Raw genomic sequence first — 56,581 nt, 5'->3', positions numbered from 1 at the left:
CGCCTTCTCCGGCTGAGCTCGCGGCCGACACCCGCGACGAGCGCAGGCCAGCCGGGAGCACGTCGCCCGGCTGGCCGCCCGGCTGTGGATCGTGGACCGGCCGTGCCGGGATCCCGCGCCTCCGTCCGGGCGATCGCAGCGTCCCGGGCGTGAAACGATCGGAAAGGCGGCTCCTCAGCGGGCCGACGCACGGGAGCTCACGGCAGCGAGCCGGGCTTCCAGCACCGATCTGACGGCGGGCCATTCCGTGGCGACCACCGCGAACATGGCCGAGTCACGGACCCGACCCTCCTCGCCCGGCGCCCACGACATGGACCAGGCGCGCAGCACGCCCTCGAAGGGAATGCCGAGTCGCTCCAGGGCCCGGCGGCAGCGGTGGTTGCGGGCGTCGGTCTTCAGATCGACGCGGGCGACGCCGAGCACGTCGAACGCGTACGAGAGCAGCAACAGCTTCGCCTCGGCGTTGATCCCGCCGCCCTGCGCCGAGGCGGCCAGCCAGGTGAACCCGATCTCGATCGCCCGCAGGCCCGGCCGGTCCGGCCACCCGCGCGGATCCCACAGGCCGGTGCATCCCACCGTCGTGCCGTCGGCCACCCGAACCTGCGCGAACGGTGTCAGCCCGCCGCGGGCGAGTTGGGCCGCCACGTAGTCCGGGACCTCACTGGCGCGAGGCACCAGCGTGAAGTCGTAGGAGGACCGATCCTCCTCGGCCGCCTGCGCGAGATCCGGGACGTGCCGCATCGCCAACGGCTCCAACCGCACCAGTTCACCGGCAAGGACAGGAACGTCAAGCCGCACGCTCATCAACTCTCCTCATCGTTCCTGGCATTGGCACCTTTCCCGCGGCTCGCCCGCCGGGGAGGTTGCCGGACCGTCACAGGGCCAGGTCCCTCGGATCCTCTGGATGAATGACCAAGTAACGATCATGCCTGTTCAGGCGGACACCGTCAATGAGAGCTCTACGCTGGCCGCATGGATCCACAGGCTGTGGACTGGGCGGCGGTCCCAGGGCCGAGCTGGTACCGGCCTGAGGACGTCGTGGGGGCCTTCGACGAGCTGATCGACAGCGCCCGCGGTGCCCGCAGTGACCGGGACGAGGGGTACGGCATTCGGTCGGCCGTAGGAAACGATCACGCGGGGACGCTCTATCCGGCGGCCGTGGCCGCGACCGACGTGTTGTTGGCGGTCATCGCCGACCATCCCGGCTTGCCGAGGCGGCAGCCCATCGAGGTCATCGCGGCGATCGTCGAGCGGGTGGAAGGAGCGACCGACGCCCTGCGAGCGGTCGCCGGACGCGATCCCCACGCCCGCGGCCTCGTCCGAGAGCTGATCAAAGCCCACAGTCAGGGGTGGACGGTCGGTGGTTGAGGCCTGGACGCGGCGGGCGGGCGGGGTGGTCAGGTCTGCCCGGCGTCCTGGGCCCTGCGGGACAGGCGGTCGCGGGCCCAGCCGAGCACCGACGGTCCGCCGGCGAAGCACCACAGGGCGATCACCGGGTCGCAGATGGCGCAGCCGAAGGAGGAGAGCGGGGCGAAGGGCAGGAGGGGGCTGTCGACGAGGTGGTGCAGCACGTCCCAGGTGGTGTGGAGGAGCCAGCCGATGCCGATCCATGTCCAGCTGTCGAGCCCGCGGTAGGCGACGTAGGTCATCACGATCGGCAGGATGAACTCCGCGTACCCGAGACCGCCTCCGCTGAGGTAGGCGGCGCCCGCGCCGGCGACCAGGACGGCGTTGACGAGGCGGCGCTGCGGCTCGGGGATCAGGGAGACGAGCGTGACGGCGATCAGGCCGATGACGATCGGCATGACGATGGACATGGGAGGTCGGGTTCCGTTCTGAGGTAGGGGCGGGCGTTTCCGCTCTGTCGCGTTTCGCGGCGCGAGCCGTTCGCGCAGCGCAACGTTAGAGCGGTTCACCCCCGGCGCCCCATGGGCTGGATCGACAACTTCCAACGGGTTCTCGCCATCGGGCGCGCCGCCGGCGGGGACTCAGCCGCGGCGGGTCAGCACATCTGCGGGATGCACGTGAACGGGTTCTCCATGGTGGGCTGCTGCATCCACGGAGGTGGGGCGGCGGTCGTCTCGGGCTGCCGGTCCGGGACGGTTCCGGAGGTGGGGTCGGCGGTCGTGTCGCGCCGCGGTTCGTCGTCGAGCGGCGTGATCACGGCATGGCCCGTACGGGCGGGCTTGGCGGTCGGGGCCGGGGTCCTGAGGTGGGTTGTCTGCTTGGGAGCCGGGGGTGGCGTCCGGTGTTGCGTCTTCGTGGCCGCCATGGGGGACGCCGCCGTGGCGGCTGCCGTGGTCGGCCGCGACGCGGGCTGAGACGTCGTGTCCCCCACCGCGGGTGACGAGCCGACCGGGTCGTCGACGCCGCCGTTGATCAGCACCCCGACCGTGACGAGGAGCGCCGCGGCCGCCACGCTGCCGGCGATCGTCACGGCGACCGTACGGCGGCGGCGTCCCCGGACAGCCGGCGAACCCACGGGCTCCCGGGCAGGTGCCCCCGAGCTCTCGGGGCTCGCAGGCGTTCCGGAGTGTCCGGGAAGCGGCCCCGATCGTCCAAGGGGGCGCCCGGGGTGGGAGGTCAGCCCCGCCGCCAGCTCCTCCGCGCTGGGCCGCCGGGCCGGGTCCTTGGACAGGGCGGCGGTGACGAGGGCGAGCAGCGTCCCGTCCAGCCCGGTGAGCGTCGGCTCCTTGTTGAGGATGCGGTTGATCACCGCCGGGGTGGAGTCCGCGCCGAACGCGGGCCGCCCCGAGGCGGCGAACACCATGGTCACGCCCCACGCGAAGACGTCGGCCGCCTCCGTCACCGCCTCGCCGCCGAGCTGCTCCGGCGCGAGGTAGGACGGCGTCCCCATCGTCGATCCGGTCGAGGACACGCCCGGCGCGTCCAGGGCGCGCGCGATGCCGAAGTCGATCACCACGGGACCTTCCGGCCCCATCAGGATGTTGGCGGGCTTGAAATCCCGGTGCAGGACCCCCGCGCGGTGGATGGCCGCCAGCGCGGTGGCGGTGCTGATCGCCAGGCGTTCCAGCGCGGCGCCGCGGCGCGGCCCCTCCGCGGCGACCAGCTCGCGCAGCGAGGGCCCGGGCACGTACTCGCTGACGATGTACGGCCGCCGGCCCGCGAGGTCGGCGTGCAGCACGGGCGCGGTGGAGAAGCGGGCCACGCGCCGGGCGATCTCCACCTCGCGCAGGAACCTGTTCCTCGCCTCGGGGTCGCCGAGCAGGCCGTGGTGGAGGAGCTTGACGGCGACCTGCTCGCCGGTCGCCGTCCGTCCCAGGTAGACGACGCCCTGGCCGCCCTCGCCGAGGCGGGCCGTGATGTCGTACGGGCCCAGCCGCCGCGGATCGTCGTCCATCAGCGGTTGGTTCACTCTGGCCCCCCAGAACGCGTCAACACTGCAGGAAAGGTATCAGCGCGGCCGTCGGGGCGTCCCCCTGTCGCGATCAAGTTCTGGCGGGCGCGGCTCGACTCCGCAGGTCGCGGTCACGAGGCGCGGGTCATGGCTGGCCGACCTTGCGGAGCACCACGCCGAGCAGCCGGTCCGTCGTCATATATCCGGCATGGCGGGAGTCGTGGGACCTCTCTGGATTGTCCCCCAGCACCACCAGATGCCCGTCGGGCACCCGCGTACCCGGCGCCGTCCGCAGCGCCGGCACCGTGTCCCGCGGGATCGGGTCGCCCGGCACCGCCGCGACCCGCTTGACGATCCAGCGCGGGCTCATGTCCGGCTCGTCCCCCGCCCGCTCCCCCGGCTGCCCGTCCGCGGGCGGCCGGTGGCCGAGACCGGCGAGGACCACGACCTGCCCGTCGCGCAGCGAGCGGGCCGACACGCGCCGCACCACCAGCCGCTCCCCCGGCCGGTACGTCGGCAGCATGCTCTCCCCGTGAACGGTCACCACCACGTACCGCCGCCGCACCCACACGGCGGCCAGCGCGACGACGGCACACGCGAGCGCCACCACCACGACGACCCCGGTCACCGCGCCGCCCCCGTCGGCTGGACGTCGTCGCGGTAGCCGGCGGCCTGCCGGGTGAACAGCCGGGCGTACGTGCCGTCGTCCGCCAGCAGCGAGGCGTGCGTGCCCTCCTCGGTGACGCGGCCGTCGGTCAGCACCACGATCCGGTCGGCCTCACGGACCGCGCCGAGCCGGTGGGAGATCACCACGCTGGTCCGGCCGGACCGCAGCCGCGCGAGCCGGGTGTGGATCTCGTGCTCGGCCTCGGGGTCCAGGCCGGCGCTGGGCTCGTCGAGGATCATCAGGTCCTGGTCGCACCGCAGGAACGCCCGCGCGAGCGCCAGCCGCTGCCACTGCCCGCCCGACAGCAGCACGCCCGGGCCGGGCCCGTCCGAGGCCGGCCCCCGCCCGGAGCCCGAGCCGGGGGCGGGGGTCCCATCCACGTCCGGGCCCAGGTCCGGATCCACGTCCAAGTCCAGGTCCGGGTCCACGTCCAGGCCCGCCTCAGGGTCCGCGTCCGAATCCGCCTCCTGGTCCGGGTCGAACTCGCGGCTCAGCAGCGTCTCGTAGCCGCGTGGCAGGGCCGCGACGGCGTCGTGGACCCCCGCCTCCCGCGCCGCCCGCTCGATCCGCGCCCGGTCCCGGACGGCGCTCAGGTCGCCCACCGCGATGTTGTCGGCGGCCGTCAGCTCGTACGCCACGAAGTCCTGGAAGACCGCGCCGATGCGGGAGCGCAGCGTCTCCGGCGGCACGTCGCGGATGTCCACGCCGTCCCAGAGGATCGCTCCGCGCGTCGGCTCGTAGAACCGGCACAGCAGCTTGACCAGCGTGCTCTTGCCGGCGCCGTTGCGGCCGACGAGCGCGACCGTGCGGCCGTGCGGGATGAACAGGTCGACGCCGCGCAGCACCCACGGATGGTCGTCGCTGTAGCGGAACCACACGTCGCGCAGCTCGATGCCCCGGCGCAACGCGGGCAGCGACCCGGGGTCGCGCGGTGCGGGCAGGTCGCGGCCGGCGGACACGACGGCGACGTGATGGTGGAACGTCAGCAGCTGCTCGTAGGCCATCACCCCGGCCGACACCATGACGTTCAGCGCCGCCTGGACACCGGCGGCGGCCGCCACGAACATCGCCACGTCCCCCACGCCGAGCTCGCCGCGGCCGGCCGCGAGGATCGTCCAGACCAGGCCCGCGCCGACCAGGCCCGCCGAGAGCGCCGACAGGCTCGCCTGCACGGCGAACTCCCGCCGGCCCATCCGGCGGCGGGCGGCGTTGGCGGTCCGCAGCTCGGCCAGCATGCGCAGGCGGAGGAAGTCGCCGAGGCCGAACAGGCGGATCTCCTTGGCGGCGTCCGCGGTGGACATGAGCTGCGCGTAGAACATCTCACGGCGCTCTGCCGGCCCGATCCGCCACAGCATCGCGACCCGCTGCCGCGACATCCGCAGCTCGATGAGCAGCGCCGGCACGGCCGACAGCAGGACCAGGACGGTGAACGTGGGGCTGATCACCACCAGGGAGCCGACGAACCCGGCGACGGTCACCGCGCTGCGCGCCGTGGAGGTGGCGGTGTCGACCAGCCTGCCCGGGTTGCCGGCGCTCTGCTGGGCCAGGCGCAGCCGGTCCAGGAAGGCGGGGCTCTCGAACGGGGCCAGTCCGGTGAAGCGGGTCACCGCGGCGAACAGCTCGTCCTTGGCGCGCAGCGCCGCCCGGCGGTCCACCTCGGCGCGCAGGTACTCCGTGGCGTGCGCGGCCGCCGCGGCGACCGTCGTCACGACGGCGATCGTCACGGCGAGGCCGAGCAGCGCGGTGGCCCGGCCGTGCGCCAGGCCGTCCAGCACGGCCTTGGTCAGCCAGGCCAGGGCGACCGGGGTGACGGCTCCCACGAGCGTGGTCGCCATGTACCCGAGGACGTGGGCCGGCGCGGCCCGCCACACCATCCCGGCGGCGCGGGCCGCGCATCCCGCCAGCCCGCGGGGCGTCGGCGTCGCGTCCGGCGGGCGGGTGGTCACGCCGGCGACCCGGCCGGCAGCCGCGAGATCCTGGGCGCCGTCGCGAGCAGCTTGCCGCCCGCGGCCACCTGGTAGAAGGTCGGGAACGCCTGCAGCTTGAACGCCTCGGCGACCTGGGGCGGCGTGGACTCCTCCACGATCACCTGCGCCACGGGGGACAGCGTCGAGACCAGGTGCGCCACGTCGCCCTCCCGGCCGTCGACCACCGCCACCACGCGGGAGCGGTCCTGAGCGGCGGCCCAGGAGGCCAGCTCGGGGAGCTGCTCGCGGCAGCCCGCGCAGTCGGGCGACAGGAACGCGACGACGGTGCCCTCGGGCAGGTCGTCCCGGGTCACGCGGGCGCCGTCCACGGTCGTCGCGTCGAAGTCGCCGACGGTCTCGCCGACGGCCGCGCCGGCGCTCACCCCGGACAGGCCGCCTGAGCCGACGACCTCGTACAGGGCGTCGATGAGCTTCGTGTGCTCCTTGATCCGCCGGACCAGGCCGAGGGTCAGCAGCAGGTTCAGCAGGCACAGGAGGCCCACGAGGACCATGATGGCGACCAGATAGGGCACAGGACACCTCCGTGTCGAAAGATCAAAAGGTGTGCCCGGCGGCGGACGGCCGCCGCCGGGCACGGGTCGTCGCGACGGGCTCGTCACCGTGGGGACGGGCGCGGGCGGCCTGGGGGCCGCGGCCCGCGCGTCTCGCGGGGACGGGCGTCCGGAGGTGTCGTCAGGCGCAGGACCTGGTGGACACGCAGCCGCCGCAGTGGTGGGTGCCGTTCGGGTAGTAGCAGCAGTACTTCCAGGTGGACTTGCTGCAGCACTGGTAGTCGCAGTCGGTCGCCCGAGCCGCGGTGTGGGGCGCGAACAGCTCCAGGAGCCGGTCGGCCATCCTGTTCATGACACGCATGGAACCTCCCTGTCGACGCGCCGGGCGGGCTTCCCGCGCCCGGCGCGGCGGGACGGGCGGCTCACCTCACGAGGCCGCCGTCCCGCCGCTCGTCGCAGAGACTGCGTCAGAGGTCTGAGCGATTTCTCAATGATTTCTCAACGGCCGCGCTCCGCTGACCATGGGCGGCGACGCGGTCGCGCACCGTACGGGCCCGGGCGTCGCCGACGGCGTCGTAGCATCGGGCCGCCCGCTCCCAGGCGTCGAGGGCGGCCGCGGTGTCGCCCGCCGCCACGTGGGCCTCGCCCAGGCGGACCAGCGTCTCGGCGGCGGGGTACAGGTCGTCGCACCAGCGGAACAGCTCCACCGCCCGCTCGTAGCAGGCCACGGCCTGCGCGTGCTCGCCCATGGCCTGCAGGATGTAGGCGATGCTGTCCCAGGCGTGCGCCTCGCCCTGGGCGTATCCGTGCTCGGCGAGGATGCGCTGCGCCCGGCGGCAGTCGGCCAGCGCCCGCTCGTGGTCGCCGTGCTGGGCCCGCCACCATCCCGCGTTGTTCAGCGCACGGGCCTCGCCGATGAGGTCGCCGGCCCGCCGGAACAGGTCCCGCGCGGACAGCACGTGGTCCAGGACCTCGCCGGGTCGCACCCCGGTCAGCGAGGCCGACAGGCCCATGTGGACGTGCGCCTCCAGTGCCGGCTCGTCGAGTAATCGGTGCAGTTCGAGCGCCTGCTCGAAGTGCCCGACCGCCTCCTTGTGGCCGCCCAGCCTGGCGTGGGCGCGGGCGATGCTGTTGTGGCAGCGGGCCTGGGCGAGCGGGTCGCCGGCCCGGCCGGCCGCCTCCAGCGCCACGGCCTGGACGCGCAGGATCTGCTCCCACGGGCCGCGGCGCTGCATGAACTCGGCGAACGCCCACGCCAGCTCGTACGCGTGCCGGTCCAGCCCGGCACCGGTCGCCTCCGCCAGCAGCCCGGGCAGCGCCACGCATTCGTCGGCGTACCAGCGCAGGGCGTCGGCCTGGCCGGTGAACCGCTCCGTCACGGCTCCTCGCGCCCGGGGGCCCAGCACCGGCTTCTCGCGGTGCGGGTAGCAGACCTCGCTCGCCGCGCACGCCGAGTGGAGGTAGTAGTCGAGCAGCCGCCGGGTCGCCCCGCGCCGCACCGCCCGGCTCTCGGCGGCCCGCTCCTGCTCCGACGCGTACGCGCGCAGCAGGTCGTGCAGCCGCAGATGGCCGGGCGCGCGGACGTCGACCAGGTTGGCGCGTTCGAGCCGGGCGACCAGCTCCCTGGCCCGGTCCACCGGCACGGCGGCCAGGCTCGCCGCCGCGGCGAGCGGCAGGTGCGGGCCCGGGTGGCGGCCGAGGCGGCGGAACAGCCGGATCGCCGGCTCGGGCAGGTCCCGGTACGACCGCCCGAACACGGTGCGCAGGTCGATCGCCGGGTCGCTGTGGGCGAACGGCTCCAGGTCCGCGCCGGTCCGGGCGAGGTCGGCGGCGACCTCGGGCAGCGACTGGTCGGCGCGCCCCGCCAGCTGGGCGGCGACGATCGCCAGGGCCAGCGGCAGCCGGCCGCACCGGCGGATGATCTGCTCCGTGGCCTCCGGCTCGGCCACCAGCCGGGGCTCGCCCAGCCGCGCGGCCAGCAGGTGGCGGGCGTCGTCGTCCGGCAGGACGTCGAGCCGTACGAGGGAGGCGCCCTCGGCGACCGCGAGGCCGGACAGCTCGGCGCGGCTGGTGATCAGCGTCATGCAGCCCGGCGCGGCGGCCAGCAGCGGGCGCACCTGCTCGGCGCCGTGGGCGTCGTCGAGCACGACGAGGACCCGGCGGGAGGCCAGCATGCTGCGGTAGAGCCCGATCCGGGCCTCGACGCCCGACGGCACCCGGGCCTCCGGGACGCCCAGCGCGCCGAGGAAGCGGGGCAGGATCATGGCGGCGTCGGCGGCGTCCACCCTGCTGAGATCGGCGTAGAGCTGCCCGTCGGGGAAGCGGTCGCGATGGAGGTGCGCCCAGCGCAGCGCGAGGGACGACTTGCCCACCCCCGGCGGTCCCGAGATGGCGCAGATCGCCGCGGTCGCCGCCGGGTCGCCGGTCGCGACCGCGGCGAGTCGTTCCAGCTCGGCCGCCCGTCCGACGAAGAACCGGAGGTCGACCGGCAACTGGGCCGGGACCACGCCGGCGGTCTCGGCCGCGTCGCCGGACAGCAGCAGCGTCCGGTGCACGCGGCGCAACTCCGTGCCCGGCTCGACGCCCAGCTCCTCGGCCAGCGTCCGGCGGACCCGGGCGAAGTGCGCCAGCGCCTCGGCGGTCCGTCCCCACGCGTGCAGGGCCTCGATGAGCGCGGCGGCCAGCAGCTCGTCCAGCGGGTACTCGTCGGCCAGCGGGGACAGCGCCGCGACGGCCGCGGCGGCGTCGCGGCCGGTCATCAGCCGCGCCCAGCGCAGCGCGGCCTCCTTGCGCTCGTCGCGCAGGCGGCTGCGGGCGCGTTCGGCCCACTCGCCGGGCAGCCCGGTCAGCGGGTCGCCGCGCCACAGCGCGAGGGCCTCGCCGAGCAGCGGTGCCGGGTCCGGCTCGGCCATCGCCTGGTCGGCGAGGCCGCGGAACCTCGACACGTCCACCGCGGACTCGTCCACGTCGAGCAGGTAGCCGCCGAGCCGGTGGACGACCGCGCCGTCGTCGCCGAGGATCTCGCGGCGGATGCGGGTGATGACCGTGTAGAGGGTGTGCCGCGCGCCGGCCGGGACCTGGTCGCCCCACACGCGGGCGAGGAGCGACTCGACCGGCACGACCCGGCCGGCCTCCCAGGCGAGCGCGGCCAGGGCGAGCGCGACCTGCGGGGGCCGCACGGGCCGGGGCCGGCCCATGCGCTCCACCTCGACGGGTCCGAGCAATCGAATCAGCACGACGTCCATCCCTTGCTCGTGGATCTTCGAGCGTAACGAACGCGGTGGCGCCGGCGCCGAGGGTTCGGCCGCGCCGATGATCTTTTGCCGGCGACTTAGTCATCCGACTGACTTGCTGTGGACAGAGGCCCTCGCGACCCGCTAAGGTCTTTCTCAGTCAGTCAGCTAACTAACTTTCTGGGAGAGATCATGATCGTCGTCACCGGAGCCACCGGCAACGTCGGCCGCGCGCTCGTCGACACGCTCGCCGCCGCCGGGGAGCAGGTCACGGCCGTGTCCCGCCGGCCCGCCCAGGTCCCCGACGGAGTACGGCACCACAGCGCCGACCTGGGCGACCCCGCGAGCCTGCGACCCGCCCTGGACGGCGCCGCGGCGCTCTTCCTGCTCGTGGCGGGCGACGACCCGCACGCGATCCTCAAGCAGGCCGCGGGCGTCGGGCGGATCGTGCTGCTGTCCTCGCAGGGAGCGGGCAGCCGCCCCGAGGTCTACCGGCACCCGGCCCTGTTCGAGCGGGCCGTGCGCGAGTCGGGGGCGGACTTCACGATCCTGCGGCCGGGCGGCTTCGCCTCCAACGCCTTCGCCTGGGCCGAGTCCATCCGGACCACGCGCACCGCCGCCGCGCCCTTCGGGGACGTCGGCCTGCCGGTCATCGACCCGGCCGACATCGCCGAGGTCGCCGCCGCGGTGCTGCGCGGGGCCGGGCACGCCGGCCGTACGTACGAGCTGACCGGACCGGCGCCCGTCACCCCGCGGGAGCGTGCGGCGGCGATCGGCGCGGCGCTCGGCGAGCCGGTGCGGTTCGTCGAGCAGACCCGCGAGGAGGCGCGGACGCAGATGCTCCAGGTGATGCCCGAGCCCGTCGTCGAGGGCACGCTGGCGATCCTGGGCGCGCCCACGGCGGCCGAGCGGGCCGTCAGCCCCGACGTCGAGCGCGTGCTCGGGCGCGCCCCGCGCACCTTCGCCGAGTGGGCTGCCCGCAACGTGCCCGCCTTCCGATGAGCGCGACCGCCCGCCCCAGTGCCGCGGCCGAGCGTTTCCTCGCCGAGCCGCGCCTGGCCACCCTCACCACCCTGCGCCCCGACGGCTCACCGCACGTGGTCGCGGTGCGCTTCACCTGGGATCGCGCCGCCGGCCTGGCGCGGGTCCTGACCACCGGCTCCACCCGCAAGGCCAGGAACCTCGCCCGGCCGGGCGGGCGCGTGGCGCTCTGCCAGGCGGACGGGTTCCGGTGGGTGACGCTCGAAGGCGCCGCCACCGTCCACGACGCCCCCGAGCGGGTGGAGGAGGGCGCCCGCCGTTACGCCGCCCGCTACGGGGCGCCGCCGCCGAACCCGCCCGGCCGCGTGGTCATCGAGATCACGGTCGACCGCGTCATCCGGCTCAACCTCTGAACCCCGACAAGGAACCGATCATGCCTGTTCAGCACGTCCTCGACTCCACCGTCCACTACCGGGAGTCCGGCGCCGGGACGCCCGTCGTCTTCCTGCACGGCAACCCCACCTCCTCCTACCTGTGGCGGAACGTCATGCCGGCCGTGGGCCCCGGGCGGCTGCTGGCCCCCGACCTCATCGGCATGGGCGAGTCCGGCAAACCCGACATCGCCTACACCTTCGCCGACCACGCCCGCTACCTCGACGCCTGGTTCGACGCGCTCGGCCTGCGCGACGTGGTGCTGGTCGGACACGACTGGGGCGGCGCCCTGGCCTTCGACTGGGCCGCCCGCCATCCGGACCGGGTGCGCGGCATCGCGTTCACCGAGACCATCGTCAAGCCGATGACCTGGGAAGAGTTCCCCGAGGGCGGCCGCGAGCTGTTCCGGGCGATCAAGACCGAGGGCGTCGGCGAGGCCATGCTCCTGGACGACAACGCCTTCATCGAGCAGGGCCTGCCGGGCAGCACCGCGTCGCCGATGTCCGAGGGCGACCTCGACGTCTACCGCAAGCCGTACCCGACGCGCGAGAGCAGGCTGCCGCTCCTGCGGTGGGCGCGCTCGATGCCGCTGGGCGGCGAGCCCGCCGACGTCGTGGCCAGGGTCGAGGCGTACGACCGGTGGCTGGCGGCCAGCGCGGAGGTGCCCAAGCTGCTGATGACGTTCGCGCCCGGGGCGGGGGTGATGGTGGGCGACGACATGGTCGCGTGGTGCGCCGCCACGATGGCGGCCCTGGAGATCGAGCGCTCCGACGCCGTCGCCGGGCACCACACGCCGGAGGACCAGCCCGCCCTGATCGCCGCGGCCGTCTCGGCGTGGGCGGACCGGCACGGCCTGCGCTGACCCGCTCCCGGACCGCCATGCCCGGCGGGCGTACCCCCGATGACCTCCAGGGTCCTGACGACGCTCAGCGGATGATGCGCTCCCGGGCCCGCAGCAGGGCGGCCACGATCGCCTCCTCCCGCTCGGGGCTGAGCCGGACGATGGGGATGGAGCAGCTCAGCGCCTCGTTCGGAGCCGGGCCGAAGTCGAGGGCGACGGCGAAGCAGCGCAGGCCGATGGTCGACTCCTGCTCGTCCACGGCGTGGCCCCGGCGCCGGATCTCCTCCAGCTCCGCGCGCAGCGCCGCCCGGTCGGTGATCGTGTGCTCGGTCCGCGCCTGCAGAACCGGCGGCAGCAGCGCGTCCACCTCCTCCCAGGGACGCCCGGCCAGGATCACCTTGCCGAGCCCGGTCGCCCACGACGGCAGGCGCCGGCCGGGCCTGGAGACCACGGCGAGGGAGTGCCGCGAGATGTTGGTGGCCAGGTAGACGACCTCGGCGCCGTCGAGTCGCGCCAGGTGCACGGTCTCGCCCAGGTCGCGGTGCAGGTCGTCCATCACGGGCTGCGCCCGCTGGACGACGTCGTCCCGCTCGACGTACGCGGCCCCCGCGCGCAGGGCGCGGATGCCGATCCGGTAGCGGCCGTTGCCGTCGGTCTCGACCCAGCCGGTGTTTACCAGTGTGGTCAGCAGCGCGTAACCGCTGGCCCGCGGCATGCCGAGGGCGGTCACCACCTCGCGCAGCGAGCACGCCTGAGCCGCGGAGCTCAGGTATTCGAGCACCGCGATGGTCCGCTCGGCCGACTTGACGCTGCGGACGCCACCACCTCCTCCTTCGCCGGGCTCGGCGGAAGGCTCCAGAACCTGTTTCGTCATCGACCACCTCTTGACGCCTGCGGAAACGCCAACTTAATGTCTCGGCTACAAATATAGACGCCGTCTCCATATATAGACAAGAGGTTGCCGTTGATGACCCCCGCCCTGTCGCGAGTCGCCTCGCTCTCCGGTTTGCTCGCCTTCCCCGTCACGCCGTTCACGGAGACCGGGGACGTGGACCTGGCCCGTTTCCGAACCCACCTCGACGACATGCTCGCCGCCGAACCCAGGGCGATCTTCGTCGCCTGCGGGACCGGCGAGCTGGCGTCGCTGACGGCCGGCGAGCAGCAGGCGGTGGTCAGGACCGCCGTCGAGCACGTCGCCGGAGCCGTGCCCGTGCTCGCGGGAGTGGGCGGCGGCACGCGGACGGCCGTGGAGTTCACCCGCGCCGCCGAGGCCGCCGGAGCCGACGGCGTGCTCGCTCTCCCGCCGTACCTCCAGGTCGGCCCGCCGGCCGGGCTCGTGGCGCACTACCGGGAGGTGGCCGCGGCCACGGACCTGGGCGTGATCCTCTACCAGCGCGGCACCGCGATCTTCTCCCCCGAGGCGGTGGCCGAGCTCGCCGAGGTGGACAACATCGTCGCGCTCAAGGACGGGCACGGCGACATGGAGCTGCTCCAGCTCATCCACACCGCCACCGGCGGGCGGCTCCCCCTGCTCAACGGCCTGCCGACCGCCGAGATCTACGCCCGCTCCTACGCCGGCGTCGGGGCCCGCGCCTACTCCTCGGCGGTGCTCGCCTTCCTCCCCGAGGTCGCCACCGCGTTCTTCCGGGCGTTCGACACGGGCGACGACGCGACCCAGGAGCTGCTGCTGCGCGAGTTCTACGCGCCGCTCGCCCGGCTGCGCCAGACGACCCCCGGGTACGCCGTGTCGCTCGTCAAGGCCGGCCTCGACCTGCGCGGGCGATCCTGCGGCCCCGTGCGGGCGCCGCTGGCCCAGGTCACCCCGGAGCACCGCGAGCAACTGGCCCGCATCATCGACCGCGGCCTGGCCGCCCTCGGCGCGACAGCCGTCGCCTAGCACGCGGCCCGCCCGGCACCCAGGGCAGACCATCGGAAGGATCATGATCAGTCCCAGGTTCCGGACCCGCTGCTGGAAGGCCGAGGACGTGTGCGCCCGGGAGGCGCCGCCCTGGCGCCGTCGGCCGGCGAGCCGGCGCACGCGGCGGCCTGCCACTTCCCCCTGCAGGACGCGGCGGCCCGGTGAGGTCAGCGCCCAGCAGGGCGGACGCTGTCGGCGGGACGGACGCTGTCGGCGGAGCGGACGCTGTCGGCGGAGCGGACGCTGTCGGCGGAGCGGACGCTGTCGGCGTAGTGGCGCAGGTGGGCGGCGGCCGTGGTGAGGTCGGCGGCGGCGGTCACGCAGGCGGCCAGGTGGGCGTTCACCGCCTGGCGCAGCCAGCGCGGCGCGACACCGCCCGCCTCCAGCCGCTCGGTGATCCCACGCAGGCGCTCGGCGCACTCGGCCAGCGCGCGGGCGTCGGTCTCCAGCACGACGGCGTGCGCGATGATCGACGCCGGGTCGGCCGGACGCCGGGCCGATCGCCGAGCGGGGTGACGGCGCATGTGGTCCTCCGATCAGATGGTCGGCACTCGCGGACGGTGGCGGCACCGGCGCGGCCCACCGGCCGCGTTCCGCCAGGTCAGGTGGTCGGCACCGGGACGGCGGCGTCACGCAGGGTCCGGCGGGCGGCGGCCGACAGGCAGAGCAGCGGGCGGGCGCCGTCGAGACCCAGCTCGCGCAGCAGGCGGGCCAGCGGGTGGGCCGATCCGGGCTCCACAGTGAGCCGGAGCCGGGGCGCGGGGTGCAGCAGCGCCCGGCCGCGGGCCCGTACGCAGGAGCGCAGCGTCGTGCCCGCCGCCCGCGCGTAGCCGACCAGGTCGCGCTCGCTCACCGGCAGCCCGGGGCCGAGCCGCCCGCCCAGGACGAGCAGCCGCTCTCCGTCGCCGCGAGCCTCCGCCCCGGCGGTGATGCGGGCGACGCCCCTGGCCAGCCCGAACTCCAGCGGCAGCAGCGACGGCTCGCCGCCCCACAGCCGCGGCGCCAGGGCGGCGACGACGGCGGTGTCCACCACGGAGCCGGCCAGGAAGACGCCCGAACGCCGCCGGTCGGCCCCGCGCACCAGGTCGTACCAGCCGAGCGGCCCGCGGGCCCGCCACGGGCCGGGCACGACGACCCCGACGTGGAGCTCGCGGTGGACGCCCACGCTGGTACGCCGGTTCCAGGCGGCGTGGACGGCGACGAGGGCACGGCCGGCGACCCGCACGGCGGGGCCGAGCCCGGTGCCCTCCAGGAGGGCCGCCGCCACCGCCGGGTCCGCGGCGAAGTACGCGGTGAGCGCGCCGCCGTCGTGACAGCGGATCGGCAGCTCCACCCGGCCGCCCGGACCGGGCACCGCGTGGGTCGGCACGGTCAGGAAGGGGAACCCCTCGGGTTCGGGCGGGTGGTCGAACAGCCGGTAGACCTGCGAGCGCACGACCGGCCCCCGGTACGGCGCGAGGCGCCCGTCGATGTGGTCGCGGGCCTCGGGCAGGTCGGTGGCGATGTTGGCGATGTAGCGGTCGATGCTGTGGCAGAGCGGGAACAGGTGGGTGGCGTCGGAGTAGTCCACCACGTACCAGTCGGGATGCAGGTCGAAGCAGCCGCCGGCGCCCTGGCCGTCGAGAGTGGGGACGATGTCGTGCTGGTTGGTGACGCTGGCGACCCAGGTGTCCGGGTCGGCGGGCCGCTTGAAGTCGACGGGCGCGCCGACCGCGATGGCGTGGGTGACGGTGTGGCGGGCGCAGAACCCGGGGTCCTGCGCCAGGTTCATGACGGCCGCGCCCCCCGCGCTGTGCCCGATCAGAGCCACCTCGGCGCCCTCGGGCAAGCCGTAGTCGGCGACGGCCTTGGCCAGGGCGCGGCTGTACGGGCTCGCGGCCAGGACGGCGCTGCTGAAGGCGCCGAGCAGGTCCTGCGGCGAGTCGTGGTCGGGCCGCCCGGCCCGCATGCCGGGCGCCTGGACGACGTGGCGCACCACCCCGTCGGGGCCCTCGACGCTCTGGATGAGGACGCGGCCCGTGGTGCCGATCACGCTGAGGTTGCCGAGGAAGCCGAGCAGGGATCCCTTCGTGGCCAGCCGCGCGGACTCGGCCTCGGCCGGCTCGACCCGGCGCGCGGCCCCCTCGCCCCGGTCGAGCACGGCCACGGCCCGGTTGCTCATGCCGGTGACCGGGTCGGCCGTGGCGTAGCCCGTTCCCGTGGCGATCAGCCAGGCGGTGGCGTCGTTGAGCGGGTTCTCGTCGAGCAGCGCCCGCAGGGCGAGCACCTCGCCGAAGACCGGGGCGAGCTGGCTGAGGACGCGTACGGCGCCGCGGTCGCCGAGCAGCGCGCGCAGGGCGCGGACGGCCTCCAGGTCGCGGTCCGCCGCGGCCGCCTCGATGAGCCGGCTGAGCATGGGGTCGCCGGTCAGCTCCGGGTGGTCGAGGGCGACGGCCTCGACCCGCAGCCGCAAGGAGGTGGCCAGGACGCGTACGGCCAGGCTCTCCGCGCCCGCGAGCGCGCCCAGCGCGGCGGCCACGGAGGCGGAGCGGCTGCCCGCGGGCGCCCACCCGAGGCCCCTGCCGTTGGTGATCGCGCGCAGCAGCGCCCGCTGGGTCCGCCAGCCCGGGGAGGGCGCGTGCGGCAGGGCCTGGAGCAGGGCGCCGTCGGTGAGGGCGGCCGTCGCGTGGACGGCCGCCCCGCGGATCACGACCCCGATGTCGACCAGCTCACGCGCCGCCCCCCGCAACGACTCCGCGGCCGGACCGGTCGCGTCACCCCCCTGACCGGCCGCGTCAGCCCCCGGGCCATGCGGCGGCTCGCCGGACGCGTTGAGGTCGGCGGTCATCGGCGCGCGCCGCGGGTCGTGCCGGGGCGGGAGGCGGCGGCGCCGGGGACGACGGCGCGGGTCATGCTGACGAAGCGGGGACGCGGGTCCTCGGGCACGTTGCGGCGCACCACGTCCGACAGCGTCCTGGTGGTGGCGATGATCCGCATGCCGGTCGGCGAGAAGGTGGCGGCGTTGAACACCCGCGGCGCCAGCAGCGGGTTGGTCAGCGCCTGGGAGAACGCGTCGATCGCGATGATCTTCGTGAGGAGCGGCGGCAGGATGGCGTCGGGAGATCCGGGCTCCTCGGCGAACAGCCCCACGTACAGGTCGAGGTCGTCCACGCCGCGATACAGCTCCCGCAGCGCGCCGCTGACCCGCCGGTCGCCGGAGACGTGCTCGAAGCGGCGCACCCGGGGGAAGCGGCAGTGCTCGCGGTAGCTGTTGTAGGGCGCCAGGTCCAGGGCCCGGGAGTCGGCGATGCTGGCCGCGTCCACCTCCCGCAGCAGCGGGTCGGTGTTGAACAGGCCGATCCGGCCGGCGCGCTGGCGGGAGGCGTCCTCGAAGAGCCGGCCGAGGCCCGGTCCGGGGATCAGCGCGCCGCCCACGAGCGTGTCGGCCATCGGCAGTTCGCGCCCGCCCACCGACAGCCGCGAGGGGATCAGGCCGTGCCAGCGGTAGACCAGGTTGAACTCGACCGACGCCCAGTTCTCGCGGTGCCAGGGCGCGCGGGCCAGCAGCGTCGTCAGCCGCGGGTCGAGGGTGAAGCGGAAGTGGTACGGGGTGATGTGGTTGATGTACTCCTCGACCACCAGCTTGATGAGCAGCACGATGAGGATGTTGCGGGCGGTCTGGAACAGCCGCTCGTCGTCCCAGCGCGGATGGGCCTCGGCGAGCTGCCGGGCCACCCTGTTGTGCTCGCGCAGGAACAGCACCGTGAGCATGGTGAAGCCGATCTGGATGTTGCCCCGGTCGCTGCCGGTGGCGAACAGGGTGTCGCGCTGGGCGTCGGTGAGCTCGTCGAAGCGGATCACGCTCAGCGGCGCGAACTCCGGCTTGATCTTGCCGTTCTCGCACAGGTGGGGCGGGAACTCGCCGCCGTCGATGAGCTGGCTCTTGAGCAGCCCGCCGTCGAACGCGCGCAGCGCCGCCGTCGCGTCCGGGCGCAGGCCGTAGAGCTGGTTGAGGTCGATGTGGTGGTTGGAGCTGTTCTTGCGCGGGTCGCGCGGGATGTTGACGTCGCCGCGCAGGAAGCCGTCGGTGAACCACTGGGCGAAGTAGGCGAACAGCACCGTGGAGCGCGGGCAGGGGATCATGGCGTCGCCGCGGGTGAACAGCTCGGCGGCCCGCTCGGGAGTGGGCCGGCCGTCGCCGGTCGCGGTGTGCGGGGGCAGGTGCCTGCCGCTGTAGGTGCGGTCGGTGAGCGACGCCCAGGAGGTGTAGCCGGCCATCGTGCTCAGCGGCTCGGGCCGCGGGGGCATCTCGCGGACCGCGTGGTCGATCAACGAGGCGTTGAGGCGCCGCCGGAGCGGCGGGACGGCCTGCGCCAGGTCCCAGAACGGCCGGCCGTTGGTGAGCGCCAGGAACCTGAGCCGGTTGGCGGCCCCGTCGACCGCGATGCCGCGCGCGCTGGTCATGCCCGCTCCCCCTCGCCGCCGAGGCCGAGGACGAACCGGTCGGGGAAGATCCCGTGCGAGCGGACGAGCCGCCCTTCCGGCGGCGGGAGCAGGCGTACGCCGGGGCGCAGCAGCAGGCGGCGGACGACCTCGCAGATGACGACCCTGGCGGGATGGACGCCGAGGCAGGCGTGGTGGCCGTGACCGAAGAACAGGTGGTGGTGGCCGGGCCGGTCGAGGCGGAACGCGTCGGGCTCGGCCACCACGTCCTCGTCGAACATGGCCGAGGCCGGGGCGGCGAGCACGAACGTGCCCGCGGGGACGAGCGTGGCCCGCGGGGTGCCGGCGGCGAGCACGTGGTCGCGCTCGCACAGCCGGGGAAGCAGCTTGAAGAACGGGTTGAACCGCAGCGCCTCCCAGACGTGGGCGTCGAAGCGGGCGGGATCGGGCTCGGCGGCCGCCTCGACGGCCCGCGCCAGCACCTCGGGACGCAGCAGGAGCTGCTCGACCGCCTCGGCCATGGCGCCGGGCGCGCTCTCCACGAAGCCGAGCGGCAGCCCGGCCATGTTGACCACGACGCGCTCGTCGTCCACGCCGATCCCGGCGGGCAGGGCGGTGCCCGCGAGCCGGGCGAACACGTGGTCGGGCGGCTGCTCCCCGGCGCGCCGGGCGGCCCGCAGCTCGGCGAGCCGGTCGCGCAGGTACGCCGTCATGTCGGCGCCCGCCTGCACCGACGCGGCCTGGAGGTCGGGGTCGCCGGCGAAGTTGGCGAAGCCGTCGGTGACGATCGCCCGCGTCCACCGCGACAGGGTCTGCCGGTCGGGGCCGGGGAGGCCGAAGTACGTCGCGCAGACCTCCAGCGCGACGTGGCGGAACAGGGCGTGGACGGCCTCGATGCGGCCGTGCGGCCAGGCGGCGTCGAGCGCCTCGTCGGCGACGCGCCCGGCCAGCTCGCGCACCCGGGCCGTGTCGCGCTGGTCGAGCATGACCTGCATGAGGCCCCGGTCGCGCCAGTTCATCGCCGTGGCGTCACGGCCCAGCATGAACGGGCCGCCCAGCGCGGCGTCCAGGCGCGGGCCGAAGGCGCGCACCGAGAAGACCGACTCGTGGGAGAGCACCTCCATCACGTCGGCGAAGCGGGTCACCACCGTGAAGGCGGGCGTGACGAAGACGGGGCGCCGCTCGCGCAGCTCGGCGAACAGGTCGCGCCAGTCGGTGCGCATCCACTCCCGCACGAGGCCGAACGCGGACACCGGGTCGCGGGCCAGCGCCTCGTCGTACCGGTCGAGATAGCCGCCCGTGGTCGTCGGACCGGCAGCGCCCATGCCAGTGGCCCCTTCCGTCTGAAGCCGGAGCGAAAAGAGATCATCACGTTGTGTAGCCACAATCTAGACAGGGACGCGGCGCCGGCTCAGGGTTACGGTGCGCAGTGTTTTGATTCCTCACGGTGACGATGTCGTCACTTCCCGGCCATTGCCGTGGGCCGGGGACACGGCCTTTGAATGAGGGGCCGCAGCACCTGAACGAGGGGCCGCGGCGTCCCCTTCGCCGATCACGGGAGGCAGTGTGACCTCGTCGGCCATCCCCCAGCCGGGCCCGGGCACGGCGGAGACGGTGACGGTCACCACCGGCCGCCGCACCGTCTACCTGGTCGTCCTCGTCGTGCTCCCCGTGCTGCTGCTGGCGCTCGCCGTGCCCGCCGCGTGGGGGTGGGGCGTCGGCCCGCGCGACGTCGTCATCGCGGTCGTGATGTACCTGATCAGCATCTTCGGGATAGCCGTCGGCTACCACCGGCTGTTCACCCACCGGGCCTTCCGCTGCCGCCGGCCGCTGCGCGTCGCGCTCATGCTGGCGGGCGGCATGGCGGTCGAGGGTCCGGTCACGCTGTGGACGGCCGAGCACCGGCGGCACCACAAGTACGCCGACCGCGAGGGCGACCCGCACTCGCCGTGGCGTTACGGCGACGACGGCTGGGCCCTGCTGCGCGGCATGGCACACGCCCACGTCGGCTGGTTCTACACCGCGCGCCGGCGCTCCAGCCCCCGGCACTGGGTGCCCGACCTGCTGGCCGACCCGGACGTGCGCCGGTTCGACGCCGCCTACCCGGCCGTCGCCGCGCTGTCGTTCGCGCTGCCGGCCGTCGTGGGCGGGCTGTGGTCGTGGTCGTGGGCGGGCGCGTGGACGGCCTTCTTCTGGGGCGGGCTGGTCCGTTACGCCGTGGTCCACCACGTCACGTGGTCGGTGAACTCCGTCGCCCACACCTTCGGCGACCGCCCGTTCCGCACCCGCGACCGTTCGTCGAACGTGTGGTGGGTGGCGCTGCTGACGCTCGGCGAGGGCTGGCACAACTGGCACCACATGGAGCCGACCTGCGCCCGGCACGGGGTGCTGCGGGGGCAGGTCGATCCGAGCGCGCGGCTGATCCGCTGGTTCGAGCGGGCCGGCTGGGCGTACGGCGTGCACTGGCCCGACCCCGCCCGGCTGCGGGCCCGCCTCGCCGGCCGCGACGCCTCATCCGGCTGACGCGGCCGCCGTTGCCGGGGGCCCTGTGCCCGTGACGGCTCCGGCGAAATATCGTCGGAGGCGTGTCATCTCCCATGCGACCGCCGGGCACCAGGCTCCGCATCCCGATGAGCGCGCGGGCGGTCGACGAGCCGCACCGCGTCTCCAGCCAGCTCGAGCTGCTGTTCGACCTCACGTTCGTGGTGGCGGTCGCGGCGGCGACCGCCCAGCTCGCGCACGACGTCGCCGCGGCTCACGTGACGGCCGGGCTCGTCCTGTTCCTCCAGGTCTTCTTCGCGATCTGGTGGGCGTGGATGAACTTCACCTGGTTCGCCTCGTCGTACGACACCGATGACGTCGCCTACCGGCTGCTGACCATGGTGCAGATGGGCGGCGTGCTGGTCCTGGCCGCCGGCGTGCCGGCCGCGGCGGCCGAGGCCGACTACCGCGTCGTCACGATCGGCTACCTCATCATGCGGGTCGCCCTGGTCGCGCAGTGGGTGCGGGCCGCCGTGGAGGATCCGGCGGGCCGGCGCACCGCGCTGCGTTACGCGACCGGCATCGCGGCCGTGCAGGTGGGCTGGGTGATCCGGCTGGTGCTCGCGGAGTCGGACGCCCTGCCTCCGGCCGCCCGGGTGCCGTCCTTCGCCGCTCTGGCAGCTCTGGAGCTCATGGTGCCGTGGTGGGCGGAGCGGACCCGGTCCACCGCGTGGCACCCGCACCACATCGCCGAGCGCTACGGACTGTTCACGATCATCCTGCTGGGCGAGAGCGTGCTCGCCGTGACCCGCGGGGTCACGGCGGCGCTGGAGTCGACCAAGGCCGGCGGCTCCCTGGTGGTCATCGCCGTCTCGGGCCTGGTCCTGCTGTTCGCCCTGTGGTGGCTGTACTTCCTCGCGCCGGCGGGCGAGGGGCTCAGCGACCGCCGCCACCGGTCGTTCCGGTGGGGATACGGTCATTACGGCGTGTTCGCGGCTCTGGCGGCTCTGGGCGCCGGCCTGGAGGTCGCGGTGGAGCAGACCGGGCACCATGTCGCGGCGTCGCCCCTGGTGATCTGCTACGCCGTGGCGGTCCCGGTCGGCGTGTTCCTCGTCCTGCTGTGGCTGGTCCACGCGGCGATCGCGGACCGGCCGGTCGTCCGTCCCGCCGTGCTGCTGGGCGGGGTGGCCGTGGTCGAGCTGCTGCCGCTCGCGGCGGCGCCGATCGGCGTGGCCGCGGTGGTGGCGGCGATCGCGGGCGTCTGCGTCCTGCTGATCGGCGCCGCCGTCGTGACGCGGTCCGCGTAGACCCGACTGTCCGGGCGTATGGTGGCCATACGGTCGGCGACGCGAAGGAGTCCTCATCAGCGAACACGCCGCGTCATCCCCGGCCCGGCCGGCGCGCCGCCGCGTGACCGAGTCGGCCGTCTTCGGCGCTCGCCCCCAGTCGCAGGCGGAGGCCGACCGCTGGACCTGTCCCCACGGCCGGCACGCCACGCAGGGCTGCGTGACGTGCTACCAGGCCGGGGCAGGGGCGGACGCGACCTCGCCGGTGTGGGAGGTGGCGGTGTGGTTCACCTCCGCCCGGCCGATCCCGATCAGGGCGCTGCACGACGTGCACCGCCACGGCCACCACTTCTCGCTCGACCAGCCGTCCACTCCGCTGATCTTCCTCCTGACCGGGCAGGTCCGGGCGGCCCAGGGGGTGGAGGCGGTGGCGGGCCTGGTCGGGTTCCTGGTGCAGAACCGGCACATCGTGGACGAGTTCACCGTGACGGAGGTCCGCGCCGTCCACTCGTTGACGGGCTGATCCGGCGGCGTCCTACTTCGACAGGTAGAGGACCTTCCAGGTGCCCGCGTACAGACAGGTGTTGGAGGGCCTGGTGGCGCTCTTGGGCTGTGCGCAGACCTTCAGCTCGACCTGGTAGACGTCGTGGTGGTCGAAGGAGAACCGCTTCGGGCTGCCGTACGAGCAGTCGCGGAAGCTGTGGTGCATGAACGGCAGGTTGTTCGAGGAGTCCCGGTACGTGACGCGGAAGACGGCCCAGCCGCAGGTCGCGGTGGAACGGGTGGAGTCCTGGACCGTACCGGCGATCTTGACGACGTCGGCGGCCGGGATGTCGGCGTGGTCCTCGCCCGAGGCGGTGAGGGTTCCGGCGGCCTTCGCCGCGTGGCCCGGGGCGTAGTACGGGCCCCAGGAGGCGGCCGTGGCCGCCTGGGCGGCCGGGGTGAAGGCGATGAGGGTGGCGGCGAGACCGGACAGAGCGATCAGGGGACGCGCGATCGACATCGGAGAGTTCCTCTCTCGTGACTGACCTCTCGTGACTGACCGCAATGTCCGTCATACCGCTTTCAACCGGCTTGCGAGACGACGGCAGGCGCCGGGCCCCCGCGCACGCGCCGGACCTCAACGCCGCCGGCGACCGGCGTCCGGAGTCGCGCACAGGGCGTCGTCGATCAGCTTGCTCGCGGCCCGTTCCACGCGCAGGACCTCGGCCGTGGAGTCGGCGACGACGCCCGACAACGAGAGCGCGACGCTGCGCCGGCCGTCGGCGGTGACGCCGGCGGCGCTGATCCAGCCGGAATCGCCGCCCTCGTGGCCCCAGTACACCCCGCCGCAGGACAGCGGGCGGGAGAGGAGCCCCAGCCCGTCACGGGCGCCCGGCATGAACTGCTCGAACTCCTTGCCGACCGGCATGGTGCGCTTCATCAGCGCCAGCTGTGCCGGTGGCAGGAGCCGGCCGCCGAGCAGGGCGCGGAAGAACCGGTTGAGATCGGCGGTGGTGGAGACCAGCCCGGCCTCTCCGTTGGTGCCCCAGCCGACCTGCTCGGTGACGTCCACGAGCGGGCCGCCGGGCTTGAACCTCTGGTAGGTGGCGGCGTGCGGCCGGGGCAGCTTGGCTGAGGCACCCGGCCAGAAGGTGTGACGGAGCCCGAGCGGCCGGGCGATCCGATCCCGCACCTCCTCGTGCCAGGGGCGCCCGGTGGCCCGCTCGATGACCATGCCGAGCAGGACGTAGCCGGTGTTGGAGTAACCCCATCTCGTCCCGGGCCGGAAGTCCGGGCGGTGGCGCATCGCCCGGGCGACGGTCTGCTCGGGTGTGTGGGCGTCGTACCGGTGCCGCTGGAAGTCCTTGGCGGAGGTGTAGTCGGGGTAGTCGTCGTGGATTCCGCTGGTGTGCTGGAGCAGGTGGCGGATGGTGATCGCGCGACCGTCGTTGCCGTTCCCGGACACCACGCCGGGCAGCCATCGCTCCACCGTGTCGTCCGGGGAGAGCCTGCCCTCGCCGGCCAGTTGCAGGACCACGGTGGCGACGAACGCCTTGGTGATGCTGGCGATCCGGAAGTGGCCGTCGCGAGGGACCGGCCGCCGGGCCGTCAGGGCGGCGGCGCCGCTGGTGGCGGTCAGGTTCCGGCCGTCGGGGGTGACCAGGCGGGCCTGCACTCCCGTCACGCCGAGCGCGGCGATCGCGTCGGCGTCGCGCCGCAGCCGGAGGTGGTCGTCGGACCCGCCGGCGGCGCTCGCGCCGGACACGCAACCGGCGGAAAGGGTCGCGGCCACGATGGCGGCCACGGTCAGGTTCCGTCGGACGGATCGGCCGCGCCGCCGCGGTGAGGCAATCGGTGAACTGGTCATGGGCGTCGACGCTAGGTCCGGCGAGGGGTGGCGGGCGATACAGCTCACCGGCGGGAAAAAGGGGTAGTGGGCTGTAGTGCCAGGCTTGGTGGCCATGGCTCAGACTTGTCCGGATGAACCACCATGGGGTCAGCCGGCTCGCGGCGATGTGGCGCGGTCTGGGTTATCTGCTGGGGAGCCTGGTCACGGCCGTGGTCGCCCTGGTCGCGCTGCCCGTACTCGTCGTCCCCGCGATGGCTCGCGCCTGGGCGTCCTGGCATCGCGGCCGCGCCGACCGGTTGCTGCTCACTCCGAGCTCTGGTCCGGTCGGTGTCGGTGCCTGGCGTGTCCTCGGGTGGCTGTGCGCGTTCATCGTGACGAGTCTGGTGTTCGGGCTCGTCGCCGTGGTGCTCGCGGGCAACGCCGTCACCACGGCGGTCACGGTGCCGTTGTGGTGGGCGTTGCCCGCCGGCACCCCCGCGGGCGGCTTCGCCATCGGTGTCCCGCTGACCGGGTGGGGCACGGCGCTGACCCTGGGGACCGCACAGATCCTCGTCCTCGCGGCCCTGACCTACTGGCTGGTCCCCCCGCTGGCGCGCCTGCACGCCCGGATCTGTGTCGCGTCGCTGTCCCCCTCGGCCGCGGAGCGGTTGGCGCGGCGGGTGGAGACGCTGACCGAGACGCGGGCCGGCGCCATCAACGCGCACGGCGCCGAACTCCGCCGGATCGAGCGTGACCTGCACGACGGCACCCAGGCCCGGCTGGTGGCCATCGCGATGCGGCTGGGCGCGGCCCGCGAGTCCCTGGGCGAGGACCCCGAGATGGTGAGCAGGCTCCTGCGGGAGGCGCACGAGGGCACCGAGGAGGCCATGGCGGAGCTGCGTTCGGTGATTCGGACGATCTACCCGCCGATCCTCGCCGACCGCGGCCTCGCCGGGGCGCTGACCGCCCTGGGGACCCGTTCGGCGATCAGCACCACCCTCGATGTCGGCGACCTCGGCACGGTCCCCGCCGCGGTCGAGGCCGTGGCCTACTTCGCGATCGCCGAGGCGCTCACCAACGCCGCCAAGCACAGCCGGGCCACCCGGACCACCGTCCGGGTGGCCCGCGCCGGTGACCGGCTGTCGATCGCCGTCACCGACGACGGGATCGGCGGCGCCGACGAGACGCTGGGCACCGGCATCGCCGGAATACGCCACCGCGTCCTGGCGCTCGACGGCACCGTCCGCGTCCACAGCCCCGCCGGCGGCCCGACCACGATCACAGTGAGCCTGCCGTGCGCGTCGTGATCGCCGAGGACAACGTCCTGCTGTCCAGCGGGCTGGAACTCCTGCTGACCGCCAAGGGCTTCGACGTCGCCGCGATCACCGAGGACGCCCCCGGCTTCCTCGCCGCCGTCGACGAACACCGGCCCGACGTCACCATCGTCGACGTACGGCTGCCGCCGACCTTCCGCGACGAGGGGATCCACGCCGCTCTCCACGCTCGCCGCCGGCATCCCGGGCTGCCGGTGCTCGTCCTCTCCCAGTACGTCGAGCAGCAGTACGCCGGCGAGCTGGTCTCCGACGGCCGCGGCGGCGTCGGCTACCTGCTCAAGGACCGAGTGAGCCGGGTCAGCGAGTTCGTCGACGCCCTGCGGCGGGTCGCCGCCGGCGGCACCGTCATGGACGCCGAGGTGATCGCGCAACTCCTCAGCCGTCCCGCGCACGACCCGATCACCGGCCTCACCCCGCGCGAACGCCAGGTGCTCGCCCTGATGGCCGAGGGGAAGGACAACGCCACGATCGCGGCCGGGCTGGTCATCACCGAGAACGCCGTGCACAAGCACATCGGCGGCATCTTCGCCAAGCTCGGCCTGTCACCGGAGGACAGCGGCCACCGCCGCGTCCTCGCGGTCCTCGCCTACCTCAGCAGCCAGTGAGAGCGCGGGGGTGAAACTTTCACCCCCGCCCCGCTGGTCCCCGGCGTCTACCGGCGTCTTCTCGCCCGTGCCGGCCCCTGGGCCCGGTGACCCTTTACAGCGGGCCGGGGCGAACCCAGCATGAGGCCACCTCGATCACCGCGCGTCGATTGGACCTCCATGCGGACTCACCGACTCCGCGCCGCCACCGTCTCGGCGGCGCTCCTGGGCGCACTCGTCCTCGCCGGTCCGGGCACGTCCGCGGCGAGCGGGGCCGACGCGCCGGTGAAGATCACCGTGAACGCCAACGCCGGCCTCGCCACCATGCCCGAGACCGGGCTGGGCATCAACGACGCGATCTGGGACAAGGAGCTGGGCACCACCGCGGTGTCCGACCTGCTGAAGAGCGCGGGCGTGCGGATGCTCCGGTACCCGGGCGGCTCGTACGGCGACATCTACCACTGGAAGACCCACACCGCGCCGGGCGGCTACGTCGCCCCGGGCACCGACTTCGACACGTTCATGGCCGCCGCCCAGCGGACCGGAGCCCAACCCATGATCATCGCCAACTACGGCACCGGCACCCCGGAGGAGGCGGCCGACTGGGTGCGGTACGCGAACGTCACCAAGAAGTACGGTGCCACGTACTGGACCGTCGGCAACGAGAACTACGGCAACGGCCACTACGGCTCGGAATGGGAGGCCGACAACCATCCGGACAAGAGCCCCACGGCCTACGCCAACGGCGTGGTGGCGTTCGCCGACGCGATGAAGGCCGTGGACCCCACGATCAAGGTCGGCGCGGTGCTCACCATGCCGGGCAACTGGCCGGACGGGATCGTGGCCGGCGGTGACCCCGCCACGTGGAACCGGACCGTGCTGACCGTCGCCGGATCGAAGATCGACTTCGTGGACCTGCACTGGTACCCGGGCGGCAGCACCGCCGCCGAGTCGCTGGCCAGGACGGAGCAGATCACGGACGCGGTGCACCTGGCGCGGGAGCAGATCGCCCGGTACGCCCCGGCGGACGCGGGCCGCATCGGCATCAGCCTGACCGAGACGAACGTGGGCGTCGGCCCGAACACCCAGCCGGGGGCGCTGTTCCTCGCCGACGCCTACAGCGGGCTGCTGGAGAGCGGCGTCTTCACGGTCCAGTGGTGGAACGTGCACAACGGCATCGGCACGGTCTCGACGGTGGCGGGCCAGACCGACTACGGCGACTTCGGCCTGCTGTCGAGCGGCACCTGCCTGGCCGACGGCACGGCCTGCGAGCCGCCGCTGAACACGCCGTTCGCGCCGTACCACGGCCTGACCATGATGAACGCCTTCGCCCGGCCCGGCGACCGGTTCGTCCGGGCCGGCACGGACGACCCGCTGGTCACCGCGCACGCCGCGCGCCGCCCCGATGGCGACCTGGCCGTGCTGCTGGTCAACAAGGACCCGGACGCGGCGCGCACGGTCGCCATCGCGTACACCGGTTACACCCCGGCCGCCGCCGCGCCGACCGTCCACACGTACGTCAACGGCGGCACCGGCCTCACCACCGCGCAGACGGGCACGGCGACGAGCCGGACGCTGCCGCCGTACTCGCTGACCACGCTCGTGCTGCACCCGGCGAGCCAGGTCACCGGGGCGCCGGGCGCGCCCGGCGCGCCCACCGTGTCCGCCGTCACCGACCGCACGGCCACCGTCTCCTGGCCGGCCGCCGCCGCGGGCGGGCATCCCGTCGCCAAGTACGAGCTGCACCGGCAGAACGGCGCGACCGACGAGCAGCTGGGCGAGACGACCGGCACGTCGTTCACCGTCGCGAACCTGACCCCGGGCACCCGCTACACGCTCAACGTGCTGGCCCGCGACACGGCGGGCAAGGTCGGTCCGCCCTCGCCGCCGCTCACGTTCACCACCGGCAGCCCGGCCACGAGCACGTGCACGGTCAGGTTCACCGACGACAACGACTGGGGCAACGGCTACGTCGCGGGCGTGGACATCACCAACAACGGTCCGGAGCCGATCGACGGCTGGACGCTCACGTTCGACTGGCCGACGGCGTGGCAGCGGATGAACGGCGGCTGGAGCGCGACCTGGGAGCAGGACGGCCGCACGGTCAAGGCCACCAGCCTCGACTCCAACGGCCGGCTCGCGGCGCGCGGGGGGAGCGTGAGCGCGGGGTTCGTGGCCGGGTACACGGGTCCGAACATCCTGCCGCCGGTCTTCACCCTGAACGGCACGGTCTGCCACACGACTTGACGTTCAGGCGCCCGTCCGGTTGACGTTCAGGCGCCCGTCCGGCCCGGTCGGCCGGTCACCCGCCGGACTCCCCCGCGGGGGTGAGGCGGATGAGCATCTTGCCGGTGTTCGCACCGCGCAGGAGGCCGAGGAAGGCGTCGACGGCGTTGTCGAGGCCGTCCACGACGGTCTCCTGGCTGCGCAGGGTCCCCTCGCGGAGCCAGGAGGCGGCGAGCCGGGCGTACTCGCCGGCCAGGTGCTGGTGGTCGCCGACGATGAAGCCGCGCAGCGTCAGCCGCTTGCCGACGGCCAGGAAGAGGTTGATGGGGCCGGGAACGGGCTCGGTGGCGTTGTACTGGGAGATGGCGCCGCAGAGCGCCACCCGCCCGAAGGTGTTCAGCGCGTCGAGCGCCGCCTGCAGGTGGTCGCCGCCGACGTTGTCGAAGTAGACGTCGATGCCGTCGGGCGCGACGGCCGCGAGCTGACCGCCCAGGTCTCCGGCGCGGTAGTCGATCGCGGCGTCGTAGCCGAACTCCTCCACCAGGCGCCGGGTCTTCTCCGGGCCGCCGGCGGAGCCGATGACCTTGGACGCGCCGAGGTGGCGGGCCACCCGCCCGGCGACGATGCCGACGGCTCCGGCCGCGCCCGAGACGAACACGACGTCGCCCTCCTTGACCGGCGCGACCTCCTTGAGCCCGGCGTAGGCGGTGAGCCCGACCATGCCGAGCGCGCTGAGATAGGTCCGCGCCGGGGCGATCGCGGTGTCCACGACCCGCGCGTGGGAGGCGTCGAGGAGCGCGTGGTCGCGCCAGCCGCGGGAGTGCAGCACGGTCGCGCCGACCGGCACGTCCGGGGCGTTGGAGGCGATGACGGTGCCGACCGCGCCGCCGTCCATGGGCGCGCCGAGCCGGAACGGCGGGACGTAGGACTTGACGTCGTTCATCCGGCCGCGCATGTAGGGATCGACGGACAGCCAGTCGTTGCGCACGAGGATCTGCCCCTCTTCAGGGTCGGGCAGCGTCGACTCGACCAGCTCGAAGTCGGCCGGCTTCGGCTCGCCGACGGGACGGGCGATCAGGTGGACCTCACGGCTGGTCACCGGCATGACGCGCCTCCAGAGTTCCGTTTTATGGCCTTATGTCCAGTTTGTCGGCTTAGCTGAGCGATCATTGACTCGGGCTCGCATACCGAACTAGATTCTACATACCGACTGGTCGGTCCACCCGGAGGGCAGAGCGCATGAAGGCTGCACGGCAGGCGTGGCGGCGGCTGGAGCCCCTCCACGGCATGATCTACTTCGTCCCCGAGGCGACCCGCCGGTACGCCGCGCTGGGACTCGAGGGCCGCGCCGGGTACTTCGCCTCCCGTGGCGCCGCGCTGGGACGCGCCTCGGCCGAGCAGGTCATCGCGACGTTCTACAACTTCTGCCCCGATCTCGTACGGCGAGCGCTCCCGGCCGCCTGGGACGTCGTCACCCCCGAGGACATGCTGACCGCACGGTCCGACGCCGCCGCCGAGGCGCTTCGCCGGGCGGGCGTCCACGAGCTCCCCCGGCTGGAGGAGATCGCCGGGCTCGCGCGCCGGGCCGCCCTCGCGGCGTGCGAGCACCTGGAGGGCCGTCCGCTGTTCGCCGCCCACGCCGCCCTGCCGTGGCCGGAGGAGCCGATCCGCGAGCTGTGGCACGCCCAGACGCTGCTGCGCGAGTTCCGCGGGGACGGCCACATCGCGGCGCTGCTCACCGAGGGCGTCGGCGGCCTGGAGGCCCTGGTGCTGCACGGGGCGAGCGGCGAGGTGCCCTCCGCCGTCCTGCGGGTCAGCCGCGCGTGGCCGGAGGAGGAGTGGGCCGCCGCCGTGGACCGCCTGCGCGGGCGCGGCCTGCTCGACGCGGACGACACGCTCAGCGCCGACGGCGCGGCCCTGCGCCGGCACATCGAGGAGCGCACCGACGCTCTGGCGCTGCCCGCGTACGGCGCCCTGGGCGAGCAGGGGTGCGAGCGGCTGGCCGAGCTGGCCCGCCCCTTCGGCCGCGCGGTGCTCGACGCCGGCCTGCTCGACCTGGGTGCGTTCCGGAGGTCCGCGGACCAGGTCAGGGAGTCCGCTTCGGCGGCCGCGCCGAGATCATGAAGAGGTAGGGGGCGGCCACGACGCAGGCGAACCCCAGCAGGGACAGCGCCATGACCACGCCCGAGTCGCTCACGGCCGGCATGCTGAGCGCGATGACGCCGAAGACCGCCGCCAGCAGGTGCCCCCAGACGCGAGGCCGGACGCGACCGGCCGGCCGGCGGCTGAGCAGGGGCGGCGTCCGCCCGGTGAGCGACATGTAGACGCCGGCCGCCATGTGGACGACCGTGAAGACGCCGATGACCACCCGCGCCACCGTCGCGAAGTCCATCGCCGTCAGCCCCCCGTCTCCCGCGGGACAGCCTGCCGGACGGGTGAACGGAGATCAAGCGCGGGCCGGCGCCGGTCCGGCCTCTGACCGCCGCTACAGCGGGTGCGTGAGCAGGCGGCGGCCCTCGTCGCGGAAACCGCGCCTGCCGTAGTAGGCGAACAGGTGGCTCACGTCGTGGCCGTTGGGCGCGACGACGAGCTCGACCGCCGTGCATCCCCTCTCGGCGGCCCAGCGGAGGCTGTCCTCGATGAGCCGCTCCGCCTCGCCGCGCCGGCGCGCGCCCGGGACGACGTACAGGTCCTCCAGCTCGGCCAGCGGCCCGGACTCCAGCCCGAACGACGTCGTGGTGATCGCGAAGGCGACGGCCCGGCCGTCCTGCTCGCTCACCGCGACGCGGGCGGCCGGTGAGGCGAGGAGGTGGGTGAGGTTGGCGCGCAGGTCGTCGCGCGAGGTGGTGAAGCCGTCCTCGGCGTAGAAGTCGACGGCCATGGCGAGCAGCGCGGGCAGGTCGCCGGGGAGCGCGGCGCGGATCGGCATGCGGGCCATGATGACCGCCCCGCCACCCTCCGGGCCAGCGGATTTCCGTCTTGCGCGACGGAACGGGGCGGGATGGGGCGGGGCGGTCAGGGGTGGGCTGGGTGGTCAGGCGGCGGGCGGGGTGTCCGTTCCCGCCGTACGGGGATGCAGGTGGCGGGCGACACCCGCGACGCACGCCGTGATCGCCGCCAGGAGGCCCATCGCGCCCTCGACGCCGACGCCGGCGCGCAGGAGCAGGACCGCCGCCCCCGAGACGATGACGACGACGACGATCACGGCGGCCCGCGAGCCGGGCGCGGGCAGCGCCGGGAGGTGACAGTGCAGAATGCCCATCGGAGATCCTTTCAACAGGTGGGTCGGCGTCGCCCCGGAGACGGCAGGTCGCCGGACGCGGTCTGCTCGTCGGCCCAGAACTCGATCAGCTCCTCGGGGGTCAGCCGGTCGGCGGGGCGGCCGGGCGGCGTGCGGCCCGTGGCCAGCGCCCACGTCGTCACCAGGAGGATGAGGAGCTGGTCGTCGTCGTGGGCCCACGGCCCCGGGGGACGACCCGGCCGCCGGTCGCCGGTGACGCGCAGGAAGATGTGCGGAGCGGCGGCGGCGCACGGCATGAGCTTCTCCATCGTCGGCGGTCGGGACACGGTCAACACTGCCGAGGCGACTGGCTCGGGTGCCACCGATGCAAACACCTCCGGACAACTCCGGAGCAGATAGCGCTATATCCGGATAAGCGTGTTGATGCAGTGACGTGTGTCGTCGAAACCGCCCCAAACTCGTACGGGCTCGTCCGGACGCGTACGGACTCGTCCGGGATCGTCCGAAATAGTTCTTCTATCGACGGATGCGGCCGAATGCGCACGCGGCGGGACGGCGGCGCGGGAAGTCTGAGGCGGTGCGGTCGCCGGTTGATCCCGGACGATGGGAAATATCGGATCTCGCCGTGCTTGTGCGCCTATTGGTGCCAGGATGACTTCAGTTATTCGCCGTTTATCAAAGATCACTCATTTTCCGGCTGGGACGATGGCTGAACTACCTCACGACGGGCCCCCGCACCCCTTCGTCATGCGGCTCAACGAACTCCACGCGCTGGCCGGGTCCCCGGCGCTGTCCGAGCTGTGCCGGTTGTCACGCTCCAACAAGGCATGCATGGAGCTGAGGAAGAGCACCGTCTCCGACGTCCTGACCGGCAAACGGAAGCGGGTGCCGAAGTGGACGTTCGTCCACTCGTTCGTCACGACCTGCGCCATGGCCGCCGAGCAGGGCGGCCTGGACGTGGGCGACATGGGCGACATCCAGGCGTGGTACGGGTGCTGGCGGGCCGCGCACGACGCCGCCACCGCGCTCACCCCCGTCCCCGCGCTCAGCGGGGCCACGGCGCTGGCCGTCGCACCGCCCGCCGCCGTCCTGGCGCCGCCACCCCACCCGGCCCCCGACTACCCGCCGCGGCCCGTCGCCGGGCTCGCGCCGGCGGTCGGCGCCGAGCCCGCCGACCCGGGTTCCGGCGTGCTGCCGTGGCGGTCCCGCAGGACCGCCCCCGGCGACCCGGCGGAGCACCCCGCGCCACACGGACCGCACGACGCCCCCGGACGGCTCGTACGCGTCGGACGGCCGGAGCCCGTGCCCGACGTAGGGGCGGAGCCCTGCGAGCCGGTGTCCGAGGAGGAGCGGGAACTGCTGCGGATCTACGGCAGGACCGGGCTGCGCCTGCTGCGCGAGAGCGACCCCGCCGACGGCCGGGACTGCATGCGGCTGGCCGTGGTCACGCTGCTGAGGAACCACCCGGACGTGGCGCGCGACTGGCTGCGCCGGGCCGGGGACGCGGGCAGGCACGAGGCCACCGAACTGTTCAACCACCCCAGGCCCGAGGAGCGCGCCGCCGGGCACGCCTACCTCCACGGCGTCGGCTACCAGGAGGCCGAACCGCCCCGGCCCAGCTACGCGATGTTCTTCTTCCTGCTGGCGGCGGCGCGGGGTCACGCCGGGGCGGCGTTCCGGCTGGCCAAGGCGCACCGCGCCGGACGGGAGGACGGGACGGCCGAGAAGTGGCTGCGGCGTGCCGCCGAGGCAGGGGATCCGCTCGCCGCCTCCGTGCTGGACGGCGCCCGGACGGCCACGGGCGGGATCGACCCGGCCCTGCTCGCGGACCTGCTGGACCGGATGCCCGTACCGGAGGTCCCGCAGGCGTAGGCGCGAGGAGGAGCGTGGTCGGCGAGGCCCGAGGGCGAGCAGGGTCAGCGGGGCGCGAGGGCGAGCGGGGTCAGCGAGGCGCCAGGGCGAGCGGGGTCAGCGGGGCCTGGAGGCCGGGCGGCGACCCAGGGCGCGTTCGACGGCGATGCGGGTGAGCCACCCGAGCCCCGCCGTGAACAGCGGCGGCCAGGAGACCTGCCCCACGGTGTAGCCCACGAGGATCGCGAGCGGTATCCACACCCTGTGGACGGCCCCGTACAGCGGGCCCGGCGGACGGACCCCCGCGAACCTGGCCAGGTCGGGCAGCGCCAGGAACACCAGCATGGCGAGCGTGGTCGGCAGGCCGTACTTCTGGCTCTCGAAGATCGCGAAGGCGGCCAGGAACAGCGCGAGCGCTCCCCAGGCGATCCTGCGCGCCCATGCGGCGGCGCCCGGAGGAGCCGCCGGACTCTCGGTGGTCACGGGGGAAGCGTAGTGATCCATCAGATTCCGGGTGATACCGGAAGGGGGTGGCGAGCGCGGGGAAGAGGTCCGCGCTCGCCACGAGCTCAGGTCAGGACCCCAGCGTGTCGGTCCAGCCGGCCTCGTACGTCGTGACGGACGTCTTGGCCTTGACCGGCTCGCCGTCGCGGGTCGTGTCGACCGACGTCTCGACCACCGCCATGGACCCGGTGTCCACCACGATCCCGAACTTCACCTCGTAGCCCGACGTGTCGTAGCCGTACGTCAGCTTCGCCACGTTCCCGGCCCGCTTGGCGGACTTGACGCCCGGCAGGGCCGACAGCGCCTGGTACGCGGCGGCGCGGACCGGCTTGGGCGCCGGCAGCCGGTAGAGGAGGCTCGTGTACGCGTCCTTCACCCAGAGGTCGAAGTTCTCGGGCAGCACGGGGTCCTCGCCCACGGCGGACGCCTCGACGAGCCAGCTCCTCAGCCCCTCGGGCGTGGTCGGCAGGCTCTGGATCTCCTGGAACGACAGCTTCCGCTCGCCGATCAGCCAGTCGTTGCCCTTCATCGGCTTGACCGGCGTCTCGTGCGGGTTCGCGGTGAGCTTCACCAGCATGCCCTCGGTGCGGTACGTCCATTTCTGTGGCGAGCCGTCCCGCTTCCACGCGGCCAGGTCGGCGGCGCTCTTCGGCCGCGCCCGGTCGCTGTAGGACGACCACATACGGCCGTCGTGATCGGCCCAATGCTCGGAGACCTGCTCCTTGACGACCCAGTACTTCTCCTTGGTCCCCACCTGGCGGGGATGCGTCGCGGTGTAGACGCTCTTGACGTGCCAGTACTTGCCCTGCGGCTCCGCCGAGATCACGGCCGAGGCCGGAGGCGCCGCGGCGGCGAGGACAGGGATCGCCGCGGCCGCCAGGGCGAACGCGGCGACGGTGATCACGAAGGGCTTGCGCATGTAGGTTCCTCAGTTCTCGTCGTCGAGGGGATGGGGGTTGGGCAGGTCGGGTCTCCGGTCGGTCCAGACGCTCGACTCGACCGCGGTGAACCGGATGATCTCGCCCGTGTCCGGGGCGAGCGTCTCCACCGCCAGCGGGGCGCCGGTCCCGGAGTCCACGATCAGCCGTGTCCGCACCTGGCGGTCGGAGCGCAGGAAGTCGGGCCCCGTGTAGGCGACCGCCTGGCCGGTCCGGCCGAGCTGGTCGGTGACCGCGCCTTGCGCGGTGACGCCCGGCAGCGAGGCCATCAGCTCGTAGGCGGCGGCCCGGGTCGCCGGCGAGACCGGGACGTGCGCGATGAGGCTGGTGAGGTTGCCCAGCAGCGCGGCGGTGGCGCCCGGCTTGGGCTCCAGAAGCGCGCGCAGCCGCGCCGGATCCGTCGGGAGGTCGTCCATCCTGGTCAGCGGCTTGCCAGCGAACATGATCCGCCAGTCGATGTCCGCCGACTCGGTGGACTCCGCCGGGCCGGGCGCCGCCTCCAGCCGGTCGGGGTCCGCGCCGACCAGGACCGCCGCGCCGGTCGTCGTCTTCTCGTACGTCCAGGCGGAGGGCGAGCCGTCGGCCCGCCACGCCTCCTGGTCCCGCGGCGTGGCCGGCCGGGCGCCCAGGTAGCGCCGCACGAGCCAGTACGAGTCCTGCTTCGCCACGGGGATCCAGGTCTCCTCGGACCCGGTGACCTGGAGGATGTAGCGGCCACCCGGCTCGCGTACCCGGACGCCGCGTACGAGCTTGTTGCCCCACCAGTCGCCGTCGGCCGGCTGCCGGACGGCCGAGGTGGCGGCGGCCAGCAGGATCTGCTGGGCGCTCTGCCGAACCGGCGGCGCGGCGGGCGGCGGAGCGGCCGAGGAGAGCACCAGCGTGACGGCCGCCGCCGCGCCGGCCAGGCCCATCCCGAGCGCGGGCCACAACGCCGCCCGCATCGGCCGCCGCCCGGCGTGGTGCCCGGTGTGGTGCGCGGCGTGGTGCCCGGCGACGGACCCGGCGCGTTCCTCCTCGATCAGCGCCCACAGCCGCGCCCGGCCGCGTGCCTTCGTCTCCGCCGAGGGCCCCGGCACGGCACACCGCTCCCGTACGGCGGACAGGTCATCCATCTGAGTCTCCGTTCATGGGATTGACGTCGCCGAGGACGGCCCGCACCTTCCTGCGCGCCCGGCTGAGCCGGGAGGCGACCGTGCCGTACGGGATGCGCAGCGACTCGGCCACCTCCTCGTAGGTCAGGCCGGCCAGCGCGACGAGCAGCAGCACGTCGCGGTCGCCCCGGGACAGACCCGCCAGCGCCGCCGCGAGCGGCCCCCGCGCGCCCGCCGCGTCGACCCGGGTGGTCACCCAGTCCTCCAGCCCGGCCTCGACCTCGTCGGCGAGCGGCGCGCGGCGGAAGGCCGCGAGCATGCGCGACAGCCCCCGGCGGTGCAGCGCGACGAGGTTGGTCGCGATGCCGTACACCCACGGCCGTACGGCTCCGCGCTCCGGGTCGAAGGTGTGCCGCTTGCGGAAGGCGGTCAGGAACGTCTCCGCGGCCATGTCGTCGGCGGCCTCGGGGCCGACCCGCACCGCGAGGTAGCGGTAGATCTCCTCGAAGTACCGGTCGTAGAGGATCGCGAACCGTTCCGGCTCCCGCACCGACGCGACGATGGCGTCGGCGTCGTCGGCTGCCTGGGTCAGGGGATCGCCCACCTCGGGTGGAGCGGTCATGCGGAGGTCCCTTTCTATTGCCTACACCGCTTACTCCACCGATCCCGGCAAATCCCTTCGCGCCCCCTCGGAGCGGGTCACGAGGTGCCCCTTTCACGAACCCCGAGGCGGGTCACGGGGCGTTTACAGCCTGTTGACACGGCGGTCGGCACCCACCGCTCTGGCTGGGCATACGTAGATTTCCCGATGTGGTGACATGCCGGATCTGTCTACTCTCGGCCGCGTCGAGCGGCGTCCGAGCAAGGTGGGTTCATGCGCGCGTTATCCATGTTGGTCTCCACCGTCCTGGTGGTCACGACTCTGACCACCCCAGCCGCTGGAGCGGTCCGGGCCAAACCGGCGACCGGCACCTCGGACGTCGCCTACCGGCGCTCCGACTTCTCCACCGGCACCCCCGAGGGAACCGCGGGCAACGGTGACGGGCTGACCTTCGCCGCCGCGATCGGCACCACCGACTACACCGACGCGCTCGGCACCAGGACGTGGGAGTACGCCCGCTGGACCGGTCCCGAGGAGCAGATCGGCTTCCCCGCCACCGAGCTGATCGCCTCCTGGACCGCCGACATCCCGGCCGGGAGCTGGATGCAGGTCGAGGCGCGCGCCCGCAACTCCGCCGGGCTGACCAAGTGGTACGTCCTGGGCCGCTGGGCCTACGGCGAGGACGCCATCCGCCGCACGTCGGTGCCCGGCCAGGGCGACGCCGACGCCACCGTCTCCGTCGACACGCTGGTCGCCACGGCCGACCGGCAGATCGAGGCCTACCAGCTCCGCCTCACCCTCTACCGGACGCCCGGCTCCGGCGTCACGCCCCGGGTGCGCACGCTCGGCGCGATGGCCTCGTACGTGCCGGAGCGCAAGACCGTGCCGGCCAGCCCGGCCGGCGGCGCGTGGGGCGTCGAGCTGCCCGTGCCGCGCCGCTCCCAGAACGTCCACGAGGGCCACTACCCAGAGTGGGACGGCGGCGGGCAGGCCTGGTGCAGCCCCACCTCGACCACGATGGTCCTCGGCTACTGGGACAGGTGGCCGAGCGCCGAGGACACCGCCTGGGTGGACCCGTCCGACCCGAACCCCGAGGTCGACTACGCCGCCCGGTACAGCTACGACCACGCCTACCAGGGCGCGGGCAACTGGCCGTTCAACACCGCCTACGCGGGGCGCTACGGCATGGACGGGTTCGTGACGCGGCTGCGGTCGCTCACCGAGCTGGAACGGTTCATCTCCGCGGGCATCCCGGTGATCACGTCGCAGTCGTTCAAGAAGGGCGAACTGCCGGGCGCCGGGTACGGGACCAACGGGCACATCATGGTGGTCGTCGGCTTCACCGCCACCGGTGACGTGATCGCCAACGACCCCGCCTCCTCCAGCAACGACGCGGTGCGCCGGGTCTACCCGCGGGCCGACTTCGAGAACGTCTGGCAGCGCAGCTCCAGCAGCGGCGGCATCGTGTACGTCATCCACCCGCCGGGGCACGCCTTGCCGGCGAACGTCCCGGGCACGCCCGCCAACTGGTGAACCACGAGCCCTGACCTCTCCGAACCCTGACCTCTCCGGGCCCTGACCTCTCCAGACGTCGAGCCTGTGGGGTCAAGGCCGTGTGAGGTCAGGGCCCCTGAGGTCACATGCCCGTGGGATCACGGGCTCAGGGTCGTGGGGTCGATGACGCGCAGGCGGGGGTCGGCCGGGTCGTAGCCGAGGCGGGCGACCAGGTCACCCGTGCCACCCGGCCCGTCACCCGCGCGCCCGTCCCAGACGACGACGGCCCGGAGCCCGGGGTCGAGCGCCCGGGCCGTCTCCACCATCCGCGCGTTGGCCCGCGCGAAGACCCGCGCGTCCACCTCCGCACGACCCCCGGCGCCCGGCGCACCCTCCCCCTTCTCGCCTGGCGCCGCGGCCGAGCGCGCCCCCGCGCCCGCCTCCGCGCCCGGCGCAGCGCCCACGTCCGGCGCAGCGCCCACGTCCGGAGCGTCCACGTCCGGCGGAGCGTCCACGTCTGCGTCCGGCGGAGGCAACCGGACCTCCGCCCGGGCCGTCACCGCCTCGAAACGCTCCCGCCACTCCGCCCCCGCGGGACCGGGCATGTCCACCGACTCCCGGACGAAGTCGTCCGGCGGCAGGGCGAGACACACGACGACCCGGGCACCGCGCCGCAGCGCCAGCTCGGCGCCGATCAGGTCGGCCCCGCGCGCCCCGCCGCACACGACCGTGGTGCCCGGCCCGATCCCCCACTCTTCGAAGACGGCGTCCATCTCGGCCGCGACCCGGCCGGCCACGCTCTGCGGGAAGCGCGGTGGCCGGCGGTCAGGCAGGTCGACGAGATGGCCGCTGACGATGAGCGCGCGTGTCACCGGTCCATCATGACCCACCGGCCTCCCCAGCCCTCTGTATCGACTTATCCGGGAAACAGGCCGTTTCAAAGTCATTTTTCGGGTTCGGGGAGTTGGCTGGTCGCGGCCGGCTCCTCCGCCACGGCGGCGGACTCCTCCCTCTGCACCAGGAGCTGCCCCCACTGCCCGTTCTCGGTGCGGAAGATCAGCTCGATGCGGTCCACCTCGGCGGTCACGTCGGCATCCGGCCCGGCCGCGTCCCAGTCGATGGCCGCCGCGTCTAGGTTGAGCGCGGCGTCGCCGTACAGCTTCTCCAGCTGGGCGAATCCGATGAGCGCCTCGAACCCCGTCACCGCGCCCGCCAGCGCCGCCAGCACGGCCGCCGCCACCCCGCACGCGGCCCGCCCGATGCCGGCGGCGAACTGCCCTACGACACCGGCCAGCGCCGACAGGAACAGCAGCAGGTTGCGCGCCATGAGCGCCTGCCGGTGCGCGGCCGCGTACTCGTCGGCGCGGGCATGGTAGAACGCCTGCTGGTCGGCGATGCGCAGCTCCCGATAGAGGGCGCGGAAGGACGCGTCCCGGACGCCCGCCTCCACGGGAGCGCCGCGCAGGGACACCTCCTGGCCCGCCGGCGGCCCGTCGCGGGAGGACGACACCGCCCGGCCCGCCGCCTCCGCCGGCCTGTCGCCCTCGCTCATTCCGGCTCCTTGTCGGCGTGGATGGCGTGCACGGCACGGCGCAGCGCGATGTCACGGTCGCGGCCGGCGTACGGCCCGGTCATGGACAGGTAGCGGAAGTGCAGCGCCCGCAGCCGCTCGGCCTTGCCCCGCGCCTCCAGGTAGCTGCGCAACGTCTCGCTCTCCCCCGCGTACCGCGCGCTGGTGGCCAGCGCGACGCCCACGACGGCGAGCAGGATCGCGGGCCACCGCTCGCCCGAAAGGACCGCTTGGAGCCCGCCCAGCCCGGTGATGAGCGCGGAGCCGAGCAGCACGAGCATCTGCTGGCGGCGGTAGCGGTTCTGGTCGCGCAGCGCGATGGCGTCGTAGCGGGCGAACGCCGGGGCGACCTCCCGGTCCAGGACCGCGAAATCGGGGGCCAGCTCGGGATGGGCGGCGCGGCGCTCGGGCGGGATCACGGGCGCCGAGACGGCCGAGGAGCGCAGCCGGGGGAATCTCGCGAACAATGCGTGCCGCACGGCCACCTCCAGATCCCGGAAAAGGCTCACCTGAATGTACGAGAACGGAGATGGGCCTTCAACGGAGTCGCCCATTGTTAGGCTTGGCGGTGAAGCATCGGCGTCCCGACGGGCAGCGGCACGACCGGAGAGGTGATCCCGGCGAGCGAATTCTCCCCATTCCCGGCGAAAGTGCCGATCGTTTACGACGCCTTCATCTCGTACAGTAGGACCAAGGACGCCCCCACTGCCAAGGCGCTGCGCGATGAACTGCATAGATTCATCCGCCCTTGGCACAAAATGCGCGCTTTACGGATTTTTCTTGATCAGGCGAGCCTGTCGGCGAACCCAGGGCTGTGGCCGTCGATCCGCGAGGCGCTCGACTCCTCCCGGTGCTTCATCCTGCTGGCCTCTCCGGAGGCGGCGGCCTCACCCTGGCCGTCGAGGGAGATCGAGCACTGGCTGGCCGGCCATCCGGTGGACGACCTGCTCCTCGTACTGACCGACGGCACGCTGGAGTGGGCCGGCGACGGCTTCGACCTGACTCGCTCGAACGCGTTGCCGCCCGTCCTGCGCGACGCATTCCCCCAGGAGCCACGCTGGGTCAACCTGACCTGGGCGCGTTCGCGCGACGGGCTCGACATGCGCGACCCCCGCTTCGCCGACGCGGTGGCGGAGCTGGCCGCGCCCCTGCACGGGCGGCCGAAGGAGGACCTGACCGGCGAGGACGTCCGGCAGCACCGCCTGACCCGGCGGCTGATCGTCGCGGTCGCCGTGGCGCTGGCCGTGCTGGCGGCGTCCGCCTCGGCCGCGGCCGTGGTGGCCACGCGCAACGCCGACGAGGCGAACCGCCGGTTCCTCGCGGCCGAGTCGGGGCGGCTGGCCGCGCTCGCGCTGACCGAGCGGGCCGGCCGGATGGACGCGGCCCTGGTCCTCGCCGCCGAGGCGTGGCGCACCGCCCACACCGCGCAGGCGCGCGGCAGCCTGCTGTCGGTGACGCACGAGGCGATGCGCGGCGTCGTCGCGTTCCCGCGCATCCGGCCCGGCGATCCGGTGCCGTTCTCCCTGGGCACGGTCGCGGTCGCCCCCGGCGGACGCGTGATCGCGGCCTCCCACTACGCCGAGGCCGGCTCGGCCGGCGCCCCGCTGGACGGGCGGATCTACGTGTGGACCGAGGGCCGGCCGTTCGCCCGGGTGCTGCGCGGGCCACCCGAGGAGATCAGCGAGGTGCGGCAGCTCGCGTTCGGCCCGGACGGGCGGTTCCTGGCCGCCGCGGGACAGGACGGCGACGTGCGGGTGTGGGACCTGACGACGGGCTCCGCGCGGGCGCTCGCCGCGTTCTCCTCCGAGGACGTCAGGCCCATGGCGGTGTCGGCCGACCATCGGCGGGTCGCGGTGCAGGCGGGAGCCGGGCGGGTCGTGCTCGCCGACCTGCTCACCGGCGAGGCCGCCGGTGAACGGGCCGGCACCCTGTTCGGGATCGGCCCCGACGGGCGGCACGCGTTCGGCAAGGACCGCGCCGAGTACCCGGTGCTGTGGGACATGACCTCCGATCGCACCGTACGGCTCCGGCACCGCGGGCCGTACGAGAACGCGGGGCTCAGCCCGGACGGACGGCTGGTGCTGCTGGCCACCGGGGGCGGCGCGGACCGCCTGTCCGTCTTCGACGCCCGTACCGGGGAGCCGCGCTGGAGCGTCCGCCCGTCGAAAGGGTCACGCATCGTGGCCATGACCGCCCGCCCGGTTCCGACTCCGGGCGCACCCGCCGGAAGGGGCGCCTCCCTCGTCGAAGGCGTGGGTTCCGGGAGAGGGGCGCCCTCCGTCGAAGGCGCGGGCCTGAGCCAGCGGGCGAGTCTCGGAGACGGCGCGGGCCCCCGAGACGGCGGGCGCGGCGGCACAGCCGAAGCCGGTCGCGAGGACGTGGAGGACGTCGAGGACGTCGAGGACGTGGAGGACGCGATCGTGGCCGTGTGGACGGCCGACGGCCGGATCGGCGCCTACCGCGCGTCCGACGGGCGGCGCACCGCCCTGTCCGCGCGGATGCCCGTGCCCGACCTCCCGGACCCGCGCCCCGTCCTCCGCTTCAGCCCCAGGGGGACCGTGCTGGCCGCCGGAGTGGCGGCCGGCTCGGGCGCGCGGGCCCTGAGCCTGCTGGACGCCCGTACCGGCGCGACCCTGTCGCGGGCGCGGGCCGACGGCGTCGCCTTCTCCCCCGACGACCGGACGGCCGTGCGATGGGCCAGGGACGAGGCGGCGGCCGTCACGACCGCCACCGGGGACGTCGGCGCCAAGCAGTCCCTCGACACCCTCTACGCCTCCGCTGCCTCCCCTGACGGCCGCCTGCTGGCCCTCGTCTCCTCCCGGACGTCGGCGGCCGAGGTCACCTTGTGGGACCTGACCGAGGAGCGGCCGCGCCCCCACCCGCTCCCCGGCGCCCTCGACGGGCTGGAGGCGCTCGCCTTCGGCGACGACGGCCGCCGCCTGGTCGCGGCGGGCAACGGGGGCGTGGCGGTCGTCTGGGACACCGAGACGGCGCTGCGGCCGGCGCGGGTGGCGACGATCCCGTCCGGGACGGACTCGCCGCCGCGGATCGTCCCGGCTCCCGACGGCACGCGCGCCGCCCACCCGGGGCCCGGCTCCTCCGTGGCGCTGCGCGACCTGCGCACGGGCCGTGACGCCAAGCTGCTGGACCTCCCGCCGGGGCAGACCCTGGACGGCTTCGTCTTCTCCCCCGACGGCCGCCACCTCCTCGTGACGACCGGCGGCGAGCATCTGCTGTGGAGCATGGCCGAGGGCCGGATCGCGGGGCGGCTGCCCGCCACCGGCGAGGCCCGCTTCAGCGGTGACGGGCGGGTGCTGGGCATCGCGGACGAGGACCCGGCGACCGGTCGCACGACCGTGGTGGCGCGCCGCGTACCGGGGCTGGCGGAGACGGGCCGGGTCGTCCTGTCGGACTACGCCCAGCCGGAGGGGCTGACCAGCACCCGGCTGAAGGTCCAGTGGACGCTGAACCAGGTGGGCGACCGGCTGGCCGAGACGCTGACCCCCGGCCAGTACGCGGAGCGCGAGGTGGCCACCGGGCGCCGGGTCCTCGGCTGCGACCAGCGGGCCGTGGTCACCAGCACCGGCTCGGGGCAGCCCGTGTACGCGCCGGGCGAGCGGGAGCTGGCGGTGCCCGGCGACGACGGCGTGCTGCGCCTCCTCGACCTGCGCGCCTGCGGGACGCGGCGGACGCTCAGGACCATGTCGGGCGACCTGGCGTTCAGCCCCGACGGCGCGCTGCTCGCGGGCGGCGAGCCGCTGCGGCTGTGGGACGCGGCGACCCTGGAGCCGCTCGGCGAGCCCCTGATGGACGTCCTCCAGGGCGGGCTCCAGTTCACGACGCGCGGCTCGCTGCTGGCCGCCGACCTCCAGGGGACGCTGCGGGAGTGGCCGCTCGCGCCGGAGGCGCTGGCGCGGCGGGCGTGCGTGCTGGCGGCCCGGGGCCTGAGCCGGGAGGAGTGGGAACGGTACCGCCCGCCGGGCGAGCACACGGGCAGGTGTCCGGCATGACGCGGCTTGACCACACCGGTACGGTTCTTCTGACCGTGCCAAACGACTGTTTACTTGCCGGTACATTCGCAGCGCGGCCAAGCGACCGGCCGCCCGTTATGCCCCATATGGCGATAATGATGTTCGAGCATGCGCCCGCATGCGGTTCAGCGGAACGAGGGTGGAGATGGGCGAGACGACGGCCGGCGGCTCCCGCCAGCAAGCACGCCCCGGCCGGGGTGTGAGCAAGGCGCAGGAGCCTGAGCTCCGGCAGCTGCTGGCCGGGCTGACCGCCGTGCGCGACGGCGACTTCGGCACCAGGCTGCCCACCGACGACGGTGGCCTGCTGGGTGAGATCGCCCTGGTCTTCAACGGCATGGTCGACCAGCTCTCGCTGTTCACCTCCGAGGTGACCCGCGTGGCCCGCGAGGTCGGCACCGAGGGGCGGCTGGGCGGCCAGGCCGAGGTGCCCGGCGTGTCGGGCACGTGGAAGGACCTGACGGAGTCGGTCAACGCCATGGCCGGCAACCTCACCAGCCAGGTGCGCTCCATCGCCGAGGTCACCACGGCCGTCGCCAAGGGCGACCTGTCGCAGAAGATCACCGTGGACGCCCGGGGCGAGATCCTGGAGCTGAAGAACACCGTCAACACGATGGTCGACCAGCTCTCCTCGTTCGCCGACGAGGTCACCCGCGTCGCCCGCGAGGTCGGCACCGAGGGACAGCTCGGCGGCCAGGCCGACGTGAAGGGCGTCGCGGGCACGTGGCGCGACCTCACCGACTCGGTGAACTACATGGCCGGCAACCTCACGGCCCAGGTCCGCAACATCTCGCAGGTCGCCACCGCCGTGGCCCGCGGCGACCTCTCCCAGAAGATCACCGTGTCGGCCCGGGGCGAGATCCTGGAGCTGAAGAACACGCTGAACACGATGGTCGACCAGCTCTCCTCGTTCGCCGACGAGGTCACCCGCGTCGCCCGCGAGGTCGGCACCGACGGCCGGCTGGGCGGCCAGGCCGACGTGAAGGGCGTGTCGGGCACCTGGAAGGCGCTGACCGAGTCGGTCAATGTCATGGCCGACAACCTCACCGCCCAGGTGCGCTCCATCGCCGAGGTCACCACCGCGGTCGCCAAGGGCGACCTGTCGCAGAAGATCCGGGTGGACGCCCGGGGCGAGATCCTGGAGCTGAAGGAGACCATCAACACGATGGTGGACCAGCTCTCGGCCTTCGCCGACGAGGTCACCCGCGTCGCCCGTGAGGTCGGCACCGAGGGACAGCTCGGCGGCCAGGCCACCGTGCGCGGCGTGTCGGGCACGTGGAAGGACCTCACCGACAACGTCAACTTCATGGCCTCCAACCTGACCGGCCAGGTGCGCTCCATCGCCCAGGTGGCCACCGCGGTCGCCAAGGGCGACCTGTCGCAGAAGATCACGGTCGAGGCCAAGGGCGAGGTCGCCGCGCTCGCCCAGACGATCAACACGATGGTCGACACGCTGTCCGCGTTCGCCGACGAGGTCACGCGGGTGGCCCGCGAGGTCGGCACCGAGGGACAGCTCGGCGGCCAGGCCCGGGTGCCCAACGTGGCCGGCACCTGGAAGGACCTCACCGACAACGTCAACTCGATGGCCGACAACCTGACCAACCAGGTCCGCTCCATCGCCCAGGTCACCACGGCCGTCGCCCGCGGCGACCTCACCAGGAAGATCGACGTGGACGCCCGCGGCGAGATCCTGGAGCTCAAGACCACGATCAACACCATGGTCGACCAGCTCTCCTCGTTCGCCGCCGAGGTCACCCGCGTGGCCCGCGAGGTGGGCAGCGAGGGCCGGCTGGGCGGCCAGGCCGAGGTCGAGGGCGTCTCGGGCACGTGGAAGCGGCTCACCGAGAACGTCAACGAGCTGGCCGGCAACCTCACCCGCCAGGTGCGCGCCATCGCCGAGGTCACCAGCGCCGTCACCTCCGGCGACCTGACCCGCTCCATCACGGTCGACGCCGAGGGCGAGCTGGCCGACCTCAAGGACAACATCAACTCGATGGTGGGCTCGCTGCGCGAGACCACGCGGGCCAACCAGGAGCAGGACTGGCTCAAGTCCAACCTGGCCCGCATCTCCAGCCTCATGCAGGGCCACCGCGACCTCAGCGCCGTGGCCGAGCTGGTCATGAACGAGCTGGCCCCGCTCGTGTCCGCGCAGTACGGCGCGTTCTTCCTCGCCGAGGAGGCGCCGGGCGGCGCGGTGCTCAAGCTCATCAACGCCTACGGCTACCCGGCCGACCCCCAGCGGCCCGAGCGGTTCGGGCTGGGCGAGTCGCTGGTCGGCCAGGCCGCCCGCACCCGCCGCACGATCGCGATGGACGGCGTCCCGGCCGACTACGTCAAGGTGTCCTCCGCGCTCGGTGAGACCGCGCCCACCTCGGTGATCGTGCTGCCGATCGTGGTGGAGGAGCAGGTGCTCGGCGTCATCGAGCTGGGCTCCATCTACGCGTTCACGGCGGTCCACCGGGCGTTCCTGGACCAGCTCATGGAGGCCATCGGCGTCAACGTCAACACCATCATCGCCAACGCCCGCACCGACGAGCTGCTGGTCGAGTCGCAGCGGCTCACGGCCGAGCTGCAGGCCCGCTCGGAGGAGCTGCAGAACCAGCAGGAGGAGCTCCAGCGCTCCAACGCCGAGCTGGAGGAGAAGGCGGCGCTGCTGGCCAGCCAGAACCGCGACATCGAGACCAAGAACCTGGAGATCGAGCAGGCCCGGCAGGAGCTGGAGACCCGCGCCCAGCAGCTCGCCCTGGCCTCGAAGTACAAGAGCGAGTTCCTGGCCAACATGAGCCACGAGCTGCGCACCCCGCTCAACAGCCTGCTCATCCTGGCCCAGCTCCTCGCGCAGAACCACACGCGCAACCTCACCCCGAAGCAGGTCGAGTACGCGAGCATCATCCACTCGGCCGGCTCCGACCTGCTGCAGCTCATCAACGACATCCTCGACCTGTCCAAGGTCGAGGCGGGCAAGATGGACATCGCGCCCGAGCGGGTGCCGCTGCGGCAGCTCCTCGACGACATCGAGGCCACGTTCCGCCCGATGACGACGCAGAAGAGCCTCGACTTCGTCGTCACCACGGCCGCCGGGGTCCCGGTGGACGTGCTGACCGACGACTCCCGGCTCCGCCAGATCCTGCGCAACCTGCTGTCCAACGCGGTGAAGTTCACCGAGACGGGCAGCGTGGAGCTGCACATCGAGCCGGCCTCGACCTCCGAGGTGCCCGCTTCGGTGCGGATGCACGGCTCGGCCATCGCCTTCCGCATCAAGGACACCGGCATCGGCATCGCCGAGCAGCACCTGGAGGCCATCTTCGGGGCGTTCCAGCAGGCCGACGGCACCACCAGCCGCAAGTACGGCGGCACCGGGCTCGGCCTGTCGATCAGCCGCGAGATCGCCTACCTGCTCGGCGGCGCGATCACCGCGCAGAGCGCGCCGGGCAAGGGCAGCGTGTTCACCCTCTACCTGCCGGTGGCGCGCCCCGACTTCGACGAGCCGCCCGCGGGCTCGGCCGCGCAGGAGCGGCCCGCGCGCGAGGCGCTGGAGGCCGGCTCGGCACCGGCCGCCCCGCCCGTCCCGGCACCGCAGCCGCAACAGCAGCGGCGGCTGCTGGTGATCGAGGAGCGCGACCGCGGGCTGCTGTCGCTGGTGGCCGAGAGCGCGGTGGCCGACCTGGCCAACAACCGCGACCGGGGCGACCTGCGCGGCCCCGTCGAGGTCATCACCGCCGTCGGGGTGCAGGAGGCCGCCACGGCGCTCGCCGCCCAGGCGTACCACTGCATCGTGCTGGAGCTGGACATGGCCGACGGCGCGGCGCTGCGCTTCCTGGAGGACATGGACGGCGACTCGGCGCTGCGGGGCGTGCCCGTGCTCGCCTACAACAACTGGCGGCTCGACCCCCGGCAGGAGTCCAACCTGCAGGCCCGCACCGGCACCCAGCCGCTCGAACTGCTCTCCAGCCTGGACGAGCTGCGCGAGCGCATCGCGCTGCACCTGTCGGCCGAGGGGCCGCACGACGTGCTGCCGCTGGTCCGGCCCGAGGAGGTGCACCGGCAGGTCACGCAGGAGATCGACGACACGCTCGCCGGCCGCACGGTGCTGGTCGTGGACGACGACGCCCGCAACCTGTTCGCGCTGACCGGCATCCTGGAGATCCACGGCCTCCAGGTGCTGCACGCGGAGAACGGCCGCAAGGGCATCGAGACCCTGACCGCCCACCCCGAGATCGACCTCGTCCTGATGGACGTGATGATGCCGGAGATGGACGGCTACGCGGCCACGGCGGCCATCCGCAAGATGCCGCAGTACGCCGACCTGCCCATCATCGCGGTGACGGCCAAGGCGATGCCGGGCGACCAGGAGAAGAGCCTGGCCTCGGGGGCGAGCGACTACGTGACCAAGCCGGTGGACGCGGACGACCTGCTCGCCCGGATCCAGCGCTGGCTGAACCGGTAGCCCTGAGGGGTGTCATCCGGCCCGCCCGGCTCGTCAGCCGGCCCAACCAGCGTCGAGGAGCAAGACGTGCACGACCCGCAGCAGCCCGCCGATGAGGGCACCCGCCTCGGGCGGCTGGCCGCCACCGTCGAGCGGCTGCGCCGCGAGGTGCGCGAGGCGCACGCGGCGGCCGACGGCCGTGCCCTGATCGAGCTGGCCAAGGGCATCCTGGTGGAGCGGCTGGGCTGCAACCCGGGCGAGGCCGCGAGGCAGCTCTCCTCACTCGCCGAGCAGGCCGGGCTCTCGCAGCTCGAACTGGCCGCCGACATCGTCAACCAGGCCGCGCAGGACCGGCTGACCGAGGCGGCCAGCCAGTTCGTCAGCGCGGCCACCGGCCAGGGCTCGCCCGCCGAGGGGGGCGAGCCGGGCGACGGCCGGGTGTCGGTCGCCGTGCGGCTGCGCACGGCGGAGAGCGGCGTCCTCGCCGCGGACGACACCCAGGCGGTCAGCGAGTCGTTGCTCCAGCACGCGCTCGCACCGCTCGGCGCGACGGCCGTCGCCGTGTGGGCGGCCGGCACGGACGGCTCGCTCACCCTGGCCGGCGCGGCCGGGTTCGCGCCCGGGGAGCCGGGCCGGTGGCGGTACGTGCCGCCCGGCGTCGCCACGCCCGCCCGGCAGGCGCTGGTGGAGCGGGGCACCGTGTGGTTCGGCGACGTGTCGGAGGCCGGGCTGCCGTCGATCGGCCAGCTGCCCGAGGAGCGCGGCGGCCGGGTCGTGGTCCCCGCGGGCACCGGCGGGCGCATCCTCGGGGTGCTGGAGATCGTCTGGCCGCATCCGCTGCCGCCGCAGCCGCCGGTGCTGCAACGGCAGGTGGAGGCGCTGGCCGAGCTGATCGCCCACACCCTGGAGGACCACCCGGAGACGCGCTGGATCCCGCGTCCGCCCGATTCCGAGCTGCTCGACCTGGCCAACGGCCTGCACGACCCGGCCCTGGTCCTGCGTCCGCACCTCGACGCCGACGGCCGCCTCGCCGACTTCCGCATCCAGCACGTCAACACGAACTTCGTCGACTTCGCCGGCCGTCCGCGCAGCGCGGTCAACGGGGCGCTGCTGCTGGAGGCGTACCCGCTGGCGGCCGGCGAGGGCGGCCTGTTCGAGAAGATCGAGCGCGTCCACGCCACCGGCGAGCCGTTCCGCGCCGAGCGGATGCCGCTGACCGCCATCATCGACCAGGTGCCGCTGACCGCGGTCGCCAACGTCAGCATCAGCCGCCACGGCGACTGCGTGCTGCTGCTGTGGCGGGTGCTCGACGAGGCGGCGCGGGTGGCCGGCCTGCTCCAGCACGCGCAGCGGCTCGGGCGCATGGGCGGCTTCGAGGAGAACCTCGTCACCGGCGAGATCACCTGGAACGGCCAGCTCTTCACCCTGCTCGGCCTGCCGCAGACCGCGCCGCCCATCCCGCTCCAGCAGCTCCCGAGGCACGCGCACCCGGACGACGCCGTGGCGCTCGGCCGCTTCCTGCGCGCTCTGATGCACCACCAGCGGCCCGCGTCCACGGCCTTCCGGCTCCAGCGCAGCGACGGCGTGTCGCGGCACATCCGCGTGGTCGCCGAGCCGGTCCTCGACGTCCACGGGCGGCTCCTCGGCGTGCGCGGCGCGTACCAGGACATCTCCGCGCAGCACTGGACGGAGGTGGCGCTCGCCGCCACCCGTGACCAGCTCGCCCACACCGAGCAGCAGGCCGCCGAGCGCAACCGGCTGGCCCTGCAGCTCCAGCAGGCGATCATGCCGCCCACGCACGGCCCGATCGAGGCGTTCGACCTGCGCATCGCGGTCCGCTACCGGCCCGCCGAGGAGGAGCACCTGGTCGGCGGCGACTGGTACGACTGCGTGGTGCTGCCGTCCAAGCAGGTGCTGCTGTCGCTCGGCGACGTGGCTGGCCACGGCATCGAGGCGGCCACCGGCATGGTCGTCCTGCGCAACGCCTTGCGCGGTCTCGCCACCACCGGGGCCGGGCCCGCTCAGCTCCTGACCTGGCTCAACCTGGTCGCCCACCACCTGACCGAGCAGGTGACCGCGACGGCCGTCTGCGCGCTGTTCGACCCGGAGACGCGCGTCCTGCGCTGGGCGCGGGCCGGGCACTTCCCGCCGATCATGTTGCGCGACGGCGAGGCGTCGGAGCTGCCGCTGATCGAGGGTGTCCTGCTGGGGGCGCTGTCGGAGGCCAGGTTCGAGGAGGGCAGCGTGCAGCTCCACAAGGACGACGTGCTGCTCATGTACACGGACGGGCTGATCGAGCGCAAGGACCGCAGCCTGGAGCACTCGCAGCGCCAGCTCCTGACGGTCGCCACGGCCGAGGTGTCGTCGCTGGAGCAGCGGCTGGACCACCTGCTCACGTACAGCAAGTCCGACACGGACGACGACACCTGCGTCATCGGCATCCAGCTCCGCTGAGAGCCTCGCTGACGGCACCGTTGACGACGCGCCGCGCTCGGGCGGGCGTTGACCGGAGCGCCGGGGCGCTGCTGCACTGGGCGTCATGGCGAGGGTGCTGTCCGTGCTGGCCGGGCTGGCCGTGGCCCTGGGCGGCGGCGTGGCCTCGGCCGCGTCCGGGCGTCCCTGCGCGGTGCGCTACGACGGCGCCATGGCGGCGCCCGCGCTGGTCGCCGACCGTACGTTCCACGCGCGTCACGGCGCGGTGGTGACCGCGCACGGCGGACGCGTGCTCTCCCTGCCGCGCGGCGGGGGCGACCGGTTCCTGCGCTTCCCCGGCGGCGCCTGCGCGACGGCCCCGTGCCCGCAGGCGATCGTCCGGCCCCTGCGCTCCGGCGGGCTCGTGCCGGACGGCGGGACGGGACGGTTCAGCTTCGGCGCGGACGTGCGGCTGACGGCCGAGCCGCCGGAGCGGGCCGGCATGAACGTCTGGCAGCACGGACTCGCCGGGCCGGGGCACGCGCAGTGGAAGCTCCAGGTGGACGGCGGCCGGCCGTCGTGCCGCTGGTCAGACGGCACGCGCGTGGTGCTGCTGGGGGCGGGCTCGTACCGGCTGGCCGTCGGGCGGTGGTACCGGCTGCGGTGCGCGCGGCTGGGGACGGCGCTGTTCGAGCTGCGGGTCCTCGACGCGGCGACGCGCGAGCCGGTGACGCCGCCCGCCCGGACGGTCGCGCCGATGGGACCGATCGCGCCGCTCGGCGGGGCCACGATCGGCGGCAAGCGGGTGCGCGCCGACCAGGCCGACGAGTCGACCGACCAGTTCCACGGCGACCTGGACGAGGTGTTCTTCCGCGGCGCGACCACGGAATGAGCATGCTGTCCTTCCGCGGCGCGACCACGGAAGGAGCATGCTGTCCTTCCGCGGCGCGGCCACGGAAGGAGCGTGTTGTCCTTCCGTGGCGCGACCGCGGAGCGAGTACCCCCTCCTCCGAGGCGACCGCGGAGGAGGCGGCGCGCTAGTCGACGCGCTCGGCGTTGGAGTCGTAGCCGCCACCGCCCGGGTAGACCCAGGCTCCGGTGAGGGTGCGGTCGTCCGGGCTGAAGACGCCCCGGAAGTAGGCGGGGGAGTCGCGCTCGCCCGCCCAGATGGTGAGGGTGTCGCCGGCGAGCTCGTAGGTGTAGTCGAGGGTGCTGCCGTCGTCTCCGTAGTAGCGGGACTTGATGTCGGCGCTGGGCTCGGCCATCAGCTTCCGCTCCCGGCCGATGATCTCGATGCCGTGGGTGTCGCCGAGCTGGACGTCCTGCTGGAGGAAGAAGTCGTTCAGCCAGCGGTACGTCACGGTGCCCTCGTGTCCCCCGGAGATCTTCCAGGTGCCGACGAGCCTGGACAGGGCCTGCAGTGCGGGGTCGTTGATCATCTTCGTCTCCCTTGGGTCGTCTGATGTGCAGACCGATGCCGGCGCGGAAACTCATCGGTCCGCGGATTATCTGTTTTTTGCGAAACTTCCTCAAGGTAGGGAGGCGCATTACCCCGCGGGTAATCGACTCCGGTCAGGCGCGGTCGCGAGACTGGGGTCGCACCACCGCGCAGAGAGAGGAACGCCTGATGAACGCCACCCGTGAAACCGTGGCCGAGCTGCTCGGCCGGATGGCCAAGGGTGACCACGACGGGGCCGCCGAGCTGTTCGCCGAGGAGATCGACTGGCAGCTCGACTGGCCGGAGGGAGAGCACCCCGCGACCCCGTGGATCCGCCGGCGCACCGGCCGGGGCGACGTGGCCGGGCATTTCCGCATGCTGGAGGAGTACCACGTGCCCGAGCTGAACGGCACGTCGGTGGCGCGGATCCTGGTGGACGGGCCCGACGCGGTCGTGCTGGGACACATCAGGCAGACCGTACGGGCGAACGGGCGCGCCTACACCTCGCCCTTCGCGCTGCACCTCACGGTCGAGGACGGCCTGATCACGCGCTACCACATCTACGAGGACAGCCTCACCGTGGCCCGCGCCCATCGTCCCATCCCGGAAACCGATATTTCCGAATAATTCTCATTATGTCGCTGCGCTTTTCCGACGCCCCGCGAGAAATGCCGCCCAGAATCCCCGGACATATTCCGGATTGAGCCGTCCGACGCAGGGCGCAAATGTCATGATGTGCTCCGTACCGCCGCTCGACGGAGCCGTTCCCGGCTTCCGCGCACCACCTCCCACGACAGGGTGCGGCTCGCCGCCTTCGCGGACGGAGACAGGATCTTGCCTGAGGATCGGTCCGGCGGCCGGCCCGGGGGCCGGCTCGACCGTCGGCTCCCGCCCGTCGAGCCGGGCGGCTCGGGCCTGGCCGGGGTGGACGCCGGGGGCATGACGGCTCTGGTGCGACACGAGCCCACGGGCGAGACCATCGGGTTCCGGGCGGCCGACTTCGGCTCGCTCGACGCCCTCCTGCACCACTGCCTGACGATGATCGGGCGGACGCCCCGGCTCCTGGTCGCGGGTGTGGCCGGGCAGCCGCGCCCCGACGGCGACGTCCGCGTCACCAACCGGCCCGACTGGCCGCTCTTCCGGCGCGACCGCTTCGCCGCGACGTACGGGATCCAGGTGGAGACCGTGAACGACATGGAGGCGATGGTCGCCGGCGTCGGAGAGCTCGACGAGAACGCCTGCCAGCGCCTCACCCCCGGCCTCGGCACGAGCCCGGGAACGCCGGGGGCTCCCGGCCACGGCCCGGGAGCGGTCGCGGGCCCGGGAGCGGTCGCGGGCCCGGGAGCGGTCGCGGGCCCGGGAGCGGTCGCGGGCCCGGGAGCGGGACAGCCGGCGGGCGGGCGGGCGCGGCTGGTCGTCGCCGTGGACTCCGGGGTCGGCGTCGGCCACCTCGACCCCCACGGGCGCCCGCACGGCACCGAGGGCGGCCACATCCCCTGGCAGCCGCGCACCCGCCGCGAGAGCGACTACCTCGCCTGGCTGCGCGAGCGCCGGAGCGGCTCCCGCGCCCCCGCCTCCGTCCCCGCCCCGCACGTCTCCGTGGAGGAGTCGATCTCCGGGGCCCGGGGGTTCACGCACCTGTACGACTTCGTGGCCCTGAGCATCGACCCCGCCCCGCTGCTCGCCGCGGGGGTCGAGCGCGCGAGGAGCGAGCGGCTCGGCATCGCCCCGCTCGTCATCGCCGGCGCGCTGGCCGGTGACGAGTTCTGCGTCCAGGTGATGCGGCTGTTCGGCGGGATCCTGGGGCAGTTCCTGCGCTCGATGGCGCTGGTGACGCTCGGCCGGGGCGGCTCGGTCTGGCTGTGCGGGAGCGTGCTCCGGTCGCCGGGGGTGGCCGACTTCCTCATGGCCGACGGCTGCCTGATGGCCGCCTTCCGCCCGGCGGGCGCCGAGCACGCGGATTTGATGCACGAGATTCCCGTCCATCTGGTCCACGACCGCGAAATCGGCGTCAGAGGCGCTCTCCTGCTCGGCCGTTCGCGATTTCAATCCGCCGGGCGGCATCGACCTGATGATTTTTCCGTCGCGCCGCCTTTACCCGGGACGACGTGACGGTCCGCCTCTAATCCTTATTGACGTGTTGAAGCTGGAAATCATTGGCGGCGTGCATTAGTGGGGATACGCTCATTATCAACAGCCCGGCGGGGCCCATAGGCCGTCAACCAGCGGACCCCGCCGGACCATTACCCGCCCGAAGGAGGGCGTCATGCCGAAGTCCTCTCGCAACCTGAGGATCAGGATCGACGGAGAGTTCCGGGTACGGCCGCCGCGCCGCACCTTTCTCGTCGTCGGCCTGATCGCCGTAGTCGTGACCATCGTCCTGGTAACCGGTGACAACGCGACGGTCCAGCTCTTCCTGTGACCGGCGGCGCAAGGCCGCCCGCCCTCGCGGCGAGCGGCCTGACGCGCCGGCGCGCACGCCGACGACGGGCCCGCAAGGCGACTCCGATGCGCTCATGATACCCCGGGGCCCGGAAAACGAAAGGGCCGCGGCGCCCATTCACAACGGCCTTCTTCAGGCCGCCGGCATTCCGAAGACTTTCCGGTGGGAGCAGTTTGGCATTGCGCGCCGCGGGTGATGTCCACGGCGTTTTCCGGCGCGTCCCGCGCAGGGAATTCCGGGGTGGCGGGCGGGCTACGACGCGGCGGGCACCAGCTCGAATCCGGTCACCATTTCCGGGCGGATGCGGATCACCTGGTCCATCTCTCCCGCCACCCAGGGGGTGAGCCGCTCCCGATAGAGGGCCGCCTCCTCCGGATCCTCCACGAGCCGGGCGACACCGGTGACGATCACGCTCCAGCCGAGCCGCTCCGCCACGTCCAGCTCGTCGGCCTCGAAGGCCACGACGGCGCCGGCGGGCGCGACCTCGGCGCTGATGACGGTGCCGGGGTTGGAGCGGATGACGATGTGCCCGTCCACCACGATGTGGTTCACCGGGCGCACCGCCGGGAGGGCGTGGCGGGTGAAGACGATCCGGCCGAGGGGCGTGCCCGCCAGCAGCCGCAGCGCGTCGGCCTGCGACAGCTCCTTGAGGTCTCGCGCGGTCATCTCACCGGCCCGCCCGCCGTCATGCGCAACATCCGAATGCGGAACATCCGAACAGTCTCCTGGCCGGCGACTCGCGGGGATAAGGGCCAAAAGTCCCTTTATTCCGGGAAATCGGCCATCTGCGTCACCCGGAGCGCCGCTCGTCGTACGCGGCCTGCGCCTTCAGCACCTCGGGCATCTCCCCCTCCAGCAGCTCGATGAGCGCCCACAGCTTCACGGCGGTGCGCTCGCCGAGCGGGGTGAGGCTGTAGTCGACCCGCGACGGGAACCCCTCGCGGGCGCTGCGGTGGACGAACCCGTCGCGTTCGAGCGCCTGCAGCGTCTGCGTGAGCATCTTGTCGCTCACCCCGTCGACGCGGCGGCGCAGCTCGTTGAAGCGCATGGGGTGCTCACGCAGGCCGAGCAGGACGAGTGAGCCCCAGCGGCCGGTGATGTGCTCGAAGGTCGCGCGTGAGGGGCAGGCGCGGGCGAAGACGTCGAACTCCAGCGCCGGCAGAGTCCGCTCCGCCTCCGTGGCGGGCTGTGCGAGTGCTTCCATGCCCTGATGCTACCCCCTGGTTAGCACTTTCTTTTAGTTTGCACTTTCTCAGAGAAAGTGCCAAGGTGGGGGTGTCCGCACGACAGGGGGTCCGCCCCCGCAGACCACCAGGAAAGGGACAACCATGTACGTCGTCACCGGAGCCACCGGAGCCTTCGGCCGCCTCGCCGTCAAGGACCTGCTCGACCGGGTCCCCGCCGACCAGGTCGCCGCCGTCGTCCGCGACAAGGACAAGGCCGCCGACCTGGCCGCCCTCGGCGTCGAGATCCGCCTCGCCGACTACGGCGACCCGGCGAGCCTGCGCTCCGCCTTCGCGACCGGCGACCGGGTGCTGTTCATCTCCGGCAACGAGGTCGGGCGGCGCCCCGCCCAGCACCAGGCGGTCGTCGACGCCGCCAAGGAGGCCGGCGTCGGCCTCCTCGCGTACACCGGCATCCTCGGCGGCCCCAAGGCCGACTTCGACCTGGCCCGCGACCACCAGTACACCGAGCAGGCGATCCTCGACTCCGGCCTGCCGTACGTGTTCCTGCGCAACGGCTGGTACTCCGAGGTCTACACGCAGAACCTCGACCAGTTCCTGGAGCAGGGCGCCATCCTCGGCAGCGCCGGCGACGGCCGGGTCGCCTCCGCCGCCCGCGCCGACTACGCCGCCGCCGCCGTCGCCGTGCTCACCGGCGAGGGCCACGAGAACAAGGCGTACGAGCTGAGCGGCGACGTCGCCTGGAGCTTCGACGAGTTCGCCGCCGAGCTGTCCCGGCAGTCCGGCAAGGAGATCACGTACCGGGCC

General features: G+C 73.6%; 53 protein-coding genes and 1 riboswitch (2 of these 54 running past the window's edge). Of the genes, 23 read left to right on the top strand and 30 right to left on the bottom strand.

What is annotated here, in order from left to right; genetic code table 11:
* Positions 1-16, top strand: partial view of a sialidase family protein gene (locus tag HT134_RS27740; protein WP_175603387.1) — the final stretch only. It extends 1,451 nt beyond the left edge of the window; the window shows 16 of its 1,467 coding nt (coding positions 1,452-1,467); its start codon lies off the left edge, out of view; the stop codon is at positions 14-16.
* A gap of 158 nt (positions 17-174) precedes the next feature.
* On the opposite strand, the gene HT134_RS27735 is transcribed toward HT134_RS27740, so the two are convergent.
* Positions 175-804 carry a GNAT family N-acetyltransferase gene (locus HT134_RS27735; protein WP_175603506.1) on the bottom strand — a complete coding sequence of 210 codons (630 nt, stop codon included), beginning with the start codon at positions 802-804 and terminating at the stop codon, positions 175-177.
* Between the two features lie 6 nt (positions 805-810).
* A riboswitch (SAM riboswitch) is annotated at positions 811-911 on the bottom strand.
* A 127-nt stretch (positions 912-1,038) separates the two neighbouring features.
* On the opposite strand from HT134_RS27735, the gene HT134_RS27730 reads away from it, so the two are divergent.
* Entirely contained in the window at positions 1,039-1,368 is a 330-nt protein-coding gene (locus tag HT134_RS27730; RefSeq protein WP_217708410.1) for a hypothetical protein, read from the top strand.
* Between the two features lie 29 nt (positions 1,369-1,397).
* Here HT134_RS27730 and HT134_RS27725 read toward each other — a convergent pair whose 3' ends face one another.
* From HT134_RS27725 to HT134_RS27695, 7 genes are all read right to left on the bottom strand, one after another.
* Positions 1,398-1,817, bottom strand: a complete 420-nt coding sequence (locus HT134_RS27725; protein WP_175603385.1) for a DUF6010 family protein — start codon at positions 1,815-1,817, stop codon at positions 1,398-1,400.
* Between the two features lie 185 nt (positions 1,818-2,002).
* On the bottom strand, positions 2,003-3,376 hold the full coding sequence (locus HT134_RS44860) for a serine/threonine-protein kinase (RefSeq protein ID WP_312888478.1): 1,374 nt from the start codon (positions 3,374-3,376) through the stop codon (positions 2,003-2,005).
* A gap of 127 nt (positions 3,377-3,503) precedes the next feature.
* The gene (locus HT134_RS27715) at positions 3,504-3,986 is read right to left on the bottom strand and encodes a S26 family signal peptidase (protein ID WP_217708409.1); all 483 of its coding nucleotides are present in this window, start codon (positions 3,984-3,986) and stop codon (positions 3,504-3,506) included.
* Positions 3,983-5,971, bottom strand: a complete 1,989-nt coding sequence (locus HT134_RS27710) for an ABC transporter ATP-binding protein (protein WP_175603384.1) — start codon at positions 5,969-5,971, stop codon at positions 3,983-3,985. The genes HT134_RS27715 and HT134_RS27710 overlap by 4 nt, the downstream gene beginning before the upstream one ends.
* Positions 5,968-6,525 carry a TlpA family protein disulfide reductase gene (locus tag HT134_RS27705; RefSeq protein WP_175603383.1) on the bottom strand — a complete coding sequence of 186 codons (558 nt, stop codon included), beginning with the start codon at positions 6,523-6,525 and terminating at the stop codon, positions 5,968-5,970. Before HT134_RS27705 ends, HT134_RS27710 begins: the two co-directional genes overlap by 4 nt.
* Positions 6,526-6,685: 160 nt before the next feature.
* Entirely contained in the window at positions 6,686-6,865 is a 180-nt protein-coding gene (locus tag HT134_RS27700) for a hypothetical protein (RefSeq protein WP_175603382.1), read from the bottom strand.
* Positions 6,866-6,971: 106 nt separating this feature from the next.
* Positions 6,972-9,740: an ATP-binding protein gene (locus tag HT134_RS27695; RefSeq protein ID WP_175603381.1), complete on the bottom strand. Its 2,769-nt coding sequence runs from the start codon at positions 9,738-9,740 to the stop codon at positions 6,972-6,974.
* 189 nt (positions 9,741-9,929) lie between these two features.
* On the opposite strand from HT134_RS27695, the gene HT134_RS27690 reads away from it, so the two are divergent.
* Genes HT134_RS27690 through HT134_RS27680 form a run of 3 tightly spaced genes read left to right on the top strand, consistent with a single transcriptional unit; the run spans position 9,930 to position 12,012 of the window.
* Positions 9,930-10,739 carry an NAD(P)H-binding protein gene (locus HT134_RS27690; protein WP_175603380.1) on the top strand — a complete coding sequence of 270 codons (810 nt, stop codon included), beginning with the start codon at positions 9,930-9,932 and terminating at the stop codon, positions 10,737-10,739.
* Positions 10,736-11,131 carry a pyridoxamine 5'-phosphate oxidase family protein gene (locus HT134_RS27685; RefSeq protein WP_175603379.1) on the top strand — a complete coding sequence of 132 codons (396 nt, stop codon included), beginning with the start codon at positions 10,736-10,738 and terminating at the stop codon, positions 11,129-11,131. The genes HT134_RS27690 and HT134_RS27685 overlap by 4 nt, the downstream gene beginning before the upstream one ends.
* A 20-nt stretch (positions 11,132-11,151) precedes the next feature.
* Entirely contained in the window at positions 11,152-12,012 is an 861-nt protein-coding gene (locus tag HT134_RS27680; RefSeq protein WP_175603378.1) for a haloalkane dehalogenase, read from the top strand.
* Between the two features lie 64 nt (positions 12,013-12,076).
* Here HT134_RS27680 and HT134_RS27675 read toward each other — a convergent pair whose 3' ends face one another.
* Positions 12,077-12,865 carry an IclR family transcriptional regulator gene (locus HT134_RS27675; RefSeq protein WP_175603377.1) on the bottom strand — a complete coding sequence of 263 codons (789 nt, stop codon included), beginning with the start codon at positions 12,863-12,865 and terminating at the stop codon, positions 12,077-12,079.
* 93 nt (positions 12,866-12,958) lie between these two features.
* Here HT134_RS27675 and HT134_RS27670 point away from each other — a divergent pair, with 93 nt between their 5' ends.
* Positions 12,959-13,888, top strand: a complete 930-nt coding sequence (locus HT134_RS27670; RefSeq protein ID WP_175603376.1) for a 5-dehydro-4-deoxyglucarate dehydratase — start codon at positions 12,959-12,961, stop codon at positions 13,886-13,888.
* A gap of 188 nt (positions 13,889-14,076) precedes the next feature.
* Here the strand turns inward: HT134_RS27670 and HT134_RS27665 are convergent, their stop codons facing one another.
* The 4 genes from HT134_RS27665 to HT134_RS27650 form a co-directional block, all read right to left on the bottom strand.
* On the bottom strand, positions 14,077-14,433 hold the full coding sequence (locus HT134_RS27665; RefSeq protein WP_175603375.1) for a hypothetical protein: 357 nt from the start codon (positions 14,431-14,433) through the stop codon (positions 14,077-14,079).
* A 77-nt stretch (positions 14,434-14,510) separates the two neighbouring features.
* On the bottom strand, positions 14,511-16,736 hold the full coding sequence (locus tag HT134_RS27660; RefSeq protein WP_246365534.1) for a thioesterase domain-containing protein: 2,226 nt from the start codon (positions 16,734-16,736) through the stop codon (positions 14,511-14,513).
* Complete coding sequence (locus HT134_RS27655) at positions 16,733-18,352, bottom strand: peroxidase family protein (RefSeq protein ID WP_175603374.1); 1,620 nt, start codon at positions 18,350-18,352, stop codon at positions 16,733-16,735. The genes HT134_RS27660 and HT134_RS27655 overlap by 4 nt, the downstream gene beginning before the upstream one ends.
* Positions 18,349-19,656 (bottom strand): cytochrome P450, encoded by a 1,308-nt coding sequence (locus HT134_RS27650; protein WP_175603373.1) that lies wholly within the window; start codon positions 19,654-19,656, stop codon positions 18,349-18,351. Before HT134_RS27650 ends, HT134_RS27655 begins: the two co-directional genes overlap by 4 nt.
* Before the next feature lie 241 nt (positions 19,657-19,897).
* Here HT134_RS27650 and HT134_RS27645 point away from each other — a divergent pair, with 241 nt between their 5' ends.
* The 3 genes from HT134_RS27645 to HT134_RS27635 all read left to right on the top strand — a co-directional run bounded on the left by HT134_RS27645 (position 19,898) and on the right by HT134_RS27635 (position 22,621).
* Positions 19,898-20,854 carry an acyl-CoA desaturase gene (locus HT134_RS27645; RefSeq protein ID WP_175603372.1) on the top strand — a complete coding sequence of 319 codons (957 nt, stop codon included), beginning with the start codon at positions 19,898-19,900 and terminating at the stop codon, positions 20,852-20,854.
* 62 nt (positions 20,855-20,916) lie between these two features.
* The gene (locus HT134_RS27640) at positions 20,917-22,119 is read left to right on the top strand and encodes a low temperature requirement protein A (protein ID WP_312888477.1); all 1,203 of its coding nucleotides are present in this window, start codon (positions 20,917-20,919) and stop codon (positions 22,117-22,119) included.
* 103 nt (positions 22,120-22,222) lie between these two features.
* Positions 22,223-22,621: a hypothetical protein gene (locus HT134_RS27635; protein ID WP_175603371.1), complete on the top strand. Its 399-nt coding sequence runs from the start codon at positions 22,223-22,225 to the stop codon at positions 22,619-22,621.
* A 12-nt stretch (positions 22,622-22,633) separates the two neighbouring features.
* Here the strand turns inward: HT134_RS27635 and HT134_RS27630 are convergent, their stop codons facing one another.
* Positions 22,634-23,101: a hypothetical protein gene (locus tag HT134_RS27630; RefSeq protein WP_175603370.1), complete on the bottom strand. Its 468-nt coding sequence runs from the start codon at positions 23,099-23,101 to the stop codon at positions 22,634-22,636.
* Positions 23,102-23,218: 117 nt separating this feature from the next.
* Positions 23,219-24,385 carry a serine hydrolase domain-containing protein gene (locus tag HT134_RS27625; RefSeq protein ID WP_217708408.1) on the bottom strand — a complete coding sequence of 389 codons (1,167 nt, stop codon included), beginning with the start codon at positions 24,383-24,385 and terminating at the stop codon, positions 23,219-23,221.
* Positions 24,386-24,561: 176 nt separating this feature from the next.
* Between HT134_RS27625 and HT134_RS27620 the strand changes: the two genes are divergently transcribed.
* The 3 genes from HT134_RS27620 (at position 24,562) to HT134_RS27610 (ending at position 28,574) form a co-directional block, all read left to right on the top strand.
* Positions 24,562-25,716, top strand: coding sequence for a sensor histidine kinase (locus HT134_RS27620; protein WP_246365531.1), 1,155 nt, complete (start codon positions 24,562-24,564; stop codon positions 25,714-25,716).
* A complete protein-coding gene (locus HT134_RS27615) occupies positions 25,704-26,348 on the top strand; it encodes a response regulator (RefSeq protein WP_175603368.1) in 645 nt (214 codons plus the stop codon). The genes HT134_RS27620 and HT134_RS27615 overlap by 13 nt, the downstream gene beginning before the upstream one ends.
* A gap of 159 nt (positions 26,349-26,507) precedes the next feature.
* Positions 26,508-28,574 carry a cellulose binding domain-containing protein gene (locus tag HT134_RS27610; RefSeq protein ID WP_175603367.1) on the top strand — a complete coding sequence of 689 codons (2,067 nt, stop codon included), beginning with the start codon at positions 26,508-26,510 and terminating at the stop codon, positions 28,572-28,574.
* 55 nt (positions 28,575-28,629) lie between these two features.
* Here the strand turns inward: HT134_RS27610 and HT134_RS27605 are convergent, their stop codons facing one another.
* Entirely contained in the window at positions 28,630-29,658 is a 1,029-nt protein-coding gene (locus HT134_RS27605) for an NADP-dependent oxidoreductase (RefSeq protein WP_175603366.1), read from the bottom strand.
* Between the two features lie 134 nt (positions 29,659-29,792).
* Between HT134_RS27605 and HT134_RS27600 the strand changes: the two genes are divergently transcribed.
* Positions 29,793-30,677 (top strand): SCO6745 family protein, encoded by an 885-nt coding sequence (locus tag HT134_RS27600; protein ID WP_175603365.1) that lies wholly within the window; start codon positions 29,793-29,795, stop codon positions 30,675-30,677.
* Here the strand turns inward: HT134_RS27600 and HT134_RS27595 are convergent.
* From HT134_RS27595 to HT134_RS27580, 4 genes are all read right to left on the bottom strand, one after another.
* Complete coding sequence (locus HT134_RS27595) at positions 30,640-30,945, bottom strand: hypothetical protein (RefSeq protein WP_175603364.1); 306 nt, start codon at positions 30,943-30,945, stop codon at positions 30,640-30,642. The genes HT134_RS27600 and HT134_RS27595 overlap by 38 nt on opposite strands.
* Before the next feature lie 93 nt (positions 30,946-31,038).
* Positions 31,039-31,482 carry a GNAT family N-acetyltransferase gene (locus HT134_RS27590; protein ID WP_175603363.1) on the bottom strand — a complete coding sequence of 148 codons (444 nt, stop codon included), beginning with the start codon at positions 31,480-31,482 and terminating at the stop codon, positions 31,039-31,041.
* Positions 31,483-31,587: 105 nt separating this feature from the next.
* Positions 31,588-31,815 carry a hypothetical protein gene (locus tag HT134_RS27585; RefSeq protein ID WP_175603362.1) on the bottom strand — a complete coding sequence of 76 codons (228 nt, stop codon included), beginning with the start codon at positions 31,813-31,815 and terminating at the stop codon, positions 31,588-31,590.
* Between the two features lie 11 nt (positions 31,816-31,826).
* Positions 31,827-32,120 (bottom strand): hypothetical protein, encoded by a 294-nt coding sequence (locus HT134_RS27580; protein WP_175603361.1) that lies wholly within the window; start codon positions 32,118-32,120, stop codon positions 31,827-31,829.
* A gap of 379 nt (positions 32,121-32,499) precedes the next feature.
* On the opposite strand from HT134_RS27580, the gene HT134_RS27575 reads away from it, so the two are divergent.
* A complete protein-coding gene (locus HT134_RS27575) occupies positions 32,500-33,666 on the top strand; it encodes an SEL1-like repeat protein (protein ID WP_175603360.1) in 1,167 nt (388 codons plus the stop codon).
* Positions 33,667-33,762: 96 nt separating this feature from the next.
* Here HT134_RS27575 and HT134_RS27570 read toward each other — a convergent pair whose 3' ends face one another.
* From HT134_RS27570 to HT134_RS27555, 4 genes are all read right to left on the bottom strand, one after another.
* Positions 33,763-34,128, bottom strand: coding sequence for a DUF4260 domain-containing protein (locus tag HT134_RS27570; RefSeq protein WP_175603359.1), 366 nt, complete (start codon positions 34,126-34,128; stop codon positions 33,763-33,765).
* A 91-nt stretch (positions 34,129-34,219) separates the two neighbouring features.
* Entirely contained in the window at positions 34,220-35,068 is an 849-nt protein-coding gene (locus tag HT134_RS27565) for a hypothetical protein (protein WP_175603358.1), read from the bottom strand.
* A 9-nt stretch (positions 35,069-35,077) separates the two neighbouring features.
* The gene (locus HT134_RS27560) at positions 35,078-36,199 is read right to left on the bottom strand and encodes a CU044_5270 family protein (protein WP_175603357.1); all 1,122 of its coding nucleotides are present in this window, start codon (positions 36,197-36,199) and stop codon (positions 35,078-35,080) included.
* Entirely contained in the window at positions 36,192-36,800 is a 609-nt protein-coding gene (locus HT134_RS27555; protein ID WP_175603356.1) for an RNA polymerase sigma factor, read from the bottom strand. The genes HT134_RS27560 and HT134_RS27555 overlap by 8 nt, the downstream gene beginning before the upstream one ends.
* Positions 36,801-37,052: 252 nt before the next feature.
* On the opposite strand from HT134_RS27555, the gene HT134_RS27550 reads away from it, so the two are divergent.
* Entirely contained in the window at positions 37,053-38,312 is a 1,260-nt protein-coding gene (locus HT134_RS27550; RefSeq protein ID WP_175603355.1) for a C39 family peptidase, read from the top strand.
* 119 nt (positions 38,313-38,431) lie between these two features.
* Here HT134_RS27550 and HT134_RS27545 read toward each other — a convergent pair whose 3' ends face one another.
* The 3 genes from HT134_RS27545 to HT134_RS47140 all read right to left on the bottom strand — a co-directional run bounded on the left by HT134_RS27545 (position 38,432) and on the right by HT134_RS47140 (position 40,352).
* Complete coding sequence (locus HT134_RS27545; protein WP_175603354.1) at positions 38,432-39,145, bottom strand: hypothetical protein; 714 nt, start codon at positions 39,143-39,145, stop codon at positions 38,432-38,434.
* A gap of 71 nt (positions 39,146-39,216) precedes the next feature.
* Entirely contained in the window at positions 39,217-39,825 is a 609-nt protein-coding gene (locus HT134_RS27540) for an SLATT domain-containing protein (RefSeq protein WP_175603353.1), read from the bottom strand.
* Positions 39,822-40,352 carry a DUF4231 domain-containing protein gene (locus HT134_RS47140; RefSeq protein WP_175603352.1) on the bottom strand — a complete coding sequence of 177 codons (531 nt, stop codon included), beginning with the start codon at positions 40,350-40,352 and terminating at the stop codon, positions 39,822-39,824. The genes HT134_RS27540 and HT134_RS47140 overlap by 4 nt, the downstream gene beginning before the upstream one ends.
* A gap of 102 nt (positions 40,353-40,454) precedes the next feature.
* On the opposite strand from HT134_RS47140, the gene HT134_RS27530 reads away from it, so the two are divergent.
* The 4 genes from HT134_RS27530 (at position 40,455) to HT134_RS27515 (ending at position 51,601) form a co-directional block, all read left to right on the top strand.
* Entirely contained in the window at positions 40,455-43,853 is a 3,399-nt protein-coding gene (locus tag HT134_RS27530) for a toll/interleukin-1 receptor domain-containing protein (RefSeq protein WP_175603351.1), read from the top strand.
* 139 nt (positions 43,854-43,992) lie between these two features.
* Positions 43,993-48,318, top strand: a complete 4,326-nt coding sequence (locus HT134_RS27525; protein ID WP_246365528.1) for a HAMP domain-containing hybrid sensor histidine kinase/response regulator — start codon at positions 43,993-43,995, stop codon at positions 48,316-48,318.
* A gap of 66 nt (positions 48,319-48,384) precedes the next feature.
* A complete protein-coding gene (locus HT134_RS27520; RefSeq protein WP_312888476.1) occupies positions 48,385-50,751 on the top strand; it encodes a SpoIIE family protein phosphatase in 2,367 nt (788 codons plus the stop codon).
* Between the two features lie 85 nt (positions 50,752-50,836).
* Entirely contained in the window at positions 50,837-51,601 is a 765-nt protein-coding gene (locus HT134_RS27515; protein ID WP_175603349.1) for a LamG domain-containing protein, read from the top strand.
* Between the two features lie 145 nt (positions 51,602-51,746).
* Here HT134_RS27515 and HT134_RS27510 read toward each other — a convergent pair whose 3' ends face one another.
* Entirely contained in the window at positions 51,747-52,148 is a 402-nt protein-coding gene (locus HT134_RS27510; RefSeq protein ID WP_175603348.1) for a hypothetical protein, read from the bottom strand.
* Between the two features lie 188 nt (positions 52,149-52,336).
* Between HT134_RS27510 and HT134_RS27505 the strand changes: the two genes are divergently transcribed.
* The 3 genes from HT134_RS27505 to HT134_RS27495 all read left to right on the top strand — a co-directional run bounded on the left by HT134_RS27505 (position 52,337) and on the right by HT134_RS27495 (position 54,569).
* Positions 52,337-52,774, top strand: a complete 438-nt coding sequence (locus HT134_RS27505) for a nuclear transport factor 2 family protein (protein WP_246365526.1) — start codon at positions 52,337-52,339, stop codon at positions 52,772-52,774.
* A 207-nt stretch (positions 52,775-52,981) separates the two neighbouring features.
* The gene (locus tag HT134_RS27500) at positions 52,982-54,259 is read left to right on the top strand and encodes a glucokinase (RefSeq protein ID WP_175603347.1); all 1,278 of its coding nucleotides are present in this window, start codon (positions 52,982-52,984) and stop codon (positions 54,257-54,259) included.
* Between the two features lie 154 nt (positions 54,260-54,413).
* Positions 54,414-54,569, top strand: a complete 156-nt coding sequence (locus HT134_RS27495) for a hypothetical protein (RefSeq protein WP_175603346.1) — start codon at positions 54,414-54,416, stop codon at positions 54,567-54,569.
* 273 nt (positions 54,570-54,842) lie between these two features.
* On the opposite strand, the gene HT134_RS27490 is transcribed toward HT134_RS27495, so the two are convergent.
* Positions 54,843-55,256 (bottom strand): pyridoxamine 5'-phosphate oxidase family protein, encoded by a 414-nt coding sequence (locus HT134_RS27490; protein WP_175603345.1) that lies wholly within the window; start codon positions 55,254-55,256, stop codon positions 54,843-54,845.
* A 124-nt stretch (positions 55,257-55,380) separates the two neighbouring features.
* Positions 55,381-55,794, bottom strand: coding sequence for a winged helix-turn-helix transcriptional regulator (locus HT134_RS27485; protein ID WP_175603344.1), 414 nt, complete (start codon positions 55,792-55,794; stop codon positions 55,381-55,383).
* A 124-nt stretch (positions 55,795-55,918) separates the two neighbouring features.
* Here HT134_RS27485 and HT134_RS27480 point away from each other — a divergent pair, with 124 nt between their 5' ends.
* Positions 55,919-56,581 carry the 5' portion of an SDR family oxidoreductase gene (locus HT134_RS27480; RefSeq protein ID WP_175603343.1) on the top strand. 192 nt of this gene lie beyond the right edge of the window, so the window shows 663 of its 855 coding nt (coding positions 1-663); it begins with the start codon at positions 55,919-55,921; the stop codon falls past the right edge of the window.

It is taken from the genome of Nonomuraea rhodomycinica (genome assembly GCF_013363995.1).
Classification (GTDB): domain Bacteria; phylum Actinomycetota; class Actinomycetes; order Streptosporangiales; family Streptosporangiaceae; genus Nonomuraea; species Nonomuraea rhodomycinica.
The sequence above is the reverse complement of the archived record's forward strand: the minus strand, read 5'-3'. Positions and strand labels throughout refer to the sequence as shown.

Coding starts and splice junctions, on each gene's coding strand:
- HT134_RS27735 (WP_175603506.1), bottom strand. CDS start 804: ATGAGCGTGCGGCTTGACGTTCCTGTCCTTGCCGGTGAACTGGTGCGG.
- HT134_RS27725 (WP_175603385.1), bottom strand. CDS start 1,817: ATGTCCATCGTCATGCCGATCGTCATCGGCCTGATCGCCGTCACGCTC.
- HT134_RS27700 (WP_175603382.1), bottom strand. CDS start 6,865: ATGCGTGTCATGAACAGGATGGCCGACCGGCTCCTGGAGCTGTTCGCG.
- HT134_RS27690 (WP_175603380.1), top strand. CDS start 9,930: ATGATCGTCGTCACCGGAGCCACCGGCAACGTCGGCCGCGCGCTCGTC.
- HT134_RS27685 (WP_175603379.1), top strand. CDS start 10,736: ATGAGCGCGACCGCCCGCCCCAGTGCCGCGGCCGAGCGTTTCCTCGCC.
- HT134_RS27680 (WP_175603378.1), top strand. CDS start 11,152: ATGCCTGTTCAGCACGTCCTCGACTCCACCGTCCACTACCGGGAGTCC.
- HT134_RS27675 (WP_175603377.1), bottom strand. CDS start 12,865: ATGACGAAACAGGTTCTGGAGCCTTCCGCCGAGCCCGGCGAAGGAGGA.
- HT134_RS27670 (WP_175603376.1), top strand. CDS start 12,959: ATGACCCCCGCCCTGTCGCGAGTCGCCTCGCTCTCCGGTTTGCTCGCC.
- HT134_RS27665 (WP_175603375.1), bottom strand. CDS start 14,433: ATGCGCCGTCACCCCGCTCGGCGATCGGCCCGGCGTCCGGCCGACCCG.
- HT134_RS27660 (WP_246365534.1), bottom strand. CDS start 16,736: ATGACCGCCGACCTCAACGCGTCCGGCGAGCCGCCGCATGGCCCGGGG.
- HT134_RS27655 (WP_175603374.1), bottom strand. CDS start 18,352: ATGACCAGCGCGCGCGGCATCGCGGTCGACGGGGCCGCCAACCGGCTC.
- HT134_RS27650 (WP_175603373.1), bottom strand. CDS start 19,656: ATGGGCGCTGCCGGTCCGACGACCACGGGCGGCTATCTCGACCGGTAC.
- HT134_RS27630 (WP_175603370.1), bottom strand. CDS start 23,101: ATGTCGATCGCGCGTCCCCTGATCGCTCTGTCCGGTCTCGCCGCCACC.
- HT134_RS27620 (WP_246365531.1), top strand. CDS start 24,562: ATGAACCACCATGGGGTCAGCCGGCTCGCGGCGATGTGGCGCGGTCTG.
- HT134_RS27610 (WP_175603367.1), top strand. CDS start 26,508: ATGCGGACTCACCGACTCCGCGCCGCCACCGTCTCGGCGGCGCTCCTG.
- HT134_RS27605 (WP_175603366.1), bottom strand. CDS start 29,658: ATGCCGGTGACCAGCCGTGAGGTCCACCTGATCGCCCGTCCCGTCGGC.
- HT134_RS27600 (WP_175603365.1), top strand. CDS start 29,793: ATGAAGGCTGCACGGCAGGCGTGGCGGCGGCTGGAGCCCCTCCACGGC.
- HT134_RS27595 (WP_175603364.1), bottom strand. CDS start 30,945: ATGGACTTCGCGACGGTGGCGCGGGTGGTCATCGGCGTCTTCACGGTC.
- HT134_RS27590 (WP_175603363.1), bottom strand. CDS start 31,482: ATGCCGATCCGCGCCGCGCTCCCCGGCGACCTGCCCGCGCTGCTCGCC.
- HT134_RS27585 (WP_175603362.1), bottom strand. CDS start 31,815: ATGGGCATTCTGCACTGTCACCTCCCGGCGCTGCCCGCGCCCGGCTCG.
- HT134_RS27575 (WP_175603360.1), top strand. CDS start 32,500: ATGGCTGAACTACCTCACGACGGGCCCCCGCACCCCTTCGTCATGCGG.
- HT134_RS27565 (WP_175603358.1), bottom strand. CDS start 35,068: ATGCGCAAGCCCTTCGTGATCACCGTCGCCGCGTTCGCCCTGGCGGCC.
- HT134_RS27560 (WP_175603357.1), bottom strand. CDS start 36,199: ATGGATGACCTGTCCGCCGTACGGGAGCGGTGTGCCGTGCCGGGGCCC.
- HT134_RS27555 (WP_175603356.1), bottom strand. CDS start 36,800: ATGACCGCTCCACCCGAGGTGGGCGATCCCCTGACCCAGGCAGCCGAC.
- HT134_RS27550 (WP_175603355.1), top strand. CDS start 37,053: ATGCGCGCGTTATCCATGTTGGTCTCCACCGTCCTGGTGGTCACGACT.
- HT134_RS27540 (WP_175603353.1), bottom strand. CDS start 39,825: ATGAGCGAGGGCGACAGGCCGGCGGAGGCGGCGGGCCGGGCGGTGTCG.
- HT134_RS27525 (WP_246365528.1), top strand. CDS start 43,993: ATGCGGTTCAGCGGAACGAGGGTGGAGATGGGCGAGACGACGGCCGGC.
- HT134_RS27515 (WP_175603349.1), top strand. CDS start 50,837: ATGGCGAGGGTGCTGTCCGTGCTGGCCGGGCTGGCCGTGGCCCTGGGC.
- HT134_RS27510 (WP_175603348.1), bottom strand. CDS start 52,148: ATGATCAACGACCCCGCACTGCAGGCCCTGTCCAGGCTCGTCGGCACC.
- HT134_RS27505 (WP_246365526.1), top strand. CDS start 52,337: ATGAACGCCACCCGTGAAACCGTGGCCGAGCTGCTCGGCCGGATGGCC.
- HT134_RS27495 (WP_175603346.1), top strand. CDS start 54,414: ATGCCGAAGTCCTCTCGCAACCTGAGGATCAGGATCGACGGAGAGTTC.
- HT134_RS27490 (WP_175603345.1), bottom strand. CDS start 55,256: ATGACCGCGCGAGACCTCAAGGAGCTGTCGCAGGCCGACGCGCTGCGG.
- HT134_RS27485 (WP_175603344.1), bottom strand. CDS start 55,794: ATGGAAGCACTCGCACAGCCCGCCACGGAGGCGGAGCGGACTCTGCCG.